This is a genomic window from Micromonospora sp. ABR4_055, from assembly GCF_056160425.1.
Map to the genome: position 1 here is coordinate 1 of NZ_JBSWXD010000042.1, position 42,236 is coordinate 42,236.

General features: G+C 68.7%; 24 protein-coding genes, 2 tRNA genes and 3 pseudogenes. 12 read left to right on the forward strand and 17 right to left on the reverse strand.

The window, feature by feature from the left end; translation table 11 throughout:
• The coding region (locus tag ACXAHD_RS12585) for a tetratricopeptide repeat protein (RefSeq protein WP_475050616.1) at window positions 1–3,581 on the reverse strand (3,581 nt) is incomplete at its 3' end.
• Between the two features lie 204 nt (window positions 3,582–3,785).
• Between ACXAHD_RS12585 and ACXAHD_RS12590 the strand changes: the two genes are divergently transcribed.
• On the forward strand, window positions 3,786–4,334 hold the full coding sequence (locus tag ACXAHD_RS12590) for a toll/interleukin-1 receptor domain-containing protein (RefSeq protein WP_475050620.1): 549 nt from the start codon (window positions 3,786–3,788) through the stop codon (window positions 4,332–4,334).
• A 314-nt stretch (window positions 4,335–4,648) separates the two neighbouring features.
• Here the strand turns inward: ACXAHD_RS12590 and ACXAHD_RS12595 are convergent, their stop codons facing one another.
• From ACXAHD_RS12595 to ACXAHD_RS12620, 6 genes are all read right to left on the reverse strand, one after another.
• Complete coding sequence (locus ACXAHD_RS12595) at window positions 4,649–6,085, reverse strand: hypothetical protein (RefSeq protein ID WP_475050623.1); 1,437 nt, start codon at window positions 6,083–6,085, stop codon at window positions 4,649–4,651.
• Entirely contained in the window at window positions 6,082–8,742 is a 2,661-nt protein-coding gene (locus tag ACXAHD_RS12600) for a BTAD domain-containing putative transcriptional regulator (protein ID WP_475050626.1), read from the reverse strand. Before ACXAHD_RS12600 ends, ACXAHD_RS12595 begins: the two co-directional genes overlap by 4 nt.
• 265 nt (window positions 8,743–9,007) lie before the next feature.
• A complete protein-coding gene (locus ACXAHD_RS12605; RefSeq protein ID WP_475050629.1) occupies window positions 9,008–11,041 on the reverse strand; it encodes a BTAD domain-containing putative transcriptional regulator in 2,034 nt (677 codons plus the stop codon).
• Window positions 11,042–11,082: 41 nt separating this feature from the next.
• A complete protein-coding gene (locus ACXAHD_RS12610) occupies window positions 11,083–12,810 on the reverse strand; it encodes an Hsp70 family protein (RefSeq protein WP_475050632.1) in 1,728 nt (575 codons plus the stop codon).
• A 1,456-nt stretch (window positions 12,811–14,266) separates the two neighbouring features.
• Entirely contained in the window at window positions 14,267–15,217 is a 951-nt protein-coding gene (locus tag ACXAHD_RS12615; protein ID WP_475050635.1) for a hypothetical protein, read from the reverse strand.
• Complete coding sequence (locus ACXAHD_RS12620; RefSeq protein WP_475050640.1) at window positions 15,214–15,735, reverse strand: RNA polymerase sigma factor; 522 nt, start codon at window positions 15,733–15,735, stop codon at window positions 15,214–15,216. Before ACXAHD_RS12620 ends, ACXAHD_RS12615 begins: the two co-directional genes overlap by 4 nt.
• Window positions 15,736–16,028: 293 nt before the next feature.
• On the opposite strand from ACXAHD_RS12620, the gene ACXAHD_RS12625 reads away from it, so the two are divergent.
• The 5 genes from ACXAHD_RS12625 (at window position 16,029) to ACXAHD_RS12645 (ending at window position 26,324) form a co-directional block, all read left to right on the forward strand.
• Complete coding sequence (locus ACXAHD_RS12625) at window positions 16,029–16,580, forward strand: ATP-binding protein (protein ID WP_475050644.1); 552 nt, start codon at window positions 16,029–16,031, stop codon at window positions 16,578–16,580.
• Between the two features lie 331 nt (window positions 16,581–16,911).
• Entirely contained in the window at window positions 16,912–17,127 is a 216-nt protein-coding gene (locus ACXAHD_RS12630; RefSeq protein WP_475050648.1) for a hypothetical protein, read from the forward strand.
• A 322-nt stretch (window positions 17,128–17,449) separates the two neighbouring features.
• A complete protein-coding gene (locus ACXAHD_RS12635; protein ID WP_475050651.1) occupies window positions 17,450–20,644 on the forward strand; it encodes a helicase-related protein in 3,195 nt (1,064 codons plus the stop codon).
• Window positions 20,641–23,409, forward strand: coding sequence for a hypothetical protein (locus ACXAHD_RS12640; RefSeq protein ID WP_475050654.1), 2,769 nt, complete (start codon window positions 20,641–20,643; stop codon window positions 23,407–23,409). Before ACXAHD_RS12635 ends, ACXAHD_RS12640 begins: the two co-directional genes overlap by 4 nt.
• Window positions 23,406–26,324 carry a DUF499 domain-containing protein gene (locus ACXAHD_RS12645; RefSeq protein WP_475050658.1) on the forward strand — a complete coding sequence of 973 codons (2,919 nt, stop codon included), beginning with the start codon at window positions 23,406–23,408 and terminating at the stop codon, window positions 26,322–26,324. The genes ACXAHD_RS12640 and ACXAHD_RS12645 overlap by 4 nt, the downstream gene beginning before the upstream one ends.
• A gap of 94 nt (window positions 26,325–26,418) precedes the next feature.
• Here ACXAHD_RS12645 and ACXAHD_RS12650 read toward each other — a convergent pair.
• The 4 genes and pseudogenes from ACXAHD_RS12650 to ACXAHD_RS12665 form a co-directional block, all read right to left on the reverse strand.
• Window positions 26,419–27,302: pseudogene (locus ACXAHD_RS12650) on the reverse strand (ISL3 family transposase); the annotation flags it as partial.
• Between the two features lie 11 nt (window positions 27,303–27,313).
• On the reverse strand, window positions 27,314–27,484 hold the full coding sequence (locus ACXAHD_RS12655; protein WP_475050661.1) for a hypothetical protein: 171 nt from the start codon (window positions 27,482–27,484) through the stop codon (window positions 27,314–27,316).
• Window positions 27,485–27,965: 481 nt separating this feature from the next.
• Entirely contained in the window at window positions 27,966–29,909 is a 1,944-nt protein-coding gene (locus ACXAHD_RS12660; protein WP_475050663.1) for a UvrD-helicase domain-containing protein, read from the reverse strand.
• The gene (locus ACXAHD_RS12665; protein WP_475050666.1) at window positions 29,906–31,978 is read right to left on the reverse strand and encodes an ATP-dependent nuclease; all 2,073 of its coding nucleotides are present in this window, start codon (window positions 31,976–31,978) and stop codon (window positions 29,906–29,908) included. Before ACXAHD_RS12665 ends, ACXAHD_RS12660 begins: the two co-directional genes overlap by 4 nt.
• Before the next feature lie 215 nt (window positions 31,979–32,193).
• Here ACXAHD_RS12665 and ACXAHD_RS12670 point away from each other — a divergent pair, with 215 nt between their 5' ends.
• A complete protein-coding gene (locus tag ACXAHD_RS12670; protein WP_475050669.1) occupies window positions 32,194–32,565 on the forward strand; it encodes a DddA-like double-stranded DNA deaminase toxin in 372 nt (123 codons plus the stop codon).
• Here ACXAHD_RS12670 and ACXAHD_RS12675 read toward each other — a convergent pair.
• Window positions 32,549–33,474 (reverse strand): IS5 family transposase gene (locus ACXAHD_RS12675; RefSeq protein ID WP_475050691.1). Its coding sequence is split into 2 segments (ribosomal slippage): window positions 32,549–33,031 and window positions 33,034–33,474, totalling 924 coding nucleotides; the frame shifts between segments, so codons are not numbered across the junction. The genes ACXAHD_RS12670 and ACXAHD_RS12675 overlap by 17 nt on opposite strands.
• Before the next feature lie 210 nt (window positions 33,475–33,684).
• Here ACXAHD_RS12675 and ACXAHD_RS12680 point away from each other — a divergent pair.
• From ACXAHD_RS12680 to ACXAHD_RS12690, 3 genes and pseudogenes are all read left to right on the forward strand, one after another.
• A pseudogene (locus tag ACXAHD_RS12680) lies at window positions 33,685–34,806 on the forward strand (IS630 family transposase).
• 106 nt (window positions 34,807–34,912) lie between these two features.
• Window positions 34,913–35,353 carry an Imm1 family immunity protein gene (locus tag ACXAHD_RS12685; protein ID WP_475050672.1) on the forward strand — a complete coding sequence of 147 codons (441 nt, stop codon included), beginning with the start codon at window positions 34,913–34,915 and terminating at the stop codon, window positions 35,351–35,353.
• Window positions 35,354–35,667: 314 nt separating this feature from the next.
• Window positions 35,668–36,657, forward strand: a complete 990-nt coding sequence (locus ACXAHD_RS12690; protein WP_475050675.1) for an AbiJ-related protein — start codon at window positions 35,668–35,670, stop codon at window positions 36,655–36,657.
• 81 nt (window positions 36,658–36,738) lie between these two features.
• On the opposite strand, the gene ACXAHD_RS12695 is transcribed toward ACXAHD_RS12690, so the two are convergent.
• Together ACXAHD_RS12695 and ACXAHD_RS12700 are read right to left on the reverse strand one after the other, a co-directional pair.
• The gene (locus ACXAHD_RS12695) at window positions 36,739–38,010 is read right to left on the reverse strand and encodes a hypothetical protein (RefSeq protein WP_475050682.1); all 1,272 of its coding nucleotides are present in this window, start codon (window positions 38,008–38,010) and stop codon (window positions 36,739–36,741) included.
• A 191-nt stretch (window positions 38,011–38,201) separates the two neighbouring features.
• Window positions 38,202–38,405 carry a hypothetical protein gene (locus tag ACXAHD_RS12700; protein WP_475050688.1) on the reverse strand — a complete coding sequence of 68 codons (204 nt, stop codon included), beginning with the start codon at window positions 38,403–38,405 and terminating at the stop codon, window positions 38,202–38,204.
• Window positions 38,406–38,576: 171 nt separating this feature from the next.
• On the opposite strand from ACXAHD_RS12700, the pseudogene ACXAHD_RS12705 reads away from it, so the two are divergent.
• A pseudogene (locus ACXAHD_RS12705) lies at window positions 38,577–38,744 on the forward strand (methyltransferase, FxLD system); the annotation flags it as partial.
• Between the two features lie 403 nt (window positions 38,745–39,147).
• On the opposite strand, the gene ACXAHD_RS12710 reads toward ACXAHD_RS12705, so the two are convergent.
• The 3 genes from ACXAHD_RS12710 to ACXAHD_RS12720 all read right to left on the reverse strand — a co-directional run bounded on the left by ACXAHD_RS12710 (window position 39,148) and on the right by ACXAHD_RS12720 (window position 40,731).
• Window positions 39,148–39,220 (reverse strand) — tRNA-Arg (locus ACXAHD_RS12710).
• Window positions 39,221–39,255: 35 nt separating this feature from the next.
• Window positions 39,256–39,346, reverse strand: a tRNA-Ser gene (locus ACXAHD_RS12715).
• Window positions 39,347–39,432: 86 nt separating this feature from the next.
• Complete coding sequence (locus tag ACXAHD_RS12720; RefSeq protein ID WP_281552702.1) at window positions 39,433–40,731, reverse strand: multidrug effflux MFS transporter; 1,299 nt, start codon at window positions 40,729–40,731, stop codon at window positions 39,433–39,435.
• A gap of 634 nt (window positions 40,732–41,365) precedes the next feature.
• On the opposite strand from ACXAHD_RS12720, the gene ACXAHD_RS12725 reads away from it, so the two are divergent.
• On the forward strand, window positions 41,366–42,037 hold the full coding sequence (locus ACXAHD_RS12725) for a S1 family peptidase (RefSeq protein ID WP_281552703.1): 672 nt from the start codon (window positions 41,366–41,368) through the stop codon (window positions 42,035–42,037).
• The last annotated feature ends 199 nt before the right edge of the window (window positions 42,038–42,236 follow it).

Sequence of the window (42,236 nt, forward strand, 5' to 3'; positions counted from 1 at the left end):
TGCTGGTAGCGGCGTTCCGCTTCGGGGTAGTCACCCCGGTCCTGGGCGATGATGCCGAGTTGGTGGTAGCTGTTGGCCATGCCGGCGCGGTTGCCCAACTCCTCGAAGATGGTGAGGGATTGCTGGTAGCGGCGTTCCGCTTCGGGGTAGTCACCCCGGTCCTGGGCGATGATGCCGAGTTGGTGGTAGCTGTTGGCCATGCCGGCGCGGTCGCCCAACTCCTCGAAGATGGTGAGGGACTGCTGGTAGCGGCGCTCCGCCCCGGCATAGTCACCCCGAAGCTGGGCGAGGATGCCGAGTTGGTGGGTGAAGGCGGCGCTGTTGTAGCTGTTCGGGGGGAGCCAGGTCAGGGTTTCGTGGCAGATGGTGGTTTCCCAGTCCCAGGCGCCCCAGGTGTGTAGCTGGTCCCGGATGGTGTAGCTGAGGCTGATGGCGGCGTCGAGGTCGCCGGCGGTGTAGTGGTGGTAGCGGGCTTCGATCTGGTCGTTGAGGTCGGCGAGGCGGTCCTGGGGATGGTGTCGGACGCGCCAGTCGTGGTAGGCGGCGGCGCGGGTGTGGGCTTGCCGGGTGGCGTCGGGGTGGAGACGGGCCAGGGCGGTGGCGGTCCACCGGTGCACGACGTGCCGAACGTGGTCGCCGCTGTCGGGTATCGGGGTGAGCAGACCAAGGCGGGTCAGTGTGGTGAGGGCCGCCGCGGGTGGGCTGGTGGTCGCCAGCGGGGGCCGGCGCAGTTCGGTCAGATCACGCTGCAGGTCAGCCAACAGCTCCGGCTCGTACCCGAGCTGGTTGATGTCGGCCGGTCGATTATCCGCCCGGGCGGCGGCGAGGTCCCGGGCGAGGCGGTCCAGGCGCCTGTCACGGTCAGGGTCTGCGGGCAGCGGGGCGGGTGTCGCGGTGTGCCAGGCCAGGGCAAGGTCGTTGGCCGGGTTCCGGTACACGGCGGCGCCGATGAGGAGGTGGCGGGTGTCCGTGTCGAGGAGACCAAGCAGATCAGCCAGGAGCGCGTCGTTGACGGTGAGCGTGATCGCTTCGGCCAACGCCCGCCCGAACACGCCGCGTCCCGTCCCCGCGACGGCGTCGGGCGGGACGGTGTCGGCAGACTCCTGCGGGGTGGTCCACTGCGCCGGGTCGGTGATCCCCTTGCCGTTGAGCAGGCTCTCCATGCGTTCGGTGACGTCGGGAAAGCGGGCCTGCCCGCCGCGTAGCAGGGCGTCGAGGTATTCCAGCGTGCGGGGGTGCCCGCCGACGTCGGTCCACGCGCGTCGCTGCTCGGCACTGGTCAACGCGTCGAGGCCGGGCAACCGCCAGATGAGTTTGCGGGTCTCGGCCCACGACAGCGGACCCAGATGGTGGGTGTGCAGCCGGGCGTGCGCGTTGTCGGGTAGCCGGAACGGGTACCGGCTGGTCACCAGCAGCCGGTGCGCCCCGGGTGTGCGAATCCAGGCCGTCAGGAACAGGCCGAGGGTCTCGTCACGCAGCACGGCGGGAGCGTCCGGTCGCGGGTCGAGGTTGGTTTCGAAGTTGTCGATCAGCAGGGTCACCGGCCGATCGGCCAGCACCGTCAGAGCGGTGTCCAACCGCTGCCGCCACGACTCCGACGGGGTACGCAGGTAGGCGGCCAACAACCGGTCAGGATGACTGTCCGAGTGGCCCGCGCCCAAGGCGACGCGGAACAGGGCCTGCCCGACAGCGTCCAACACCTGGTCCGCAGTCGTCGCCCCGACCACGCTGACGATCATCCCGGCGTCGTCGCCGCCCGCGCGGAGCAGTTCGGCGGCCAGGCTGGACTTGCCGACCCCGCCGATACCGTGGACCAGCACTCCCGGATGCGACCGCCGACGCAGCACCGTCAGCATGGCACGTAGTTCCCGGCGACGGCCGACGAAGTCACCCACCGCCCGCAGCGGCACCCCGGCCGGTAACACCGGCGCCGCCATCGGGGGAATCTCCTGCACCCCGGCCGACACGTCGTACAACGGCAGCGGTTCACCACGGACGAACACCACCGGCGTGGCCCACTCCACCAGCGCCACATCGGGATGCCCGTCCGGCAACCCTGCCCGGTCGGCCTCGACGAGACGGCGGGCCTGTGCGGCGGCGGTGATGACCATCGGCTCGCGCGCCGAGGCCAACTCCCGGTAGAACCGGGCCGCGAACAGCGCGGCATACCGGTCGGTCACCGGCGCGGTCATCGCCACCACCTGCGGCACACCCGCCGCCAACAACTCCCGCGCCAACCCCGGCAACGCCCGGCTACTGCCCTCCACCGACACCCGCGCCGACAACGCGGTCGAACAACCCGCCAGCACGATCACCGCCGGCCGCCGCTGCGGCGGAATCGCCTCGATCAACTCCCGCGCGCCAACCCGACGCGCCCGCCCCTGCTCGTCTTCCAACATCAACTCGTGCGGCGCGGCATGACAACCGATATGCAGCACGTGGAACCGCTCCACCGTCAACGCGGTACGCACATCCTCCAGCGTGCCCAGATTCAGCACCCGCACATGCGCACGCGCGGTCCGGCGTGCCGGCTCCACCGCGTCCAGAATGACCGCCAGTTCCCGCTCCAGATCCAACAGCGCGGCGCCGTCGGTATCCTCCGGGCTGGCCAGGACCACCAGAATCCGCAACGGCGCCGACACCCCCACCGCCGGCACCACCTCACCCGGATCGACGACCCGGTACGGCTGCACATCGGTCGTCAACGCCAACGGCCGATCCGCCCCCGCAACGATCAACGTCTCCCACGGCAGATCCGCCACACCGTCCCCGGACGCGTGCACCGCCAACCGCAGCTCCGCGCCATGCCCGTGCGCGTCCGTGACCAGCCCAGACAACGCCCGACCAACGTCCCCGCCAGCGAACGCCTCCCCGAGACCCACACCGACCCGCCGCAACGCCTCCTGCACCACCACCTGCCGCCCACCAGGCCCGCCGCTACGCGTCACCAGCTCCGGCCGGGCGCGGCGCGCCTCCCCCAACGCCCGAACCTCGGCCGAAAGCCCCCGCAGCGCAGCACCCGACAGCGGACCCTCCACCCGCCGCCGCCGGTCACGGTCGACCAGCTCGACCCGATCAGCACCCACACTCAACAATCCCGACCTGGCCCCCTCAGGCCGCACCCCGGTCCCCGCCGGCATCGACGGCACCTCCGAACGCGGAGGCGGCTGCTCCCGCAACGCATGCACCAACTCCCGCACCCGCGCCTCATACACCGGCCCGTCGACACCCCGGAAATCGACCCACCGCCGCGTGCCGAGAAACGGCGGCAACGGCCCATCCTCATACAACACCGGAACCAACCGCCGCCCACCGTCCACGGCCCGCTCGTACAACGCGGCGTACTGATTCATCACCCGCGCCGACGCCACCGCCCGGGGGCTGCACACCAACACCCCCGCCGCCGACGTAAGGATCCCCTCCTCCAGCGCATGAACGATCACATCACCAGGTGAGATCACGTACTCATCGAGAAAGACCCGAAACCCGGCCCCCTCCAACCGCCTGACCAGGACCTCCACCCACGCGAGATCATCCGGAGCATAGGAAACAAACACGTCGAACCGGTGCACGTCGTCCACCAACGACCACCTCCACTCCACGATGGCCGCCAGTCAACATCACCCCCGCCACCACCGGCAACGCCACCGCCTCCAACGAACAGACACATATCTGACACGATCATCGACCACCGACACCGGCCACCACGATCAACAACACCCTGACTCCACGACGCCGCAACCGCCTCACACCATCCGGGAACCGCCGTCCGCTACCGTTCCCCCGTGGACTGGAACCTCACCGTCGCGATCATCAGCGCGATCATCAGCGCGATCATCGGCGCCGCCGCAGCATGGTTCGGCTACCTCGCCGTCCGCGACAAACTCCCACGCAGACGCCACGCCCCAACCGCAGCACCCACCCATGTCCCCCCAGATGACACATACGACGCCTTCATCTCCTACGCCCCCGACAACGAGGACACGGCCGAGGAACTCGCCCACGCACTACAAGAACGCGGACTCAACATATTCCTCGCCAAATGGATCGACATCGGCCTCGTCGAAATCATCGAAAAGGAAAACGCCCTCCAACGCACCACCAACGGCATCCTCCTCTTCAGCCGCACCACCATGACCCGACCCGACGTCCGCGCCGACTACGCAGCACTCCTCGAACGCACCCACACCACCGGACATCGCTTCATCCCCGTACTCATCGACAACACCGACCTTCCACCCTTCGCAAAAATCCGCAAATCACTCGACCTCAGCAACAACCAAGACAACAAAACGCAAATCGACACACTCGCCCGAGCAATCCGAAACCAATAACCACAACCCACACCCAAACTTTGAAGTCCCATCAACTTGACCGGACGCACTCAACTCGGCAGATCCGGACGCTGCCGGTCGATCAACAGGACTGATTGTAGTTGCTTGTCGCAGAGCAAGCTCGGCCGCGAGCCACAGCCGTACTCGTAGATGTCAATGGCTGCCGTGTGCTCGGTGGCGTACCCGGCTCTGCACTCGAAGCCGTACGCCGACACCCCGTAAGGACGGTCGACGCAGCGTGGACGTCTACGACGGCGGCGTCGATGAGGCAGACGAAGGAAGGCTGGCGCCGTCCGTGCTGTCAGCGGTGTTCGTCACTCGGTTGTCCGGGCCTGCTGTCCCGTGTGGTTCGGGTGCTGGCTTGTCCGGTCGCGTGGGACTCCGGGTCGGCGGGGGTAGTCGTGCGGGAGGTACCGGTAGACAGATCGCAGCGATCTGCCGATCTTCTCGGCGAGCAGTTCCGGGGCGAGGTCCGGTTCTCTGTCCAGCCAGTAGGCGACCGCCTCGGCTGTCGTCCGGGGCGGGCCCGGTTCGTGGTGGGTGTCACCATCGGCGGTGTCCGGTTCGCGGTGGCGGTGGTTGTCGCCGTGGCTGTTCCGGCTTGCCCGGTTCGGGGTGGTCTTGTCGTCTGTTACCGCCGTGGCCTGGGGTGCGGTGTCGTGGTTGCCGGCCGGGGGCCGGCCGCTGTCGCCTGGTCCGGGGTCGGGGGCCTTGCGTGGTTCCGCCCCGCGCTGGCGGTCGTGTGTGGCGGCGGGTGGCGTGGCGTCGGAGGTGCGGGGTGTGCCGGCGGTGTGTGTCCGTTTGGTCCAGGGACGGCGGTTGGGGCGGTGGGTCGTGATGATCCGTTCTGGTGTGAGGTCGGCGGCGATGAGGGCGGTCAGTCCGGTGTAGTCGGCGGTGGCGGCGAGGCGTGCGGCGATTTCGTTGAGGTCGTACACGCGGACGGCGATGTCGGCGGTGGTGGTGTCGACGGCGGCGCGGATCTTGCGGTGCAGCACGGTGGCGATGGCGGCGTCGCGGCGTTCGCGGGTGATCGCGGCGCGGGCGGCGTCCAGGGACTCGTACAGGTCGAGGGTGTGGGCTTTGGCGAGGGTGTGTGCCCGGGCGGTGACGGCGGGGTGGCGTGCCCAGTGGTTGATCAGTTCGTAGGCGGGTGGGGTGGGTGGCAGGTCGCCGGTGGCGCGGAGCCGGTCGCGGCGCTGGTTTCCGGCGTGCATGAGCCAGACGAGGTAGCCGAGGGCGGACATGCCGGCGTAGAAGCCTGCGGCGAGGTGGTCGGGGTGGACGGTCCAGTTGAAGGTGACGGCGGCGGCGGCGATGACGGCTGACAGTAGTCGGGGGCCGATCGCCCGTTCGCCGAGTCGGCGGCGGACGTCGGCGTTGGCCATCACCACGACGCCGCCGAGTTCGAGCGCGGCGACGGCGGGGACCGCGACGAGGGCCGGGATGTCGAGTGTGTCGACGGCTCCGGTGACCTGCCCGACGAGGGCGACGAGCAGGACCATGACGTAGAAGGCCAGGCGCAGGTGGGTGGTGCGCCGGACGGCGGCGGCGAGGTCGCGGTCGGTGGCGTCACGGCGGGTGGCGCGGGTCGACGTCGGGTGCTGGCCGGCCGCGGCGGTGGTGGCGACGCGGGGGTGCCCGGACCCCGGGGTGGCGGCGGGTCGGGGGCGGACACCGTCGGCGGCGGGCTGGTGGGGTGGAGGTTCGTGGCGACCGGCGGAGGTGGAGGCTGTCGTCGGGCGGGTCATCGGTGTCCTCCGCGCGGGTCGGGTGCGGCGGGGCGGCGGCGTAGGTTGGTGGTGAGCTGGTCGGCGAGGGCGGTGGTGGTGTCGTCGGGGGTGGCGTCGATCTCGGCGAGGCGGCGGGTCAGGGTCCGGCGCAGGGTGCGGATCTGGTCGGGGTGGCCTAGGGCGGCGTGGACGCGCATCGCCTGCTGGTAGAGCGGTTCGGCGTAGGGGTCGTGGCGGATCGCGGTGTCGAGGACGGTGAGGGCCTCGGCCGGGTCGGGCGTCGCGGTGGCGAGGGCCAGGTGCGCGTCGAGGGCGCGGCGGCGGACGCCCTCACGGTGTGCCTCGATCCATTCGTAGTCGTGGCCGTCGGCGAGCGCGCCGCGGTAGGCGGCGACGGCGGTCCGGAGCGCGGTGAGCCGTTCGCCGGGGTCGGTGGCCTGGTCGGCGTCGCGCAGGGCGTCGCGCAGCCGCCACAGGTCGACGTCGAGGATGCGCCGGTTCAGGGTGTAGCGGCTGGCCGCGTGGGTGAGGTGGTCGGCGGGCCCGCCGGTGCGGGCGAGGGTCTTCCGCAGGGTGGACACGTAGGTGTGGAGGCGGTGGGGTGCTCGGGACCGGGGGGCGTCGGGGAGCAGGTCGTCGAGGATCGCGTCCTGGGTGGCGTCGCCGTCGTGGACGGCGAGGTAGACGAGCAGTTCGAGCGATTTCGCGCGCAGCGGTGTGGTGGTGTCCATGTCGACGATGCGGGCGTCGCCGAGCAGCCGCACGCTGACGTGGCCGCCGCCGGATGGTTCCGGTCGGGCGCCGCCGTGTCCTTCTAGGCGTGTGCCGGTGTCCGGGCGGTCGTCGTCGGTGTCCTCCGGCCCGGCGTCCGCAGGCCCGGGGCGTGTGGGCCCGGGGTGCGCGGGGGTGTGGGTGTCGACGGTCGTGGCGTCAGCCGGCGCGGGACCCGAGTTCGGGTCCGGCGCGCCGCCCTCGTGAGAGGGGTCCGCGGCCGAGGGTCGCGGATCGGTGGGTGCCCCGGTGAGCGTGCGGATCAGGTCGATGGTGTCGGCGGTGGTGAGGACGGTCAGCCGGCCACCACCACCGCCGTTGACGTCGTCGTCGCTGGTGGTGGTGCCGTCGGTGTCGACGGCGAGGGTGCGGCCGTCGGGCCACGGGGTCAGCACGACGCCGTGGATGTCCAGGCGGTGGCCCTGGGCGAGGACCGCGGCGGTCCGGGTCCTCGCGTCGGCGGTGTCGTCGGCGATCAGCAGCAGGGGCGGCGGGCTGGGGTGGCCGCAGCGTCGCAGGTCGGCGACGGTGTCGGTGTCGTGCTGGTCGAGCAGGCGGCTGCGGGACATCAGCTGGGTCTCGAGGATCCGCAGGGCGGCGTCGAGGCTGGCGGTGAGGGTGAGGCGCGGCGTGTCGGGCAGGGCCCCGGCGTCGCCGAGCAGGGCCGCGGCGGTCGTGGACGGCATGACCACGTGGGTGGGCCCGGTGGTGAGGGCCGCGGTGAGCATGCCGCGGGCGGCGGCCCGCGCGCCGGGTCCGGTCAGGCCCAGCCCGCCCACCGGGGCCGTCGGGTCGAGGGCGGTGACGGTGCCGGTACGGTCGGCGGCGTCGGGGAGGTCCGGGTCCGGGATGGTCTGGTCCCGGGTGTCGCCGGCGCCGTGGGTGGTGGTGCCGGGGCCGGCCGTGCGGTGCAGGTTGCGGCGGATCTGGTGGATCATCCGGGGGAGAGCCGCCGCGTCCTTACCGTGCCGGCGGTGGCGGCGTCGGCGTGCCCAGACGGCCGTCGCCGTCGCGGCGAGGGCCACGGCGAGTCCGGCCTCGACCCAGCTTCCGTCGGGTAGTGCCACTCCGACGGGCCGCCGCCCGGTGTCGGTGTCGGTGGTGTCGCAGGTGCTGTCGGCTGGGGCGTCCGGCCGGGGGGTGTCGGCGGTGGGGCCGGTCTCTGGTGTGGCCGTGGGGGTCGGTGGTTCGGGTGTCGGTGGGGTGTCCACCGCCGGCGGTGGCGGGGGCCGGTTGTCGTCGGGCGGTGTGGCCACGGTGGTGGGTAGGTCGAGGACCCAGCCGGGGTGGATGAGGTCCGGGTCGGTGAGCGTGCCGCCGGTGGGGAACCGGGTGCCCCGGTTGAGGTCGTAGATGTCGGTCCAGCGGTCGTGGTCACCGAGGCGCCGGTCCGCGATCGCGGACAGGGACTCGCCGCGTCTGACCGTGTGAGTGGACCGAGGTCCATCGTGGTCGGTGGCGGCGACGGTGGTGGGCGGGTCGGCCGTGCGGATGGTGCCTGCGACGGGTTGCGGGGGTGTGGCGGTGGTGGAGGCCGGGGTGGTGGCGTGGGCGGCCCCGGCGGTGGTGGCGGTGACGGCGGAGGCGCCGAGGACCGCGGCGGTCAGGCCCTTCAAGGGCCGGGGTAGACGCAGGGGTGGCAGCCACCGGGCCAGCCGGGTCGCGGCGGCGCACAGCCGGGCCGCGGCGGTGGTGGCGATCACCGCCCACACCAGCCATGCGGCGGCCAGCCCGAGCGCGGCGAGGAACCCCGGGGTGAGGGGCTGGTGGATCCACGCCCGCACGGCCGCTATGGACACCGGAGCGGTCGTCGTGGCGCCGAGGTGGACCAGGACGGCGGGCAGCACGGCGACGGCGGCGGCCACGGCGGTGACCCGGACCACGGCACGGGGACGACACGGCACGGCGGCTCCTGTTCACGGGGCGCGGGACCGCCTGCGGCGTCGGCGGCGGCAGCCGAACCAAGGGCGGTCAACGGGGGATGCCGTCGACGGTATGGCCGTGACCGGTCCGACGACGTGGCCACGCGTCTGACAGCACCTCACACGACCTCACGCCGGCTCACAACGCCAGCTCACACCACCGCCGCGCCGCCGGTCCCGGGATGGCGGCAGGGGGCCGATCTTCGTCGGCACCCCCGGGCGGGCCGGGGTGCCGGCCCTGGGGTGGTCAGGTCGCGGGGTCGAGGCCCGCCCCGGCCAGCCGGTCTTGGAAGGCGCGGAGCAGGGCGCGGGCGGTGTCGCCGTCGCCGAGTGCTGTCAACATGTGCGCCGCCCGCCGGTGCAGGTGTTCGTTGTAGGGGTCGACGCGGATCGCGGCCTCGAGCAGCGTCACCGCCTGACGCGGGTCGGTCTGCGTGTCGGCCAGCGCGACGTGGGCGTCGATCACGTCCCGGCGGACGGTCTCCCTCGGTGTGTCGAGCCACGGCCAGGTGTACCCGTCGGCGAGGCACCCGCCGTACAGGTCGATCACCGCCTGCCACGCCGCCGGCCGGCCGGTCACCGCCGTCGTCGCCTCCCGCACCGCCCGACGCAGCCGCCACAGGTCCACGTCCAGGTCCGGATGGAGCCGGTACCGGTCGTCGACGTGTTCCACCACGGTCACACCGCCGTCCCCGACCCCACCCGTAGCCTCCCGGATCGCTCTCCGCAGGTCACTGACCGTGGTGTAGAGGCGGCCGGTGACCCGGTGGGCCGGCACCCCGGGCCAGATCGCCTCGACCAGCTCCCGGACCGTGCCACCGCCGGAATGGACCGCGAGGAACACGAGGACCTGCAGCGCGGCGCTACGACGCACCGCCACCGGCGCGTCCCGGACGGACAAGCCGACACCGCCGAGAAGCCGCAGCCGCAGCGCCGCCACACCCGACCGGCCGCCGCCGGCGTCCCGGTCCGCCGGCGGGCCGCCGCCGTCCGGGCCCAGATCCTGCGGCCGGTCGCCGGCATCACCGGACGCCGGCGGCGCCGGCTCGAACCCGGCCTCCGTACCGCCGCCGGCAGTATCGGGTGGGCTGACCACCGCGAGGACGTCCCGGGCCGCCGCCACGTCCAGCACACACATCCGCCCCCGGACAGCAGGACCCCGCAGACCCCGCACCCGCCCCGACGTGTCCACCTCCCAGACGCCGCCGGTCCGAGCCCGGCCCACCACGACCACGGCGACACCACCGGCCACCGCCCCCGCGAGACGGTCATCGACAGGTCCGCAGGTGAGCAGCACCACCCGGTCGCCGCCGCCCACATTCCCGCCGGCCGGCGCCTGGCCGGCGGCCCGCGACGCGACAGCGACCGCGTCGGCGACCGTGGACGCCACCTGGACGCCCGCCACCGCCGGCGCCGCGGCACCCGCCCCGAGGAACACCTCCAAATCGGCCCGGGTCGTGACGACCCGCACCACCGCGGCGGGATCACGCAGCGACCGCACCGCCGCCGTGACCAGCACGCCACGGGCCGCGTCACCCGCGCCCGGCCCGGTCAGACCCACCCCACCGGCGGGAAACACCACACCGGCCGGCCCGTCGACCGCCCACCCCTCCGCCGCCGTGCCGGCCCCGCCGCCCGCCGCACCACCATCGGCGGCGACCCCGGCCCGGGCGGCCGCGACCACCGCCGGCAACGGCGCCAAATCCTCGTCGCTTCGCCGCTGGCCGGGCACGACCGGCCGGTACGACCGGCGACGCCGCAGCCACAGCAACACCCCCGCCGCCGCCACCTGCTCCGCCGTGCCCCGCGGCAGCCAACCACCCGGAACCGTCACCCCCACCCGCTGATCAGCCACCCGCCACCGCGGCACCTCACCGGACCCGCCGACCCCGGCCGGCACCGCCGACGGCTGATCCGTCACCCCACCCGGAACCGGCCCGGTGTTCGCGCCGAGCACCGCGACCCCCGCCAGCCCGGTGGCCGTCGCCTGCCACGGCGTCGGCAACCGCATCCGCCGCACCCACCCGGCGACCGCCCGCACCCGGACCAGCACCCGCAGCAGCACCACCGCGACGACCAGAAACCACAACAGCCATCCCCCGACCACCGCCGCCGCCGCGACCGTCCCCGACGTCAGCGGATCCGCCGCCCACCGCGCCAACCCCTCCCTGTCCGGCCAACCAGACCACGACCACCTCGTCAACCACGCCAACCACAGCGCGGGCGCCACCACCAGCACCCCGACCACCACCACGGACACGACCCGCCGCGCCCACCCCACCACCGATCACCCCACCCGGGCCGACGCCGGCACGACCCCGCTCACCCGGCCGCCACCCCCGCCGGCGAAACCCGCACGATCCGCGTCCACAACCGACGCAGCCACCACACCGCCACCGCCACCGCGAACACAGCCCCGAGAATGCCCGTCGCCCGCCAACTCACGATCGCCGCGCCGATCACCGCCACCGGCGCCACCAGCACCAGCCGCAACACGACCGGACCCACCACCGCCACCACCACCGCCGCGCCCAGCAACCCGCCACCCACCCGACCCGCCAGATCGATCCACACCGCCATACCCGGCGACCGGCCCGCCGACATCGAGTACTGCACCAACCACATACCCGCCCCCGCCGTCACCACCGCACCGTTCGGAAACGCCAGGAAATCCGCCCACCCACCCACCGGCGTCCGCCACCCCCGCGCCGCCACCACCGCCGCCGCCACCGCGCACACCGCCACCGGAGCCACCGGCAGCAACGTCCACCGCAGGAACGGCCCCACCCCCACCTCCAGGTACAAACTCCCCACGATCGCGTACAACCCCGCCACCGCCACACCCAACGACAACCCCGCGAGAATCCCCGTACCGACCTGCCCACCCACCGACCCGACCCGCCCGCCCACCGGCCCCCGCGCCGCCGCCAACGCACCGAACACCGTGCCCGCGTTCAACCCCGCCACCACCACCAACACCGCCGCCAACGCCAACTCACCCCAGTTCACCAACACCGACCCGCTGAACAACGGACCCGCCCAGTCCACCGTCGACAAGCACTGGGTCACCAGCACCAACGACACGAACCCCGGCACTGCCATCCCCACCACCCGCCGCACCGACGGAACCTCCGGCACCTCCACCACCGGCGACGCGCCCGACCCGGCGACACCCGCAGCTCCCCGCACCGCCGCCGTCACCGGATCCTCCACCACCACAGCCGGCACCGACACCGCCTCACCCACCACCCGCGGCACCACCGGCACCAACGACGTGCCACCCACACAGAACACGCCCGCCACATCACCCGGCAGCAGATCAGCCGCCGCGACCGCCTCCACCGTCAACCGACCCACCCGCTCCGCCACCGGCCCCGCCACCCGCTCCAACAACACCCCATCCAGCACCACCCCACCCCCGGACGGCAACGGCACCGTCACCGCCGGAAGCCACGACAACGACTCCTTCGCCGCCCGCACACTCACCCGCACCGACCACCCGCCCCCCGCCCCATCGGAAACACCACCGTCGACACTGCCCAGCAACGCGTCAACCAGCCCACCGTCCAGCGCGTCACCACCCGCGTCCGGATCCGCCAACGTCGCCAACACCTCGAACCCCGCCGAACCCCGCCGCAGCACCGACACCTCCGCCCCCGCACCCACATCACACACCACCACGAACGCACCCACCGGCACCTGCGTACCCCCGGACACCACACGCTGCGCGACCGCGACCGGAGCCTCCACCAACGACGGCTGACCCAACCCCGCCCGATGCGCCGCCTGACGCATCCACAACCGCCGCCGAGGCCCCCACCCCGCCGGCACCACCAAACACACCTCACCCACCGACCCACCCACCACCCGACCCGCCTCATCAGACACCCGCCGCAACAACGCAGCCATCACATCAACCGACTCCACCGTCGCCTCACCCACCGTCACCGGCCCGCTATCGGCCACCGGTGCCGCCACCAACCGCTCCGGAAACGCCGACGCGACCCGCCACGCCTCCCGCCCCGTCACCAACGACCCGTCCTCAGCCACCGCCACACCCGACAACACCGGCCCGCCATCAAACAGCACCGGCGTCCAACCACCCTCCGGGCCCGAAACAACCGCCACCACACCAGCCCGACCAACATCGATACTCAGGCGCGTTCCCGCAGGCATACCAGCCAGTCAAACATGAATCACTTACTCACGTCACTCCACACGTTGACCCTCACCACGTCCGTCAGGCCCTGAAGCGGAAACACCCCCACGTGCACGGCGAGCAGGCGACCCGGCCGTGGCCGGTTCGGCTCGCGCGGGGATCACCCCAGCCTCGTCCAAACGCCTGCGTTCCGACTCGCGTGCTGACCGCTCTAGGCTGGTCTCCAAAAGGCAGGCCCGCGCCGCGATCGTCCGCCGACCCGAGCCGCTGATCACCGCGCTCACCGCCGGTGGTGGGCTCGGCCTCGGACACCTCATCCTCGCCGTGGCCGCAGGCACCACGGGAATGGGAGACGTCCCCTCGCCGCCCTGCTCGGCGCCGCCAGCTGGCCTGCCGTACTCCTCGGGGCGGTAGGGCCCTACCTGCTCGCTACACCCACGCCGTCGCCCTGGCCGTCACCACAGCCAGCCCGCCGTGCTGCGACGCTGCGGGCGAGTTGCCATCCGCTTGCCGTGCGAACGCTGGTCGCGGTCGCCGAAGGGATCGACCGCGTCCGGGAGGCGGACGACCTTTGCCGGCACCATGAGGGCGCCAAACACAACCGGCGACGGCGAGCGACACCCTCGACCGAGTTCAGCCACCCGTGGGCAGCCCCGCCAGGAGCCATCGACCTCTTTCGTCGCGGGTCCAGCTCAGCCATTACCGAGGCGGCGTGCCTCGGCCACCGCGTGATCAAAACCGTACGTGGGCGACCTCGGCGTCCGGGTGTGGAGTCGGCCGAGCACCGGCTCCGCACCCGGACGCTCCGCTGGGCTACTGGCGGAACACGGCCAGGGCTGTGGCGACCGCGGAGATCACCGCTGCCACGCCGCCAAGGACCGCAGCCACGTCACCCAGGTTGACACCCCGCCCACGGCGGGCCTTGCCGCGCGCCTTGGATCTTGGCCACCTACTTGCTAACTTCACGGTTCCCTTTCCTCTCTACACAACCGGGGGAAGGCACAGGGACGGCATCCGCCGCAACGGATGCCGTCCCGCACTACACGGCCACATGTTCGGCCGCCAGGATCAAACCACGAAGGACCATCGCCTTCTGTGATTTCCGAGGCCATTTCGGGCCACCCTGACCCCGCCTCACCATGGACCAACACGCCACATCCGGGCCAGGCCAACAGCGATCGTCGCTGACCTGCGACTTCCCTTGCTGGCTGCAAGTTGCATTAGGCAAGACGAGGAAGATTCGCATAGCAAGATATTTGATCGAGACACGCCGATAGGATCGGAACACTTTGGCCGGCGATTTAAATATGATCAGCATTCACAAATGGGTATCGGCGCGGGAAATCCTCAACCTGTCCGCGGACGCAGCACCACCCGCTTCCTCCGGTTGCCCCTCGCCGACACTTCTCGGCGGTCCAGACCGGAGCGCGACCCCGCCGGTGTCGACGGTTCGTCGACCATCATCATGATCCGAGCCACCAACGGACGCAGCAGGTGCTCACAGCCCGCCGTCACGGCGCGCTCCCGGACCTCATCCAGCAGCGACTCCCAAAAATCATCACTCGAACGTGCTGCGGCCACCCGCCGCGCCGCCCGATGCCTCCGGCTCCACGCGAGACCACGCGGCCGCGCCGGCGTGATCGCCGCCAGGTCGTAGACCACCCGTCTCAGCTGCAGCAACCGCACCTCAAGTTCGGCGTACCGTCGCGCCAGCTCACCGACCTCAGCCCGAGCGACGTCCACCACCAACTGGGCATCCGCCCGCGCCTGACGCGCCATCCGGTCCCGCTCCCGCGCGGCCTCAGCGCGGACCTGCTCAGCCTCCCGGACCGCCGCGGCCGACTCGACGCGCGCACAGCACACCGGCGCCGCCGGATCATCCAGCCGATCGCCCTGGCCCGGATACCCCGCCGACGCAGCCGCCGTCGCCCACCGCCGCGCGGCGTCCAGATCCGCCCCGCCCTCGCCGCGGCCACAGTTCGCCTCCACCACCGACCGCAGCTCATACAACAAGGCCAGCCGTGCCGCAGCGTCCGCCACATCCCGCTCCGCCGCCAACCGCAACCACCGCAACGCATCCGGATGATCATGAACCTGCAGATGAACCCCCAACAGGTACGCGGCCACGCCCAACTCGGCGTCCGCCGCCTGCAACTCCATGAACAACCGTTCCCTCGGGTCGGCGGCACGCTGGCGGTACCGGTCCAACAACGCGGCCGCCTCGTCCTCCACATCACCGACCGGCCGTCGCGCGTCCACCGCGTCCACCGCCTGCCGCACCACATCACCGATGCTCACGCCAACCCACCTCCCGCCCGGTCAACGACGGTCAGCCGTCCCGACAACAACTCCTGCAGCCTGCGCAGACCCCGCGACCGGTGAGTCTTGACCGTCGACTCACCGATACCGAGGATCTCGGCGACAGCCCCGACGTCAAGATCACACACCTGCGTCAACACGATCACTTCCCGCTGACGCGGCGGCAACATCCGCACCGCCCGCAGCACATCCACGTGCGCGGCCAGATCCCGACCGCCCTCGCCCGCCGGGATCCGCTCCACCTCGCCACGGCACGCCTCCAACGACTCCATCCGGGCACCCTCACGAGTCAGCTGCTGACGTGCCAACCGGTACATCAGCACCTCCGGACGTTCGTAACGGCCCCAGTAGCGACGCACCACCAACATGACCTCCTGCACCACGTCATCGGCGAGAAACCGATCCCCCGTCCATGCCACCACCGCCCGCCGCAACGGATCCCGCCACCGCCGGAAGAACGCTGTGAACTGCTCGTCCACCTCACGCGAGAGACTCATCCGGCGAACCGCCGCTCACCGGCAACACCTGTGGAGGCGCCGGATCGCATACCGCGGCGCGACGTCGACACCGCGGTCCACCCAGGATCTGCCGCCCCCAGTAACATGTGGCGCACCTGCACTCCTCCTTCTCGAAACCACTTCCGTCAGCCCTGAACTCCCCGGCAGGAAAGAGCGGCCGCGCACCACGCGAGGACGACAAGTGCCCCGATTCGTGTCCGGAGCGTTACCCGCAGCGACGCCGGGGCGGCCGAGGTGCATCGCAGGTCGACCGGGCATGCGAAAGTGGATCCGTGTTGGTGCTCCTGGTGACCGGCGTGCCGGCAGCCGGCAAGTCGACCGCCGCGCACAAGCTGTCCGACTGGGGCCACACCAGCATCAGCCTGGACGACGACAGCACCTGCTCCTGGCCACACCCCGACGGTCCTCAGGACCCGCAGCCCGGCCGTCAGGACAACAGCTCCTCGCCGCCGCCACTTCGGCGAACGTGGAACCCGGACCGACTCGACGAGATCATCTCCACCGCCCGCCGTGACGGTGTACAGACGCTGTGGCTGTGTGGCCAGGCCGCCAACGCCTCCGAGCTCAGAGACCGGTTCGACGCCTGTCTGCTGCTGGAAATCGACCAGACCACGATGCGGAGGCGGTTGACTGACGTCGAACAGAGCGGCGGGGTCTGGCGGGCCAGTGACTCACTGGCCACCGCGATGGCCAGCTACCAGGCGTTCGTCGCGACCTGGCGGCGGCTCGGCGCTGTCCCTGTCGACGGTACGCAGGACCCCGACCAGGTATGCCAGGACCTGCTGATGGCGGCTGCATTCGCCGCACTTGGCCGCCACCGCTGATCACAACGCCACGGTGACTCTCCGCGTCCTGACGACACCAGCAAAGCGGGGGTAGCTCAACTTGAACAGGCGCGGAACACCCCACGTGCGTGGGCAGGACACCGAGCCAGGTCAGCAGTCATCCCATGTCGACCCCGCCGACGTAGGGAAGACCCCGAGCTGACAACGCGAAGCTTCGCAGCGACCCGACTTGACTCAAGGTTGGTCGGTTCCGGGACCTGCGGGGCTGTGACCTGGGGTGTTGTGTTGGGAGGCGTGCTATACGGGCCGGGTTCTAGGGTATCGGCGTGGCGTACGTGCGGACGGTGAGGACAGCGTCGGGGCGCGTGCGGTGCAGATTGTGCACTTGCAGCGTCGCGGTTCGCGGGATCTCGAGCACGGGTCGGCGCACACCGAGACGGACCTGGTGCTGCACAAGGCGGTGGCCGGGCAGCGGCTCGCCGCCGGGCGCGGCGAGTTGGACCAGCGTCTGCCGGACCAGCCGGCCAACGGCGGCGCCCCGTTGCCGATCACGTCGTCGCGGGCCGGGCATCTGCTCGGCGCGTAGGGCCGCGGTTACAAGATGCTGGGATTCGCCGGGGCCGCTGGCCGCGATGAGGTGTTCAAGGCGTTGGTGCTGGTCAGGATCATCGAGCCGACCAGCAAGCTCGACTAAGTGCGGGCGTTGAATGAGGCCGGCGCGTGTGTCGGTGGCCGGTGAACTCACTGGCCGCCGACAGTCTGTCGGTCTGCCATAGGTCCAGTGAGCTCAGGTATGCTGACGGGCCGTCGATCAGGCGGTGCGGAGCGTCTTCGGCCCGTGGCGCCGGATGTGGTGACGGGGAGGTGCCGTGTCCGCTACACGGTCGAGTGCGGTACCTGAGCCGGGAGTGCAGCTGACCATCGACGGGCAGCTTGTCACCATCTTGGCAGCCACGCCTACGCACAGCGGCACCGACCTGGTTTTCCGGCGCGGCGACGGCAGCCTGGGCGAGGCATCCCTGGACGAAGCGGATCTGCACCGCGCGCTCGTACCCGTCAACGACGCCGGCGGCCATCCCGAACGAGCCCTGACGGGCTTGTGGGGACGGTGGATGCAGTACGCGGTCCCGCGCATCCGGTCCGCCGTGCTGGCGACCCGGCCGCTACGGCCATACGCCCACCAGGATGAAGCTGTCTTCACCCACATGCTGGCCCAGCCACGCCTACGGTTCTTGCTCGCCGACGAACCCGGCACGGGCAAAACGATCATGACTGGGATGTACCTGGCCGAAGGCGCCCGACGCGGTCTCATCCCCGGCCGTACCATCATCGTCGTCCCGGCCCACCTGGTCGAAAAGTGGCGCCGCGACCTGCGCCGGTACTTCGCAGTCGAAGCTGATCGGCTCACCCCCGAACTCGCCCGTGACCCCAAAGACCTCGACCCGCGCGTCAACGTCTGGGTCGTGTCGGTAGACCTCTACACCTACAACAGCGATGTGCGCCGCAAGGTCTCCGGTGCCCGCGCCTCATGGTCGCTCGCCGTCTTTGACGAGGCACACCGGCTCACCCCGACATCGCAGTACCTCACGGCAGCCCGCGAACTCGGCGCGCGCACCCACCACCTGTTGCTGCTGACCGCCACGCCGCACCGCGGCAAGGAGCACTTCTTCCGCGGCCTGCTTAACCTGCTGGACCCGACCCTGTATCCCTGGGATCCACGGCAGAGCGACTACGAGACCGCGCTGCGTCCCAGCACGCTGTCCTTCCTCCGCCGGATGAAGGAAGAACTGAAGGATCTGGAAGGTCTGCCGCTCTTCCCGCCCCGCTACGCCGAGACGGTGTCGGTCAGGCTGACTTCCGCCGAGGACGCTGCCTACAACGCGGTGATGGACTACGTCGACGCGTTCTACGGGGAGAACGCGACCCTGGCCCGCTCCATCTACGGCAAGCGGGCCGCGTCCTCCGTCACGGCAGCAACTGAGACCATTCGCCGCCGTGAGCAAGCTTTGCGCCGGCCCGCAAACACCCGTACCGACGCCGCCGTCCCCGATGAGTTCGTCGGCGACGATGCGTCGCTGCACCTGGAAGTCGCGGACGACGAGGCCTGGCAGCGGGCCGAAGACGTGATCGTCGCCGCCCGCAGCAAGGACAAGCACGGCGAACTCGAACGCATCGAATCCGTGCTCGCCACGTTGCGTCTGGCAGACCAGGCCGACAGCCCGACCAAATGGAAGCTGGCCAATGACCTGATGGCCAGGCATGGAATCGGCCCGGGAGACGGCCAGCTACTCGTCTTCACCGAGTTCGCCGACACCGCCCGCTGGCTCGCAGCGATGTTCGACGCCGCCGGCTACACGGTCGAAAGGCTGGAGGGAGCCGTCGGCCACCGCGACCGCGACCAGCTGCAGCAACGCTTCCTGGACGGTGACTTCCAGGTCCTGGTCAGCACCGACGCCGGCGGCGAGGGCATCGACCTGCAAAGCGCCAACGTGATGATCAACTGGGACGTCCCGTGGTCGCTGGTCCGGCTCGAACAGCGAATGGGCCGCCTGCACCGCATCGGCCAGAAACACCCCGTGCACATCTATCACCTGGTCGCACCGAACACCCGTGAAGGCCGTGTCCAGGAGGTCATGCTCCAGAACCTGGAGAGCGCCGGCGAAGCGCTCGGCGGCCGGATCTTCGACCTACTCGACGCGACCGCCGCCCGCGCCGGGTTCGACTACGGCCGCGCGCTCGTGGAAGCCCAGCAGGCCGGCACCGCCACGCAAGTGGCGATGCCCAACGCAGACGAACTTTTCTCTGCGGCTCGCGAGCTGGTCGCCGACGAAGACCGCCTGCACACCCCGGCGAACACCGCGGCCGCGATGGCCCGATTCCGCGCGGACCGGCTGGAGGCCATCAACCCGGTCATCGTCGACGCATTCCTGGACCAGCTCGCCCGCTCGTACGGCTGGCAACTCGGCCCAGGCCCCGCCAGAGGCATTCGGGAGGTCACCTGTGCGGTTCCGCTGCCCGCAGCGCTCGGCGGCTCCACCAGCCGCCTGGTAGCCGCCGACGGGGCATCGGTGCGGCAGGCGATCAACGACGGCGCCCGCGGCTTGGATGACGTGGTCGTGCTCGGTCCAACCGAGGAACCATTCGCCGAACTCGTCGACCTCGCGCTCAGCCACGGCGAGACCGAGCTGGTCCGCGGCACCCACCTGATCGACTCGGCTGCGCTGACCAGCTACACGCTGTTGCTCTACGACGCCGAGGTCGAAGCGCACGACGGCCTGCGACGCTACCGCCGCAAGACTCCCCTTCTAATCCGATTCTCCGGAGCGGGCGCCTTCGAGGTCGCCTGGGAATCGTTGATGACGCTACTGCCAGACGAACGGCCTGCGGTATCAGCGGGCACGCTGACCCCGGCGATGCGCAGCGACGGGCTCGTGCAGGCACAGTCCGCCCTTACCCGGGAGATTGAACGGCAGCGGGCCGAACGTGCCGCGTGGGTCGACAAAGCGCGCCAACAACTGGACCTGGTCGAATATCGCTACCTCGATGAGATCGACGAACTTCCGGCTCCGATTCGCCGCGAGCGCCGCGAACAGTTCGAGATCTTGAAAGCAGGCCGGGTCCGGCGGTTGGAAGACATCGGCAAGGTCACCGGAACCGCCGCACGCCTGGCGGGATGGGCGCGCGTGTCCGGCGGTGCCCGCACCAGCGAGCTCGGATACGACCCGGACAGCGAACGCGTCGCCGTGACGACGGTGCTGCAGGAGTTGGAACGACTCGGCTTTGACGTTGACGACCGGCAGACCGCCGGTGTCGGTTACGACCTGTTCGCCCGCCACCGCACCGGCGGTGAACAGCGACTGATCGAAGTCAAAGGTTTTCATACCGGTCTGCGCGCGGTCTGGCTCGAGCAGCACGAGTGGGCCCAAGCGCAGCAGCGCGGCTCGGACTACTGGCTTTACGTCGTCGTCAACTGCGCCGAAGCACCCAAGATCGTTATCCGTGCGCAGGACCCGGCGGCGCAACTGGCTAACGGGCTACGACGTATCGAGCGGTTTCAGATAAAGGTGGCCGACCTGAAACGGCTGATGGAGGAAGATCAGTGAGCCCCGACGACCGGCCTTCGACCGACAGTGGCACATCCGATGTGCGTGCCCGCCTCATCGACCAGTGGTTCCCTTGCGCCGCCGTCGACGCCGCCGTCGGTACTCCCGCCGGCTCCGGGCGAAGCGAGAAAGCGATCTTCCCGTGGTTCGCGTCCCGGCCGATCGCCCAGGCGCGGGCCGCCGTCCTGACGAGCCTGCTGCCCTGTGATGACTCTCTCCGGGATTGGATCGAAACGGCGGTACGCCAGGGCAACGCGGATGCCTTCGAGTACCTGTCCAAGCAGATCATCGACAACTACGGCGGCCGTCCCCCCGTGGTCGTCGATGTCTTCTCGGGACGAGGAATCATCCCCCTGGAAGCCGCACGCGTCGGGGCGACGGCGGTGGGCGCGGACTTGAGCCCGGTCGCGACACTGGCCGGTCGGCTACTCGCGGACTGGCCACTGCGGGACTGGTCAGCTGAGCCACCACTGCCGTTCGCGACGGACACTGGACAACTCGACTTTCCCGACGTTGATCGACTTGCGGTGGACGTTCGCCGGGTGCATCAGGAGATCCAGCACCGCACCCAGAAGGTGCTCGCGCAACATTACCCGCCCAATCCTGACGGCCGCCGCCCGTGGGGGTACCTGTGGACGGTCTCCATACCTTGCGACCAATGCCGGCGACGCTTCCCGCTCATTGGGAGCCTCGCGCTTCGTCACCCGTATAAGCGAACCAATGATCGTGGCCAGTCGATGAGGCTGCACATCGACGGCGACCGGTGGCATATCACGGTCGAAGACGGAACCGCCGAATCGCAACCCACCTACGCCTCCGCTGGCAAGAAGAACAAGAGCGCCCGCTGCCCGTTCTGCAACCACGTACACAGCCTAGAAACCGTCAAAGCCAAAGGTGCCGCAGGGCAGTACGTGGATGAGCCGTTACTCGCGGCCGACTTTTCGGCCAAGGAGCGGGGTACCAAGAAACTCTTTAGAACACTCCGCTCGGAAGAGCGGGAAGCCGCACTGAAAGCCTCTCCCGACGAACTGCCTGCGGCCGTCGGGCTTTCCGGCGTTCCGGATGAGGGAATTCCACCGGGCAACGTCCACACCGTGCAGGCAAGCGGGTACGGGTACACCAACTACGGAAGCCTGATGTGCGCTCGACAGGCGCTGCTGTTCGGAACGCTAGCATCGCAGATTCGCGGATGCCATAAGGAACTGCTGGACTCCGGAATCTCGCCCGACTACGCGAATGCTCTGGCAGCCTTCGCGAGTGCCACGCTCATGCGTATGCTCAAACACGCGACGCGAGGGGCGAAACTGCGCGCCCACGGGAAGGCCGACGGGACCGGGCAGAACCGTGTACAGATCGACCACATCTTCTCCAACGAAGCCAGTCTGGCCTTCCAGTTCGACTTCTTCGAAGCCGGAATCGGCGAAGGACCTGGAACTTGGTCAGGCCTGACGGACACCGGGATGACCCCGCTGGTCGCACACCTTCGCGGTAAGCGAGGCAAACCGGCCCGTCTGCGGCGAGCCAACGCCATGACACTGCCCTTTCGCGATGGCTCGGTAGACGCGGTGATCACCGACCCGCCCTACTACGACATGATCGAGTATTCCGATGCCTCCGACTACTTCTATGTCTGGCTCCGCCGAGCGCTGATCGACATCCAGCCCGATCTGTTCGCCGAACCCGTCGGCACCACCATCGCCCCTACCCTGCAGAACAAAGACGATGAGATCATCGTCCGGCGCGTCTTCAACGGAGGTGTCCGGCACGACCGCGAGTTCTATGAGCGATCCCTGTCGAGGGCTTTCCACGAGGCACGACGTGTCCTGCGTCCGGACGGTCATCTGGTCGTCGTCTTCGGGCATTCCGACCCTGACGCGTGGCTGCGACTGCTCGGGGCACTGCACGACGCCGGCTTCGTCGTGACCAGCGCCTGGCCGTCACGCACGGAGACCTCGAACACCGGGGTCGCCAGCATCAAGGTTACGGTCACCATCGGCTGCCGCGTCGCTACTCCACGTCGGCCCGTCGCCACGGCCGCGCAGGTCGATCGTGAGGTCGCCACGGCAGTCAAGAAGGCGGTGCGGCAGTGGGACGTCGACGGCCTTGCGCTGACCGACCAGCTGATGGCCGCGTACGGGCCGGCGATGGAGGTGTACGGCCGATACAGTTCGGTCATGCTGCCCAACGGCGAACAGACCAGCCTCGATCGCTACCTGACTTTGGCGAGAACCTCGGTCCGTGACGCCACGGCACTCAAGCTTGACGAGCTACCCTTGGAAACCTTCGACCCGCCGACACGGCTCGCCGTCTTCTGGCAACGCCTGTATGGACGGACCGATGTTCCGAAGGGCGAAGCTCGATTCCTCGCTCAAGTGGACAACCTGCGGCTGGAGGACATCCGCAACTCCATGCTGGTCGAGACTAAGAGCGGCTTCAAGCTGAGCTTCGATCCGCCGGACACGGTGAATGATCAGTCCTCGACCTTCGATGTCGTGCGGGCGATGGCGGATGCCTGGGCCGAAGGTGGCACCGAGGCGGTCGCGGGTGTATTGGCCAGGGCTGGGCGGCAGGCGGCCGACCCTCACGTGTGGGCGGTCGTGGCGGAGCTGGTGCGGCAGCTGCCGGCCAACGACACCGTCGGAAAGGCACTGACCGCAGTCCAGCGGAACGCGGGAACCATCAGCACCATGGTTCAATATGTCGCCGCCGCGCAAGCAGACGCTCACGCACAGCTGACGCTACCCCTCGACGAGGATCTATCTTGACCACAAACGCCGCAACTCCTCATTGGGCAGACGTTCTCCAACTTCGGCCCGAGGTCCAAGCCTCGGACGGCTCCATCGGCGAACTCCAGATGAGCCTACACAAGGCCGTCTACCAGACTGTCGATGTCCCGTACCGCCGGGTCGCGTACTACGGCGACATCACCGAACCGACCCCCAACCTCGTCGGCTTCTTCGCACGCGTCGCGCGTCGGCTCGGCACCACCGCAGACGCCCCGGCGCTGTTTCACCTCGACCAGGGCATGGGCGGCGGGAAGAGCCACGCCCTGGTCGGCCTCTACCACATGGCCAACAATCCGGCGGAGTTCTTCACCACTGAGCTGGGCCAGCGGGTCCGTGAGGAAGCGACCAGAGGCACCGAGGGCCTCGACCTCGGCGGTGCCCGGGTGGTCACCCTGACTGCGGACTATTTCAGCCCTGGCAGCACCAACGAGGTGTTCGGGCCGGCGACCAACCTGTTCGAACGGTTCATCTGGTCGTTGGTCGGCGGCGACATGGACAGCTACAAGCGGCATGTCGCCGCCGGACCGAACAAGGGAACCATCCAGCACGCGCTGACCGAGAGCGGCCGGCCAGTGCTGATCCTGCTCGACGAGCTCATGGACTACGTCCTCGCCCTGTCGGACGTCGCCCACATCAACTCGATGCCCGGCGAAAAAGCGTTCCTGAACGCGCTGATGGACGCCTGCGACGACGTGCCCCAGGTCGCCTTCGTCGTGGTCATGATCCGCTCGGAACTCGACGAACGTGGCTATCCGCCGCAAGCCCTGGACTTCCGCGACTACGTCGCCGCCCGGCTGGTCCGGAACGGCCAGACCGTCGCCGTCACCGAGGCACAGGACTTCTCCGCGATCATCCGCCGGAGGCTGTTCGAGCTGCCCGGCGCCGAGCTGCCCATCCGCGGCATCGCGCAGCGGTACGTGGCCGCAGCGGAATCAGCCTGGCGCGACAAGGTCTTCGACAAGCTGGGCCCGAACCGTGGCCTGGCCGGCTTCGAGGAACGCACCGCCGGCAGCTATCCGTTCCACCCAGAACTGATGCGACTGGTCCGCGAGGAATGGTCGCAGGTCTCCGGCTTCCAGCGTGTGCGGTCCACCGTCGCGATCTTCGCGCGGACCGCGCTGCACTGGGTCACCGAACACCAGGCGGGCCGCTGGGCCCCGCCACTGATCGGCGTCGGTGACATCCCGCTCGCGGTAGCGCTCGAACAACTGCTGTCCTCCGGACTGCTGCTCGGCAACGATCGTGCGATCCAGGGCTATCGAGCGGTGGCCAGCACCGACATCACCAGTAGAGACGGCAAGACAGGGCGAGCAGTGGTGGTCGACGCGGCGTTGCGCCGCGACGGCGTGGCCATCGCCCAGGCGGCACCGGCGGTCCGCATGGCCACCGCGCTGCTCTGCTACTCGATCGTCGGCCGGCCGCAGGGGCGGCGCGGCGCCACCAAACCCGAACTGCTCGCCGCGATCTTCGGCCCGGCCGAAGCCGCCGTGCCCTACCCTGCGGCAGACGAGGTATTCAACAAGCTGACCGGTGACGACGGCCTCGGCGCGCTGGAAGTCACCACACCGACGAACGCCCCAGCCCGCTGGCATCTATCCATCAAACAGACCCTACGGATGTACTTCACCGCGGCGATGGCACTGGTGTCATCGGCCGCGCGAGGAGAGCTGGTCTGGCAAGAAGCGCAACGCCTCGCCACCAAGGGCACGTTCGACAGCCTTCTGCCCATCGACAAGCCGTCACGCGACCAAACGCCACTCGACAAGATTTTCGAAGGCACCGACAGCGCGGAGAACAGGCTCGTACTGCTGGATCCCCGCCGATGGACCCTGTTGAACGGCCGCGACTCGGCCAGCCGCGACGACATCACGGCCCTGCTCGGACTCGGTGAGCATTCGCTGCGAATCGACAACGCCGCCAGCTGCGTGGTCGCCTCCGTGAACACCCAGCGCCGCGACATCGCGTCCAAACGCGCCGCCGAAGTTCTGGCCTGGCGAGAGGTCATCAAGCAACTCACCGACGACACCGAAGACGAGCTGCGCGAAGCCCGCAGCAAGCATGACGACGCCCTGTCGAAGCTACGCCGAGACATCCAGCGCGCCTACCAGCATTACGCCTACCTAGTCCGGGCAGGCGAACTTCATGTCGAATTCAAGCGATTCGACGACGACACCAGGACGGCTCTCAACGGCGGCCACGTCTGGAACGCCCTCGTCGAGGCCGGCCGCGCCACCCTGCCCACCGCGCTGTCGGCCGGATACGTCGCCGCGCTCCTAGAGGGGTTCGACCGCTCACTCACCCCCCGTGAGATCGTGCAGTCGTTCTACAAGAACCCCTCATTCCCGCTGGTGACCTCGACCGATGAGATCCGACGGGCGCTGTTCGCGTTGCTGGCCGATGGCTGGGAACTCATCGATGCCGACGGCAACCGGCTGTCGATCAACGGACCTGGGCAGATATCCATCAATTCGATCAGCCAAGTTCTTCGCCGACGGGTAGAAGAACCGTCGCCCGCGCAACCCGGGCCCGCGACCCCCACCGGCACGGGTGTGCCGGGTTCGGCAGGGACGTCCGGGGGTGGTGGTACCTCTGATTCCCCGAGCGACCAGAAACCCAGCGACAGCCCGCCACCGGCGGGGCCGGCGGGGCCTACCGTATACAAGCGGTACCGGGTCCAGCTGGCCAACCGCAGCATCACCGGTGCCGATGCCAGAGACCAAGCGTGGCAGCTACTCAAGGAACTCGCGAAGGTCATCGACGCCGCGAACTCCGCAGACCATCAGCTACTGAGCCTCGACCTGACGCTGGTGACAGCCGAAGGTGACCAAGGGCAGATGCAAGCGAAGGCCCAGGCGCTGGGAGCACAAATCTCGGTTGAAGACGACGACTTCTGACTTGACCAGATCCTCTGCAGCCAATCTTGACATTCTCATTGGGAGTGTGAACTTAACGGCCCTGTCTCACATTCGGTGGTGACGGACCGTGTTGCTATCCGAGGAGGATGCGGTGGCGGAGCAGGGTGAAGCCTGCTCGTCCGTGCATCTGGCGTGCGATGCGTTTGGTCTTGGTGTTGACGCCTTCGGTGGGGCCGTTGCTGTAGGGCAGCGTGAGAGCGGCGATCACGGCGTCGCGGTCGCGGTCCAGGCCTCGGGTGAAGGCGTGCAGATGCGGCAGGTCGACGGTGCGGACCTGGTCGATCCAGCGGGAGAGCCGGTCGGTGTTTCCTGCGTGCGGGGTCAGGAGTACGGCGAAGCGCCCGACCGTGGCGGCGAGTTCGGTCATCTCTGGACAGGCGGCGGTGAGCCGTGCCAGGAGGTCTCGGTGGTCGGGTGTGAGGGTGGCGGGTCTGGTGAGGATCATCTGGGCGGGCCGGCGTGGGGAGATGTGGCTGCGGTCGTCGTCCGCACGGCCCTGGTTGATGTACTTGTGCAGCAGGTTGAGGCAGCTGGTGAAGCCGAAGGTCTTGATCTGGTCGTACAGGTGCGCGACGGGGACGGCGGGGTCCTCGGCCCGGCGGGTGCGCAGGTGCTCGCGGTAGGGGTCGACGAGGCTGGGCCGGTACTTGGGGACGCGGAGGATCCGTTCGGGACGGTCGGCTCGGGCATACCGTTTGACGGTGTTGAGCGTCAACTGGAGGCGGCGGGCGCACTCCAGCAGGCCCACGCGCCCTGGTCGAGCAGGTCGTGGACCTGGTGCCAGCGTTGCAGGGTCGTCTGCGCGCGGGGCCCGTCATACAGGGGTGCGTCCAGCACGACGGCCCAGCAGGTGCCGTATGCCTTCACTTCGCTGAGGGCGGCTTCGCGCAGGTTGTGCCACAGGTGCCACCTGTCCGTGACCTGCACGGCGTCGGGCAGGGCGCGGCGGATGGCCTGCAATGGTGAGGTCAGCTATTGGAACTGTTGGAACTGTAGGAATGCCCCGGGTCTCGTCGGCTGAGGTCGGCGGCGTAGGTGGTCCAGTCTCCGTTGGAGAGTTGCTGCCATTGGACGGCTGCTTTGATGTGGATGCCGAGCATCTTGGCAAGGATCGCGGCCGGGACCTCGGCGGCGAGCATGAATAGTTGCGGTGTTGCGGTCTTGGCGTGGTTGCAGTCCGTGAGCTCGGAGTCGTCTGGCGAAGGCGTCCTCGGTAAGCGGGCGTCCTGGCCAGCGTCCAGGGAAGAGCCAGATGGACGGCGTGTTGATCAGGCTGCCGCCGGGCGTCTGTTCGGTGGCGTTCGCGAGTTCGTTGACGAGGCGGTCCAGCGGGGCGGGCAGGACGACAGGCCGGTTGCCCAGTGCGAGCAGGGTCTGGCCGTCGGCATGGCGCAGGTGTTGAGTCGTCAGCGTGCTGATGACGGTGAGTTTCTGGGCGTAGAGCAGGATCAGAAGTCCGGCGACCCGGTCGGCGGTCGGGTAGGTGTCGTCGTGCAGGAGCCGTCGGGCGTCGGCCCAACGGCGGTCCTGGTCGCGAGTGGCCCGGCGGGGCCGGTCCAGCCCGTTGCCGGGGCGCTGAGGGCCGCCCTGGTTGGCGCCAGGGCCCTACATTCCCGGATCTCAGCCTCGATCGATCTCAGGAACGCCGGCATCGTCGAGCATGGCGAAGAACTCACCGATGCGCCCGTGCCGGGCATGCGGGCTGGTGGTTGTGAAGATGATTCGCTGGGCAGCGCGGGACAGCCCTACGAAGAACGTGGAGGTCGACTCGATGGGGTCTCGAGCGTGTGCCCACCACTGTTGGTCATCGAGGCCAAGGAAGAAAACGGTGTGGTATTCCAGACCCTTGGCGCGGTGGGCGGTCAACAGGACGACCGCGTTGGAGCATTCGAACTGATCGGCCGCATCAGTCCAGTTGGTGCTCGTCGAGATCACGGTAGCAAGCCGGGCCTGAAAGGCGTCGGTGACGAGGTGCAGCTGCTCGGCCGGCGTTGCCGACCTGACGTATCGGCGCAGCGCGGCCACGTCGAGCATGCCGAGCAGGAAGCTGGCCACGTCGTCGGCAGCAGTCTGTTCTGGCGGATGGGCCCTGAGCCAGACTCGCAGGCCGACGATCAACGCGGACAAGTCGTCGCCGACGCGCCGTTGCGCCGTGGTGTCGCCCTCGGCGCCGTGGATCCGGGTCAGTGTCGCCAGCACCTCGCGCCACACCCTGGGTAGTCCCCGCGGCTGGTCGGCCAGCCGTAGCAGGCCCAGTAGCAAGCGGGCGATCTCGTGTTTCAGGAGATCCTGCAAGCGCATCGTGGCGACCAAAGCGTCGTCGTTACGCACGTAGATGCCGTGGCGGGACAACTGCGTACGGAACCGGGTCTCGAAGTCGGAGACCTTCTGCCGGGCTAGTAGGGCGAAGTCCTCCGGTGCACGGCCAGAGGCAGCGATGTCACGGGCGATCCAGTCCGCGATGACGGCGGTCTCTCGGGCGAGGCTGGAGAAGGTCCACACCTCGGCGGGGTTGCCGTCGATGTCGTCGTCGGTCTTGGACAACACCGGTACCGCGTTGGGGTCGAGCTTGGTGGCGATGACGTGCTGTACGTCGACTAGGGCTTTGGTGGACCGGAAGTTCCACGTCAGCGGGTAAGTGGTCGCGTTGAACGCTTCAGCGAACCGCTCGAGGGCCTTGGGTAGCGCGCCGGCCCAGCCCATGATGCGCTGTTTGCTGTCGCCGACCGCAGTGACCGTGGGACCGCTGGCGAATACCGAGACAAGGAACGAGAACTGGGCACTGGTGGTGTCCTGGAATTCATCGACGAACACATATGGATAGGTCGTGCGCAGTGCCCGCCGCAGCTTCGGCACGCACCGGACGAGCAGTTCGGCCAGCCGGTTGAGCATGACGAAATCCACCCTTGCAGGGCCGCGCCCGAAGAAACGTCGACGCCACCACTGCAGCGCCGCATACGCGGCGGCGTCGTCCGGGTCGGTGTCCGGCGCTGTTACTGGCAGGTCCCAGCTGCCGACAGTGTCGGCGATAAAGCGGCTCGCGTGCAGTTGGGCAACCTGGAGACGTATCGGTCGCGGAGCAGCCGAGATGATGTCGCTGAGGAAAGCCTCGACCTGACGTTCGGAGGCATAAGAGATCTCGTACCCGTGCGGAATTCGCCAGCTGTCGGGCAACGCGGAGGCGAACCGGTCGACCAGGCCTTTGGTGAACGCGTCGAAGGTCATGGACACGAAGCGGTCGGCGTGTTCGGGAACACGGGCAGCGACCCGCCGGCGCAGATTAGCGGCGGCGTCCCGCTTAAATGAAATCGCAAGGATGCGCTGCGGCCACGGGCAGATGCCCGTCTGTAGCAGGTAGGCGGCTTTCTGGGCGAGGAACTCGCTCTTGCCGGCACCGGGCCCGGCGACAACTGCGGTGTTTCCTTCCTGGTGCAGCGCTTGCCAGCCGGCCGGTTCCAGGTCATCGATACCGCTCGGCCACCAGTCGGCGGCCGGGATCAGCAGAGCAGACCGCTTCGTCGGCGTGCTCGCCTCGTCCGCTTCGTCGGCGTCGGATCGACTCACAAGTCTACCCGGCGGCGAATGTATCCGATCAACGCGGTGAGGACCTTCGGTGCGCCGTCGCGCAGCTGTTCGTCGGTGAGGCGGCCCAGTGCCCGCAGATGGCTGCTCGGCTTCGAGTGGGACAGGAACAGGTAGCGGTACCAGCGCAGGCGCAGGACACGATGTGGTTGTCGCCAGAATGCCTCGTCGCTGCTTTCGTCACCGATGACGCGGGCCAGCGCGTCGCTCGGGTGCGGTCCGGTCTCACCAGGTTCGAGATTTGTGTACGCCTTAGGGAAACTGGCCAACATGATGTAGTCGAGATCAAGCGGTTTGGCGTAGAAGATTCCGAAAGTGCGCAGGTGCTTGATGATCGGCCGCAGATCAGGGAGGTTCAGTCCATCATCAATGTCACCGACTTCGGAGTAGTCGTCCAGACCATCGAACGGATCGATGCCGTTGGCGAGGAGCCGGTTGCAGGCGTCGCGCAGCCGGGCCGGGCCTGCGCCGGCACGGCCGTAGTCGAGGTCCAGCAGCGTCGCGTGCGGGATTCCGAGATCGTTGAGCAGCTTCCACATGTGGTTGGTGTGCCGGCCGCCGAGCGGCACCACCGCGACGAAGGAAGGGTCGAGATCAACGCCCTGGGCCTGGGCGATGCGGGGGATGACTAGCTGCTCGGTATCGCCCTCACCGAGCACGACGAACTTGGCGAAGTACATCTCGGGGTGTGCGCGTACCGCCTCGCGAATGTACTTGCCGGCTTCGGTGTCGTCCTCGGGAAGCGTGATTGCGCGTACCGAGGATGTGGCCGTGGTCGGGTCGTTGCGGAAGTAGCGCAGGTTTACCGGTTCGATGCGGGTCAGCACGCTGGCGGAGTGGCTCGACAGGATGGCCTGAGCCGCTCCGCTGCGGACAAGCTCCTGCAGTTGGCTGACAATCCGAGACAGGAAGAACGGCGACACGCTGTTCTCCGGCTCCTCAACGCCGACTAGCGTCAGGTTCGGCAGCTGAGGTGCATCCAGCGTGAAGTCCGTCTCGTGGGTGCGGTCACAGACTGCAGCTTCGACGTCCAAAGCGGTTGCCGTCAGCGCGAGGTGCAGCAGCGACCGTTGCCCGTCGCTGAGCAGGCGAGCGGACCGGGCGCGTCCGGTCGGATCCGGCTCGAAAACCAGCTCAGTATCGCGGACGAGCTGGTCGAAATCGTCGTCAAGCAGGCGCAGCTTTGGGACCGCGTGCGTCCCCGCATCGTGCAGCTGGCGCCACCGCGACCCCAACGCATCCAAGACAGCTTTGACAACCGGCTCAGCTGCGAATTGCTGCGCGACCTCCGCAGCGTGCTCCCGAACCATGGTCCGCAGCTCGGCCGACCATTGCGCTGCCCGCCACAGCCTGCCGCCAAGAAAAGCGGTCATCTGACGGGCGCCATCACGGGACGCAGGGATGTAGATCATCTGGATACGGCTGCGTTCGGCCGGAGGAAGCGGTGCGTATTCATCCTCACCGTAGTCCTCGGCCAACGTGCTAACGACGATACGATCCTCCGTGATCGTCCCGTCCACGGTGCCGTCATCTTCCCATGTGGCCTTCAAGACGATGCGGACCTTCAACTCTCCGCTGTCATCGGCAGCCATCCGCGAGAAGAACTCCGGAACCGCCCGCCCGCTGACGGCCGCATGTTCTGAGGTTCGGCCGTCCTCGCACTGAACGGGGTGCTCGTCGTCGCTCTCCTCGTCGTCGCCGAACTCTCTGCTGGTGCCCTCCTGAAGATCAACTACCTCGTCGGCTCCGGCATCCGTATCGTCGATTTGTTGATCGGCCTCATCGAGCTCCGGAAACGCGAGCACCACCTCGATCGTAAAATCGCGGCTGATCGCAGCTTCGGACTCGTCGACGGGAACGTGGAAATCATCCACGCGTACGGCACGTTCCCGGCCGGTGATCCCGAACAGCCGTAGCAGCGCTTCGCAGGCGGCGGTTTTCCCGCTTCCGTTGGTGCCGATGAAGGCGGTCAGGTCCGGCCCCAGGTCGATCGTGGTGCGGCCCGACCCGAAGCACTTGAAGTTTTCTAGCACAAGCTTCTCGATGTACATCCTTCACTTCCGGTACGACGAGGTCCAAGGCAGCGCCACGGCGGCGATCAGAGTATCTGAGAAGCATGATCTTGGTCCGGGATGGTGACATCCGCTGAGCCGTTCGCGTCACTGCGGCATCGCCATCGCCGAGTCTGGTCAACCTCCCACCGACATCGGGCAGACAAGCGGACCGACGCAACACCAGGTCCAGCCGCCCCGTCTCCACTCTCGCCATGGGTCGACGACGCTGGAAGCCGGCTGCCGCGCCGCCCCGGCGGCAAGGGCCCTACCCACGGACTTTCTCTTCGACGGCGACGGCACACCGCTCACAGAGTCAGGAGGGTTCCTCCGCAGCGGAGCGGTGCCCGGCGCCCGTGACGGACTCCGACCTGACTGTCATCCACTGGCAGGTCACCCGCGAGCACGTGGAAGCACACGCCGCGGCGCTGCTACGCAAGCCGGTGCGCCGAAGGACGCGGTCCTGGTGGTCAACAAACCGACCTGCGTCAGCCGAGTATCTCGGCTGCGACGAGGTGCTGCCCCGTATGTTGCCCGAGGGCAGCCGACTAGGGCATGTATCAAAGTCGGTCACAGCCACTCGTTGATCGCCGCGACCTGCACGGTCGCCTCGTACCGGACCGCGAGCTTGTCGTAACGGGTCGCGACGGCACGGTTGCGCTTGAGCCGGTTGATCCCGCACTCGACCGCGTGGCGCTGCTTGTAGATCTCGGGGTCGAAGGCCGGCGGCCTGCCGCCCCCCGACCCCTTCTTCCGCCGGTTGGCGTCCTGGTCGGCCTTCGACGGGATCGTCGTGGCGACACCCCGTCGACGCAGGTAGGCGCGGTTCGCCTTCGACGTGTACGCCTTGTCCGCCAGCACCCGGTCCGGACGGGTCCGGGGCCGGCCGGACTTCAGCCGGGGCACCTGCACACCGTCGAGGACCGTCGTGAACTGCGGGCTGTCGCCCTGCTGCCCGCCGGTCAGCACGATCGACAGCGGCTTGCGGCCCTGTTCACAGCCCGGGTGCAGTTTCGTGGTCCGTCCGCCACGGGAACGCCCCAACGCGTGGTCGTCGGGTTCCGACCCCGTACCACCAGGTGGCTCGGCCTGCAGATCCCCCTTTTACGCGCTCCGGCCGCGTGCTGGTGCGCTCGGCTGATCGTGGAGTCCACGGACACGTCCCAGACGATCCGTCCCGCCGCGTCGGCCAGGGCCTGCAACGCGGTCAGGATCCTGGCCCAGGACCCGTCGCGCTGCCACCGGCGGAACAGGGCGTACGCCGCCGCCCAGGAGCCGTAGTGGTCGGGGATGTCCCGCCACGGGGGGCCGGCCCGTGTGCGCCACCGGATCGCGTCGATGAGCTGCCGTTTCGTTGATGTGGGCGGTCGGCCCGGTCGGCGTGCGGTGGGCAGGAGAGGCTCCAGGACTGCCCACTGCGCGTCCGTCAGGTCGTGCCGCCCGTCACCGCTACGCTGGTCACGAGGTCTCCGTGTTGATGGTTCGTCTTGGTCGATAAGCCATCTACCGGAGACCTCGCTGTTTACCGGGCAGCGACACGCCGGAAGTTCGTCACCCGCCCACGGCCGACTTTGATACACGCCCTAGTGCGTTGGCCATGAACGTTCACTGGGTCGGCGACACGCCGGGACGCGTCCTTTGGCGGTCGGTGCTGAGGACTCACTCTCGACGGCGGTGTCATTGGCTGTCGAGAGTGGGGTGGCGGGGTGGCCGAGCCGGTACGGGCACGGCGGTTGACGCAAGAAGAAGGCCGTAAGCTGCAACAACTCGTCTGTAGGGGCAAGCACGATTCGGTCCGGGTACGGCGGGCGCTGATCATCATGGCGTCGGCGTCCGGGACACCGGCACCGGCGATCGCCCGGCTGATCGCCGGTCACGAGGACACCGTCCGCGACGTGATCCACGCGTTCAACGAGATCGGTCTCCGCGCGCTGGACCCTCAGTGGGCGGGAGGCCGTCCCCCGCCGGATCAGTGACGACGATGAGGCGTTCATCGCCGCGACGGCCAAGGCCCGCCCGAGCACGCTCGGGCGGCCTTTCACCTGCTGGAGCCTGCGTAAACTCGCCGACTACCTGGCCACCGACGCCGCCCGGCGGGTGGACGTGGGCCGGGAACGGCCGCGGCAGATCCTGCGACGTCACGAGGTCAGCTGGCAGCGGACCCGCACCTGGAAGGAATCCAACGACCCGGACTTCGACGCCAAACTCGACCGGATCGAGGAGGTGACCGGCACGTTCCCGAACCGGTGTTTCGCGTTCGACCAGTTCGGGCCGCTGTCGATCCGTCCGCACCACGGGCGCGGCTGGGCGCCGCGATCGCATCCGGACCGGCTGCCGGCGACCTACCGTCGCACGCACGGCATCCGGTACTTCCACGGCTGCTACAGCCTCGGCGACGACCAGCTCTGGGGCGTCAACCGCCGCCGCAAAGGCGCGGATCAAACCCTGTCCGCTCTGAAGTCGATCCGCAGGGCGCGGCCGGACGGCGCACCGGTCTACGTCATCCTGGACAACCTGTCGGCGAACAAGACCCCGGACATCCGGGCCTGGGCCGCTCGGAACAAGGTCGAGTTGTGCCTCACGCCGACCAGCGCGTCCTGGGCCAACCCGATCGAGGCGCAGTTCGGGCCGCTGCGGATGTTCACCATGGCGAACTCGAATCACCCCAACCACACTGTCCTGTCCCGCAAGATGCAGAAGTACCTGCGTTGGCGCAACGCCAACGCCCGCCACCCGGACGTGCTGGCCGCGCAACTTCGCGAGAGAGAGCCCGGGTCCGCAGCGAACGCCAGCAACGTTGGGGCCGCCCCCGGACCAAGGCCGCCTGACCGATCAGACCCGGTGAACGTTCATGGCCCTAGCGGTCCACGTGTCCGACGGAGCGACCACCAGACCGTTGAAGGTCTACACCGGCACAGGGGAGGGCATCGCGTCGTGAGCTACACCGTCTCCTGGGACGGCCCCTCCGCCGAGGAGCCGCACCGCGGCAACGAGGTCGCGGTATCAACGGTCGAGGAACTCGACCTGGTCCTCGACCGTGTCCATGCGCAAGCGGCCGCCGAGGACCTGCCCTACGCGGTCCAGATCCACCGACCCGGCCGGCACGGCGCCATCATGATCGGCATCGGCCACCACGAATGGTCCTTCGTCGACTGGCTTGACCGCGGCCAACCCCACGGCAGCGGCAACCGCTACGCCATCGACCCGAACCTGGCTCCAGCCGCCGAGGCGATCGCCTTCGACTTCTACGGAGACTGGAGCGAAGTGCCACCCGACCGCACCCGCATCAGCCCGTATCGCGCCCGCGAGGCGGCCCGCGAGTTTCTCCGCACCGGCCAGCAGCCGTCGCTCGACTGGACTACCGGCAGCCAGTGACGTACCAGGCCCTGACGCTGACGCACCTCGGCTAGAGTCGGCTGGCTGCTTATCGCCCACCGATCATGGCACGTCGGTGTGGTCCGACAGTTCTGCTCACCGGCAGGACCGCAGGTCGAGCACCGCCACTCCCGTCGCTCAACGTGACGCACCATCGGCGGCAGATCCGTGCACTGTCGACCACGACGCGGCACCGATGCAGTGGCCTTGCGGGGGCACCGCTGACCGGCAACGGCCGCGAGTTACGAGACAATCCTTTAGCGGTAGGTCTGCGGGTGGGGATGGCCTTGCCTCGCGTCTGCCACAATCGCTCTGTGGTGAACGATATAGATCTCGTGGACGACGACTTGTCCGTCACGTTCTTCAATCAAGATGCTGGCCTGCGTGGTCGGATCAATCGGCACGTGATCCGCAAGCCAGGGGATTGGTCGACAGAGGAGTTGTTTGACAACCTCGGCGTTTTCGCGGCGTCCGACCGGCGGTTCGCGCTCTTCCTCGAAGGCTTGGCCTCCGCCGAGGTCGTTCCCGATGAACCGACACAACGAGGTATTGCCAATGCCGTGAACCCGCATCTTCGCGGCGTCGGGGCCGAATTGCGGGAAACGGGAACTGCCGGCGGCTACCCGGTGTTCAGCGTCGTCTCCACCAGGGCGCAGGGCAACCGCCGGCCCAAAAACCTGATCTTCGCCTCACCGACCAAGCCAGACATTCGTTTCCGTGACGCCGTCGACAATGACATCGAGATCGTCGGAAACGCCGATGCGGTACTCGTCTACGACCGCCCTATCGGAGTCGATGGGATCCGATGGCGTGACCTCCAGGCATGGTGGAAAGAAAGGAACGGATATCAAGATGATGAGGCCAAGCGGACACTTTACGGGAGGCTCCGTAAGAGCCTGCCTCAGAACTCGCCTCCGCAGATCCTCCTTTTCGACCTCTACCACGACATATTCCGAACATCAGTGCACGGACTCCCGGCGTTGCTCCCAGAGGTTTGGTTGCATTGGGATCCGAAGACTGTCAAGACGCGTGGAAAGGAGGCGCTATTGAGATTCCGGATGGATTTTCTACTCCTCCTGCCTCGCGGGCAGCGCGTCGTGCTGGAGGTGGACGGCTCGCAGCACTACTCCACCGACGGCCGGCCGGACCCAACCGCGTACGCAGCCACCATGCGAGCCGATCGCGATCTGAAGCTCAACGGGTACGAAGTGTTCCGCTCGGGGCGGCGGACCTACAGGTCCACCCGCAGACGCGCACGATGGTTCAACGGTTCTTTGAAGACCTGTTCCGGGCCTTCGGCGTGACCGAACTTCGGACTGACTGACCTATTGCAGCGCGTGTTCAAGGTCCGCCACGGGTACACCGGAGAGCCAGCTTGAACCAGGTCATCCCTCCGGGATCTCGACTGTTCTGGGCCAGGGCACCGGCGTCGGCACCCGGACGTCGCTGGGCAGGTGCGGCACGAGAGCTGGTTGCAGGAGGCGCAGTCTGCTGCGCACGTGGCTCCAGGAGCCGCGCGCCAGCCGCTGCACCGGACACCCACAGTTGCTGTGGTTCCCGCCCGGGTGGAGCAGGCCACGTACGCAGACGAAGGCATCGTTGGGGGTGTCGGCGCGCAGCAGACGCCAACGACCGCGGCGCTGCTGCGGCGGCGTCGCGGCGAAGACCTCCGGGGTCTGCGGCAGATACAACAGATTGCCGTCCTGACGTAGTAGGTAGAGATGGTCGACCGTGTCCACCTCATCTGCGGCCGGTTCCTCGCTGGTGAGCCAGGAAACCGCGTCGGCGACCGGGCCGGGTCCCCACAGGTATTCACCTGGCCAGCGGGTCGTGGCATGCCGGGATTCGAATCGCTCGATGTCGCGGTCGTCGGGCACCGCGCGCAGCAGAACCCAGACCCATGATGGGTCACTTTCCGGGTTGAGACTCTCGGCCCGTCCGATGGCTTGCGCGCCGGTCATCGGACTCCAGCCCACCGCTATGACCACCCGGCTGGCGGGCGCAGGGTACCGCTTGCCGCCGGGGGTGGCGACGCCCCAGAGCTGGTTGATGAATTCCGCGAGGTCGCGGAACTTCCTGGTCGCCTCGACCGGGGTGTGGATGTGGTGCGGCCGGGAGTGGCTGAGCACGTTACGTAGCTCGATGATGAGGTCTTCGTGCCGGCGGGCCCGCTGACCACGCAGAAGGCGCTGGGCACGTGCCCAGCGCATGAGGTCGGTGAGCATTCCGCGGAAGCGCACCGGTCGGCCGTCGCGTTGCGGTAGGAACAGGGAGCGCTGCCGAACCCACTCGAAGATGTCGTTGTAGTTGTCGCTGGTCAACGGCTGCGCAGCGCCGTCTTCGTCCGTGAATGGAATTGGCCGGCCGTGGTAGAACTCGACGAACCGTGCGCGTAGGGCGGGTTCGTAGAGGCCGATGGCGGCATCGGCGACCTCGGTGAACTGTTCGTAGTCGATCACGCCGAAGGCGTGCTTCTGGCGAAGTCGTTCGAAGCTGTTCCGCAGACCGGTAGGGACCGCGTCGGTGAGCACCGCGTCGGCGATCAGGGCACGTTGAAACGCGAGGGCGTCGTCACGGTCCAGCATCCCACCGAACCCGTAGGGGCTGAAGCGCAGCGAACGCTCGTCTGCCTGCGCCAACTCAGCGAACATGCTCATCCTCCCGCCCCCCAACCGACACATTGTGCTTCGTAGTTGGACGACAGCGGTAAGGCTTATCTGCGGCGCGGGTCGACCCGCGCCGCTCGGCCGTCGATCGACCCTGCTCCAGGGTGCGGTCGGCGGATCGGCACGCCTATCCGTCTCGGCGAACCCGCCGAAGGGGGCGCGCAGGGTATGCTTGCTCCGAATCACCCGAGGACGACCTCGTGGTGGTACGCTTGGACCCGGGCACCGTCCGCGAGAACAATCTCGACCCGACCGCCTTCGCGGGTCCGCCTGCCCACGGCGTGAACCGGCTTACCCGTATGCTCGACCGCCCTATCCTGGGCGGAATGCGCGCCGTCGGGCCGAAAGACCCAGACCAGGCTCACAGGCTGACTGGACACCAGCACCCCCGAGGTAGCACACTTGTTCGAGTATCGAGTCTAGTCGCATCGGCTTCGGTAGGACCCCGGGACACGGCGCCTTGGGCTTCGGAATCGGTGACCTGGCCGAGTTGAGGGGCAAGTTGAAGGGCGGGCGCGGACGTAGGGCCGGCTCATCCGAACACGTGTCGTTGCTGGCTCGCAGGCGAGAAGGGTCGGGTCGTTTCGACCGACGTGGACGACGACCTCGTGGCCGGGTCGCGAGCGGGTCTGGCAGCGGCGGGGATCCGAAACGTGCAGGTCGTGCTCGCCGATGGCACGGACGGCTGCCCCGCCGAGGCGCCCTACGATCGGGTGCTCCACTGACGGCAGGACCCATTCATGGCCCGGGCCGCGAGTTGCCGCACACCGTCGGGCTGCTTGCATGACAACGAGACCACCGCTCGCGCGGCCGGCGGCCGTGCCTATCTTCACGTGGCGGCGACTACACCTCATGGCGATGTACACCAGAAGCGACGCTACTCTGAGCGGCTGCGACAGAACCAGCCACGTCGAGGCGCGCCGCCGCATTCCAGCATTCGGACTCAGCGGCGGGCAGGCCACACCATGATCAAAACCCGGCTGTACGCGACCACCTGCAGCCGGACCAGGCCGGACGTGAGGGACGCTCGTCGCACGAGCACCCACCGAGCACCCAACCGACCACAAGGGATGAGAAAGCGAAGGGGCCTGACTGCCGTTTCGGCAGGTCAGACCCCTGTTGATCTCGCGCGCCCGAAGGGACTCGAACCCCTAACCTTCTGATCCGTAGTCAGATGCTCTATCCGTTGAGCTACGGGCGCAGGTGCCTGGCAAGCATACACGCCTCGCCGAAGCGCGGAGACTCCGGGATTCGAACCCGGGAGGGGCTTTAAGACCCCAACCGCATTAGCAGTGCGGCGCCATAGACCAGACTAGGCGAAGTCTCCCCGGCGGCCGCTCCAGACCACCGCCGGTCGAGGATACAGGGCACGCCGCGCCCGGGGCAAAGCACCTCCCCGGGCCGGAGCCGACGTCAGTGCGGCGCGACCGGTGCCGGTGCCGTCCGGTCGGGTACGGGCAGGCGGCCGGGCCGCACGACGACCAGGAGCACGATCAGCGCGGCCAGGACGCCTCCCGTGATCACTGTCGCCATGGCGATGCTGCCGGTGCCGAGTAGCCCGACGACCGGCGCGGCGAGCGCGCCGACACCGAACTGCACCGCCCCGAGCATCGCGGACGCGGTCCCGGCAGCTTCCCCGTGGCCGGCCAGGGCCAGCGCGGGAGCGTTCGGCAGCGCGAACCCGGCTGCGGCGAGGACCGCCCACAGCGGGATCAGGACGCCAGGTAGCCCGCCGACGTTCGTGGCCGCGAAGCCGAGCAGGATCAGCCCGCACACCAGCCCGGCGATCAGTGAGGTCCGCAGGATCTGCTGCGGTGAGTAGCGGCGGAGCAGCCGTACGTTGAGCTGGGTGGCGGTGATCATGCCGACCGCTCCGGCCCCGAACGCGATACCGAACTGTTGCTCGTCGAGACCGTACTGGTCCTGCAGGACGAACGACGAGCCCGCGACGTACGCGAACAGCGAGGCCATCGAGAACCCGGCGACGAGCACCAGGCCGACGAAGATCCGGTCCCGGAACAGGCCTCCGTACACCAGGAGGGTGTCCAGCACCCGGGCCGGACGGCGGCGGTGCGGCGGCAGCGTCTCGGGCAGCCCAAGGGCGGTCACCGCGATCAGGGCGAGCCCCAGTACCGCGAGCGCGGCGAACACCCCTCGCCAGTGCGTCCAGCTGAGCAGCGCGCTGCCGAGGGTCGGCGCGAGGACCGGCGCGACGCCCATGACCAGCAGCAGTCGGGACAGTATGCGGGCGAAGGCGATCCCGCTGAACATGTCCCGGACGACCGCCATCGCGATCACCGCCGCAGCGGCGGCTCCAATACCTTGGACGATCCGCAGCGTGCCGAGCACCGCGATGTTCGGTGCCACGGCGCACAGGACCGAGGCGAGCACGTGTAGACCGGTGCCAACCAGCAGCGGTCGGCGTCGACCCCACACGTCCGACAGCGGCCCGATGATCAACTGGCCGATGGCCAGCCCGGCGAGCGTGCCGGTCAGCGTCAATTGGACGCCGGCTGCGGTGGTCTGCAGGTCGTCGCTGATTGCCGGTAGTGCCGGCAGGTACATGTCGATGGTCAACGGGCCGACCGCGATGAGCGTGCCGAGCACCAGGATCAGCCGGATCCGCTGCCATGGGCTGAGCAACTCACCGGGAGCCGGCTCCACGACGGTGACTGGTGCGGACCCGCCGGACCGTTGGGCGAGCGCTGTCATGGTTCCTCTTCCACGAGGGCGCGTCGTCTGCGCGCGGTAGGGCGCGGGTCGACGCGACCCGACTGGTACGCCAGTGCTGCCGCTGTGCAGGCGCGCAGCCAATCTCACAAGCTAGCCGTCGCGCTTGCCATTCCCGTTACGGCGAACGGTGTGGCGTGTCACAGCGGGTGCGAAGAGTGCACTCGTCGGCCCGGATGTCGGCCACTGCACGTGCGGAGGGCCGATGTCGGCGGTGCCCGCGCGGCGGGAGCCGGCCCACCGGCCCATCCAGGCTTGCCCAGGTCTACCCAGGCTCGCCAAGGTCCACCGGCCACTCCAGGCCAACGCCGGGTGGCGAGCATCCACCCGATCATCGTACTTACTGTGACGGACGACAATGCATATTGCGTACGTCATATCTTCGTGGGGCGGGTCGCTCCGTGGGACGCTATCAGAAAAAATCGGTCCGAAGTCTTGTCGTGGAAACCGTCGAAGCCTAATCTCTGGCATCACCGATGCGCGACTCGCGTCGCCGGTGCGGCGCCTGCCCGGCGTCGCCGGACAGCAGGTGTCCACCGACGGAACCCCGTCGTGGGACACCGGCCCGACCGGCCCGGAATCCCCCGGGGCAACCCCTTCGGTTAAGGAGCCAGCCTTGCGTATCCGACTCACCCTGGCCATCGCCGCGACCGCGCTGGTCGGCGCGTTCGTGGCCCCGTCCGCCGCGGCTGCGGCACCGCAACAGATCATCGGCGGCGGCACGGTTTCCTCGGCACCGTGGGCGGCCGCCGTCTTCCAGAACGGCTCGTTCGCCTGTTCCGGCTCGATCATCGCCTCACGGTGGGTGCTGACCGCGCGGCACTGTCTCGGCGGGTCGATGTCGGTGCGAGTGGGCAGTGTCTACCGCTCCTCGGGTGGCGCGACCAGCACGGTCAGCGCCACGTACGGCCGGTACGACCTCGGCCTGCTCTACCTGAGCTCGGCGGTTTCCACCAGCTACGTCACGTTGGCGTCCAGCAACCCACCGGTCGGCTCGACGAACACCATCTACGGCTGGGGCCGGACCTGCAGCAACTGTGACGCCTCGGCGCAGCTGAAGGCCGCTTCGGTGCGGACCACGACGAACGGCGCGTCCGACGCGTACGGCGGCCCGGCGATCCGCAGCACCGGGGTGAACGGCGTGGCCTGGCGGGGCGACTCCGGCGGTCCGCAGTTCTACAACGGGCAGCAGGTGGGTGTCTGCTCGACCGGCAACGGGTCGACGTACCAGAACTACGCCTCGGTGGCGTCCAGCCGGAGCTGGATCCGGTCGGTGGCCGGGGTCTGAGGCTGTGACGACCGGAGCGGCCGACATCGGCCGTTCGGTAGGTGGGTGGTCGGTGGGCCTCCCACGTACCGCCTGATCCGCCGGTTCGGGGGGAGGGGGGGGGAGAGGGGGGAAAAAAGAAAAAAGGAACCCAAAAAAGCAACAAAGGGATATAGAGAGGGGGAGGCGCGGGGGGTGGTTGGTGTGCGCTCACGCCCCT

Bases quoted from the DNA above. Each gene is read 5' to 3' on its own strand.
- ACXAHD_RS12695 (WP_475050682.1), bottom strand. From the start codon at position 38,010: ATGAGCATGTTCGCTGAGTTGGCGCAGGCAGACGAGCGTTCGCTGCGC.
- ACXAHD_RS12665 (WP_475050666.1), bottom strand. From the start codon at position 31,978: ATGTACATCGAGAAGCTTGTGCTAGAAAACTTCAAGTGCTTCGGGTCG.
- ACXAHD_RS12670 (WP_475050669.1), top strand. From the start codon at position 32,194: ATGGGTCGACGACGCTGGAAGCCGGCTGCCGCGCCGCCCCGGCGGCAA.
- ACXAHD_RS12720 (WP_281552702.1), bottom strand. From the start codon at position 40,731: ATGACAGCGCTCGCCCAACGGTCCGGCGGGTCCGCACCAGTCACCGTC.
- ACXAHD_RS12655 (WP_475050661.1), bottom strand. From the start codon at position 27,484: ATGCTCGCCGCCGAGGTCCCGGCCGCGATCCTTGCCAAGATGCTCGGC.
- ACXAHD_RS12620 (WP_475050640.1), bottom strand. From the start codon at position 15,735: ATGAGTCTCTCGCGTGAGGTGGACGAGCAGTTCACAGCGTTCTTCCGG.
- ACXAHD_RS12595 (WP_475050623.1), bottom strand. From the start codon at position 6,085: ATGACCCGCCCGACGACAGCCTCCACCTCCGCCGGTCGCCACGAACCT.